This is a genomic window from Promicromonospora citrea, assembly GCF_013004695.1.
In the GTDB taxonomy this organism is placed as follows: domain Bacteria; phylum Actinomycetota; class Actinomycetes; order Actinomycetales; family Cellulomonadaceae; genus Promicromonospora; species Promicromonospora citrea.
Map to the genome: position 1 here is coordinate 1 of NZ_JABEMG010000010.1, position 55,248 is coordinate 55,248.

Below are 55,248 nucleotides of genomic sequence, written 5' to 3' on the forward strand. Positions count from 1 at the left end.
CGGCGGTCGCGGCGATCGTCAGTGCGGTGGCGAACATCACGTTGGCGGCCACGGGTGAGCGGTCGTGGGCCGAGGCGGGGATCGCGATCGCGGGTGCGGCGTTGTCTCTGATCGGTCTGGGTGGTGCCGCGAAGGCAGCGATGGGGCTGTCGAAGACGATCGCGAAGGCTGGGGGGTTCCGGCAGGCGCTGGGCAAGGGGTGGTGCAAGTTCGGGTTCGGGAAGTGTTTCGTGGCCGGGACGCTGGTGCATACCCCGGACGGTCCCCGCCGGATCGAGGAGATCCGGGTCGGGGACAAGGTCTGGGCCCGGGACACGGTCACCGGGCGCGACGAGCTGGCGCTGGTGGCCGAGACGTTCGTGCGTACCAGCACCGAGCTGTTCCACCTGACCATCGGCGGGCAGGTCGTCTCGACCACCGCCGAGCACCCGTTCTGGGTCCAGGGCCGGGGCTGGGTCGACGCGGCGTTCCTGCGTACCGGTGACCTGCTGGTCACCCCCGAGGGCGCGACCCTCCCGCTGCAGGACGTGCAGACCGAGGACCGCGCCGAGGACCAGGCCGAGACGGTCTACAACTTTCATGTCGAGACCCACCACACCTACTACGTCTACGCCGGCGACACCCCCGTCCTGGTCCACAACGCCGCCCACTCGGCCCCTGACGGCATCCCCGGCCTGAAGTTCAAGCCGAAGGACGGCGCGGGGCGTCCCACCGGGGTCAAGGTCACGCTGACGCCCGAGAACATCGCGAAGTACGGGCAGCGCACCGACCCGCCCGCCAGCGTGCGCTCGGGCCTCGGTGCCGAGTACGACGGCGCGAAGCACAACGCGGGCCACATCCTCGGCGCCCAGCTCGGCGGGCCGAACAAGAACCTGGACAACTTCTTCATCCAGCACTCGACGTCCAACAGCCCCTGGCAGAGCGCCATCGAGTCCGAGGTCAAGCGGGCCGTCACGGGCAAGATCGACGGCGTCCCCGCCGGTCCTGTCGACTACGACGTCACGCTCAAGTACGCCGACGACGCCTCGACCGACATCCCGCCACAGGTCGAGATCAAGGCGACGAGCGACCACTACAATCTCGATGTCACCCTGAAGAACGAACCCGACATGCCGAACGTCAGGGAGACACCGGCGTTCGACCGGAACGCGGACGGGCTCCGGTTCGGTGAGGTCGGGTCCGGCCCCGCGACCCCGAGGAATGCGCCCTCATGACACGAGCTCAGCAGCTGATCGACCTGGCACGGCCCGTCCCTCCCGCGACCCCGTTCGACTGGCAGCGCGTCGAGGACCAGATCGGGGCCCCGGTGCCGCCCGACTACCGGGACCTCCTGGACGGCGGCGGCGGCGGCCTGTGGGCCGACGTCCTGCGCCTGTTCGTGCCGGCGCCGGGCGCAGGGTTCAAGCATGTCGACCTCGAGCGGTCCCGGCTCGAGTTCGAGCAGCTCCAGGACCTGTTCGAGGACGAGGTCGTCGAACGTCCCGCGGATCTCGGCGACGAGGACCGGCTCCTGCCCTGGGCCTCGACCGGCTCGGGCCTCACGTTCTACTGGCAGGTCGCGCCCGGGGCGGACCCCGAGACGTACCCGGTCCGCGTCTCGGACCGGAACGGGTACGTCTGGGAGCGGTACGACCTGCCGACGACCGACCTCGTGCTCCAGATCGTCGAGGGCGAGCTGCGCAGCGAGCTCGTCGACCCGTCGTGGGTGAACCGCGACCAGCTCTTCCAGCCGTACCAGCGCGAGTAGCACGGGAGGCCGACGCTGACCGGCCCGGGCCACCGCGCGGTGGCCCGGGCCGGTGCCTGTCGTCGGGTTCAGCGCCGGACCGTCAGCTCGACCGTCGTCCAGTCGCGGGTGCCCTCGCTGTCCGTCGCGATGAGCCGCGCCGTGTACCGGCCGGGCTGCTCGTACACGTGGGTGACGGCCGCGCCGTCCGTCGTCGTGCCGTCGCCGAGGTCCCACCGGTAGGAGACGATCTCGCGCCCCTCGGGTGCGACCGCGGTGCCCGCCAGGTCGACCGGGGCACCGGCCCGCGGCCCGCGCACGGGCTCGGCCGTCACGGCCGGCGCCGCGTCGTCGGCGACGCCCCGGCCGTGGAACACGAGCCAGTCGAGGCCGAGGTCGGCTCCGCCGTCGGGCTCGCGCGGGCTCGTGGCCACGAGGTACAGCGTGGTGGCGCCCTCCTCGCCCCGGATCCGGATCGTGGGGGAGACGACCTGCCCGTCCCCGGTGGCCCGCGGGATGCGGACCCGGCCGAGCGTGTGCCCGGTCGGGCTGCCCTCCCGCACCTCGACGGTCGTGTCGGACGCGCCGCGCACGGCACCGATCGTCAGGCCGTCGATGCCACGCAGGTCCAGCGGGCCGAAGGCGATCCGGTCGCCGTCGTCGACGTCGGTGACGAGCCGGCCGCCGCGAGCGTCCGCGTCGTCGGCCACGGTGACGCCGGAGCCGTCGGCGAAGAACTCGGCCTCCTTGTCCCGCACCTGCAGGCGAGCCGCGTCCTGGCCGGTCAGCTCCGGGATGTCGGCGGAGCCGAGGTCCTGGTAGCTCGCGCGGAGCACGGGGTAGACGTTCTGGCCGACGCCGTGGTCCGCAGGGTCGAGGAACACCGTCCCGGTGCAGCCGGTGTAGTTGTCGATGGGGTGGGCGTGCGAGTCGTGGCCGAGCTGGGTGCTCACCGTGACCCGCTCGCAGTCGATCGTGCCCGCGTCGGTCGAGCCGTCCTCGACGTCGGCCACGTCGACCGCGTAGGGGACGGTGTCGCCGAGCTCGGCGAACCCGCCGTGCACCGGCGCCCCGAAGGCGACGTCGGGGCGCGTGTTGCCGACGGTGATCGTGTGCACCGAGACGCCGGTGAAGCCGTCGGTGTCCGTGACGGTCAGGCGGGCCTCGAACTGCCCGCGCTCGGCGTAGGTGTGCGTGGGGTTCGGTTCTGTGGAGTCGACGACGCCGTCGTTCTCGAAGTCCCACGCGTAGGTGATGTCGAGCCCGTCGGGGCTCGTGCTGGTGTCGCCCGTGAAGGCGACGGTCAGGGGCTCGTGACCGGAGTCGACGTCGGAGGTGAACCGCGAGATCGGCCGGCGGCCGTCGGCGGCGTGGTCGATGCGGTAGATGCCCGCGTCGGTGTTGGTGCTCCCGCGGCCGGCCCCCGAGCCGAGGCCGAAGTCGATGACGTAGAGCGAGCCGTCGGGTCCGAACTCGACCTCGAACGGGGCCACGAACGTCTCGTCCGGGAGGAACGGGTCGATCGCCTCGACCTCGCCCGTGCTCTCGTCGAGCGTGAGCGCCCGGTAGAAGTTGCGGGCGTACTCGGAGACGAACCACCGCCCGTCGAAGGCTTCCGGGAACTTCGTCTTCACGTCGAGCTCCGGGTCGAAGCGGTACACCGGGCCGGCCATCGGCGCGGCCCCGCCCTCGCCCATCTCGGGGAACTCCTCCGACGGCCCGTAGCCGTACCAGACCATCGGCTCCTGCGACGGCGGCAGCTCGCGCAGGCCGGTGTTGTTCGGCGAGTCGTTGACCGGCCGGGCGCAGTCGAACGGCTCGCCCGACTCGCCGGTGGCGAAGTCGTAGTCGATGTACGCCTGGTTGTCGGCGTGGCAGTAGGGCCAGCCGTGGTTGCCCGGCTCGGTCATCCGGATGAGCTCGACCTGGCCCTCGGGGCCGCGCAGCGGGTCGGCGACGCGGGCGTCCGGCCCGTAGTCGCCGACCATCACCGCCCCGGTCCCCGGGTCGACGGTGATCCGGAACGGGTTGCGGAAGCCCATGCCGTAGATCTCCGGGCGGGTCCCCTCGGTGCCCGGTGCGAAGAGGTTGCCCTCCGGGACCGTGTAGGTGCCGTCGTCCTCCGGCGTGATCCGCAGGACCTTGCCGCGCAGGTCGTTCGTGTTCGCGGACGTGCCCTGCGCGTCCCAGCCCCTGCGGCCGGGCCGCTCGTCGATCGGGGTGTAGCCCTGCTGGTCGAAGGGGTCGGAGTTGTCGCCGGTGGCCACGTAGAGGTCGCCGTCGGGGCCCATGGCGAGCGAGCCCGCCATGTGGGAGTTGGCGCGGCCCTCGCCGCGCCAGATGGTGTAGTCGAGCAGCCGCCGCTCCGACGCGGGGTCGATCGTGTCGTCGGGGCCCATCGTGAACCGCGAGAGGTTCATCTTCGCCACGTCGGGGTCGCTCCACAGCAGGTAGAGCCACCCGTTCTCGGTGAAGTCGGGGTCGAGGGTCAGGCCCAGCAGGCCGTCGGACTGCGTGAGCAGGTCCAGCGAGTAGTCGAGGTCCAGGGCCGTGGTGCGGCGCAGCGTGTCCTGGTCCAGCACGACCACCTGCCCGGTGCGCTGGATGTAGACGACGCGGCCGTCGTCGGCGACGTCGAGCTCGAACGGGTCGGCCAGGCCCTCGGTGACCAGGGGGACCTTGTCGAACTGGGTGTCGAACTGGGTGTCGGCCGGGGCGACGGGCTCGTGCGCCGTGGCGGCGGTGGTGGCGGGGACCAGGCCGGCGAGCCCGACGACCAGGGCGGTCGTCGCGGCAGCGGCCCGGCGGCGCGCGCGGCGGTGTGATGCGGACATGGCACTCCCTCGTGCTCGGTCGGGTGCTGGTCTGGTGCTCGGTCGGGTGCAGTGACGGGCCAGGGGGCGGTGCCGGCAGCGGCTCAGTAGCGCAGCGCGGCGAGGTTGCCGAGGCTGGTGCACGCCGACGTCACGCCGTCGGGCGACGGCTGGTCGTGCTCGGTGAAGCCGTACCGGACCCCGGCCAGGGGAGCCGCGGCGAAGATCGCGGCGAAGTCGATGGTGCCCTCGCCCACGTCGGCGAAGGAGCCGTCGGCCGCCATGTCCTTGAGGTGCAGCAGCTCGAACCGCCCCGGGTACCGCTCGAAGAGGTCGGTGGCGGACGTGCCGACGCTCGCCGCCCAGTACACGTCGAGCTCCATCGTGACGAACGCGGGATCCGTCTCGCGGACCAGGACGTCGTACCCGGTCACGCCGTCGGGCGTGGACTCGAGCTCGAACCCGTGGTTGTGGTAGGCGACCCGGATGCCCTCCGCCGCGAGCCGCTCGCCGGCCTCGTTCAGGATCGCGGCCGTCCGGGAGTAGTCGGCGAGGTCCCAGTCGCCCGAGCCCGAGACCCGCACGTACCGGGCACCGATCGCGTGCGCCTCGGCCGCGACGAGCTCGACGTCGTCCTGGAGGTTGCCCAGGCTCACGCCGAGCGAGGGCACCGTCAGCCCCGCGTCCCGGGTGAGCGGTGCGAGCTCCGCCGCGGTGTACCCGTAGAAGTTGCCCGCGCTGCCCGACGGCTCGATGTTCCGGAAGCCGCACGCGGCGAGCGCCCCGAGGGTCCCGGCGGCATCGGCCGGCATGGTCGCGCGGACCGTGTACCCGACCAGGCCGATCGCCGACAGGTCCACGGACCGCCTGCCCGTGACGGGGTGGGGCCGGCCGACCCGCGAGGCGGCGGCCGCGCGGACGACGGCGGCGCGCTCGGCGTGGGTGAGCACACCGTGCAGGACGTGCCCGCGGGTCACCGAGGCGACGGCGGCGACGAACCGCCCGTGCGACGCGAACGGCGCGCGAGCCATGATCTCGTCCATGACGGTGCAGCCGTCCCCGGTGTCGCGGTTGGGCACGCCGGAGTCGGCGTCGGCGCCGAACCGGACGGTGGCCTCGCTCGTGTAGCCGTACGCGCACGCGTCCGCGGCCGGGGCGGGCGCCTGCTGCGCCGTCGCGGGCGGGGCGAGGAGCGGGAACGACAGCGCGGCGGCCAGCGCGACCGCGAGCCAGGGCCGGGAGCGGGTGGTGGGGGTGGTGTGTTCCATCGGACGAACCTCTCGGTCGAAGGGAGCCTGCTCAGGGCCGGGCGCCGGCGGCGTCAGGGAGCCGCTCGACCCAGATGTTCCGGAACAGCGGGTTGAGGCCGGGGTCGCCGTGGTCCTGCAGCCGGATGTGTCCCGGCGTCGGCCCCTCGTCCCGGCCGTTGCCGGTCTTGCCGTCGACCGCCACGTCGTCGTGCACCAGGCGGCCGTTCCACCGGAGCGAGATCCGGGCGTCCTCGGTCTTGCTGCCGTCGGCGGCGAACCGGGCGGCGCGGAAGACGATGTCGTACCGCTGCCAGGTCCCCATCGGGGTGGCCGCGTTCACGTCGGGCGGCTTCCTGAGGTAGATCGCCCCGGCGCCGTCCGGCTCGGGCGGGTCGATGCCGAAGGACTCCAGTACCTGGACCTCGTAGCGCTCCTGGAGGTAGACGCCGCTGTTGCCGCGGGCCTGGCCGGTGACGTCGTCGGCGTGCCGCGGCTGGAACCACTCGACGTGCAGCCGGAAGTCGCCGAACCGGTCCCGGGTGCGGATGTCGCCGCCGACGGACTCCATGGTGCGGCCCTCGACGGGCCACGTCGCGGGTCCGCCCCCGACCGCCTCCCACGCGTCCAGGTCGCCGCCGTCGAACAGCGTCACGCGCCGGGTCGGGGTGACCGTGAGGCTGTCGAGGTTGACGTGGCCCACGTCGTCGGCGTCGTACGCCCAGGCGACGGTGTTGGCGCCCCTGCGCAGCTCCACGGTCTCCGTGTGGGTCGCCCACGTGGACCAGCTCACGGTGCTGTCGAGCCAGACCTGCTTGACCTTCTCGCCGTTGACGTACAGGCTCATCGACCGCGGCAGAGGGCTGGGGTCGGCGTTCTGCCCGTTCGCGTACCGCAGCGTGAGGTCGTGCCGGCCCGCCCGGTCGGCGCGGACGGCGAACGTGGTGCGGGAGCCGGGCTCCCAGTTGCGGTCGACGAACCCGGCGCCCGAGTACCCGGCGTGGTTCGTGTTCCACCCGGCGCCGCCCGAGAGGTCGGCGGCCTCGGCCTCGTAGACCGGCGGCGCGGTGGAGCCGTCGGGCAGGCGGGTGAGGGTGTACCAGGCCTCGGTGCTCCACAGCTCCTGGCCGCTCGCGTCGGCGAACGGGCGCGGTGAGTGCAGGTGGACGACGCGGCCCGGCCGCAGGCCGTCGATCCGGAGGGTGACCGTCCGGCGGTCGGGCGACAGGGTGGCGCCCGTGACGTCGAGCTCCTCCTCGTCGACCTTGGGGCCGCCGTACTGCGGCGTCGACACGTAGCGCCACTGCGCCACGGCGTACCGCTCCGCCAGGTCCTGCGCGGTCTCGTCCGACAGCGGCTGGGTGTACTCGACCTCGAACCCGCCGGGGACCGCGCGCATCTCGAGCATGTCGAACGCGCGGCTCTCGTCGAAGGTGAGCCGCTGCAGGCCGTACCCGAGCTTGCCCTCCTGCCCCCAGTTGCCGGACCAGCCGATACCGCCCACGTAGACCGACCCGTCGGGCCCGACGCTCGTCCGGCTCACCCCCGACTCCAGGCCCTGCGTCATGCGGAACACGGCGCCCTGCTCCTGGCCGGCGACGGTCTCGAGGTGGATGCGCTGCAGACCGCCGTACGTGACGTCGCCGACCGCCATCTGCCCGGCGAACACGCCCTCGGTGAGGATGACGGGGTTGCTCGGCGAGTTCGAGATCTCACCGTGCGGCAGCCACAGCACGGGCTCGGTGACGGGCTGGTCGTCGTACGGGCCGTCGGGGTTGGTGTAGTGGTTCCAGAACGCGCCCTCCCGCACGCGGACCAGCTTCGACGTCGGCACGTGCATGCCCTGGTTGTCCGTGACGTACATGCCGCCGTCCGCCCCGAACCCGAGGCCGTTGGGGGTGCGCAGGCCGCCCGCGAGGTACTCGACCTCGCCCGTGTCCTCGTCGATCTTCAGCACCGAGCCGCGGTTCGGCACGAGCTGCGGGTCGCGGGTCGCGCCGCCGGGCACCATCGCGATGCCCGTCGTGACGTAGAAGAAGCCGTCCTCGTACAGGAGCCCGAACGCGAACTCGTGGTAGTTGCCGCCGAACGGCCAGGTCGCGACCTGGCGGTACTCGTCGGTGACCTCGTCGCCGTCGGTGTCCACGAGCTCGGTGAGCTGGTGCTTCTCGGAGACGTAGATGCGCCCGTCGACCACCGTGAGGCCCATCGGTTCCTGGAGCTCCTCGGCGATCCGCGTGTACGTCACGTCGCCGGCGTCGCCGTCCCCGGTCACGCCGTCGACCAGGTACACCTCGCCGAGCACGGTCTCCCGGTCGCCGCCCCAGGTGGCGATGGCCATGCGGCCGTCCGGCAGCCAGTCCATGCCGGTGACCTGCGGCTCGAAGCCGTCCGGGCGCAGGTCCGTGAGCGTGTAGTCGGGGTGCACCCCGGTCAGCGGCAGACCGTCGCCCGGCGACTCGGTGACGCCCTCGCACTGCTTGCGGCCCGGCGACGTCACGCGCGTGACGTCGGCGTCCGTGCTGAGCACCGAGCTCGGCACCACGGCGAACCCGTCGGCGCCCGGCGGGCGCCACTCCAGGGTGAGCTGCTGGTCGTGATCGCCGTCGAAGTGGTCGACGCGCAGGGCGTGGTACCCGGCCTCGAGGGTGGCCGAGCCGTCCTTCGGCGTCGCCCCGTGCCTGCCCGGGTGGTCGACGACGACGGCGTCGTCGAGCAGCAGGCGCGCGCCGTCGTCGCTCGTGAGCCGGAACTCGTAGGTGCCCGCCTCGGGCGCGTCCAGATAACCGGTCACCTCGGTGACGAACCGGTCGGCGAACCCGAAGTCGTCGACCGTGCGCCAGTCGATCGTCGGCATGAGCCGGTCGACGTTCGGCGTCTGGCCGGGCTTGAGCGTGCAGTAGTCCTCGAGCGGCACCTGGACGTCGAAGACCCGCATCGTCACGCCGGGCTCCTGGGGGCGCGTGGGGTCGGTGGCCGCGGTGCCCGCCGTGCCCGCGAGGGCAGGGAGGGCCGTCAGCGGCAGCACGAGCGCGCCGATCAGCGCGGCGATCGTGCGGTGAGGTGATCTGCGTGCCGGTCTGCGTGCCGTGCTGCGGTTCATGGGCCTGCCTCTCCGTCGAGGACGTTCCCTGCCGCCCGTCAGCATGCGGCGGGCGCAGACCCCGGACAACGAGTTGCCACTTGTTGCCCCTGTGCCGGCTCTCTGGCCGGTCCTCCGGCGGGTTCAGCCGCGGCGCGCCGTCGAGCCCCGCTCGACGAGCTTGGCCGGCAGCAGGGCCGGCACGGACAGGCCGGGCGACGGGGTGCGGAGCTGGTTGAGCAGGCGCTGCACGGCGAACGCCCCGAAGTGGCGCAGCGGGGCGGCGACCGTGGTCAGCGGCGGGGTGCAGAAGTCGGAGCCGAAGATGTTGTCGAACCCGACGACGCTCAGCTCGCGCGGGATGTCGACGCCCAACCGCGTCAGCCCGCGCATCGCGCCGATCGCGACCAGGTCGTTGTAGGCGACCGTCGCCGTCGCGGCGTGGGTGGTCAGGGCCTGGGCCGCCGAGAGTCCGCCGGCGAGCGTGGGCGCGAACGGGCCGAGCCGCCGGGCGCGCAGGCCGAGCTCCTGGGTCGCCTCGCGGAACGCGCGCCAGCGCATGCCGTCGGCCCACGACGCCTCGGGCCCGGCGAGGTAGGTCAGGCGGGTGTGTCCCAGCCCCGCGAGGTGCTCGACGGCGCGCCGCATCCCCTGCGCGTTGTCGGTGATCACGCTCGGCACGTCGGTGACGACGCGGTTCATGACGACGGTCGGGCGCTGCTTGGCGACGGCCCGGATCGCCGAGTCCGACAGCCGGGAGGTGGCCAGCACGATGCCCTCCACGAGCGGGAGGGTGCGTTCCAGCGCCCGGCGCTCGGCGCCGCTCGACTCGTGGGCGTCGACCACCAGCAGCGTGTACCCGGCATCGATCGCCGTCTTCTCCGCGCTGCGGATGATCTCGAAGAAGAACGGGTTGGTGAGGTCGGCGACGACGATCGCGAGCAGCGCCGTCCTGCCGTCCGGCCGCGCCCGCCCGATCGGCCGGGTGCGGTACCCGAGCTCGTGCGCCACCCGGCGGATCCGCTCCGCGGTCTCCGCGTTGACCCGGCCCGGCCGGGAGAACGCCCGCGACACGGTCGACGGCGCGACGTCGGCGGCCCTGGCGACGTCGTAGATGGTCGGTCTGGTGTCCGGTGTGGCCGAAGAGCTCCCTGTCTCGCCAGTTTCGCCCATGCGCGGGGAGCGTACGGCGCGCCCGGCGCTCGCGGCAACCATCTGCCGTGAAACCACGTAGGTGTGGCATGTCCTTACCTGCCCGGCAAGAGGTGGCAACACCTTGACTGCCCCTGTGCCGCACCCTCGAATGACAGCATGCCGCCGCCGACCGATCCGCCGGACCTGCCTGACGACGAGCTCGGCCACCTGCCCGGCGACCTGCCCGGCCACCTGCCCGGCCTGGTCGCCGACGAGGCGGCGGTGCAGGTCGAGGCCGCCGAGAGCGAGCTGCGGCGGCTGGGTCTGGAGGAGATCCGCGTGCGGCACCACGGTGACCTGGCCCGCCTCGAGGCACCCCACCACGACCTCGCGAGCGTGGCGGCCGAGCCGTTGCGCGGCGAGGTGCTGCGGGCCGTGCGGTCCGCGGGGTTCCGGTCCGTCGCTGTCGACCTGGAGGCAGTCCCGGACCCGCGCGAGGTGTGACCTCGGCACCGGCACGGCAACAAGTGGCAACTCGTTGTCCGGCCCCACCGCGGCTCCTAGTGTCCGTGGGACGCGCGGCCTCACCGGCGAGGCCGCTGACCTGCTGGAGGTCCACGCCATGGTGACGTCCCGGGAGGCCCGCCCCACGGCCGTGGCGCTGCTCGCGGAGGGCTGGCGGCCGGTGGCGGTGCTGCTGGCCCTGTTCGCCGTGTGGTGGTTCGTCGCGTGGCGCGAGCTCGTCCCCGCCTATCTCGTGCCCTCCCCGGGTGCGGTCGCGGAGACGATGGCCGCCGACTGGGCGATGCTGCTCGAGCACACGTGGGTGACCACGCTCGAGACGATCGTCGGCTTCGCGCTCGCCGCGGTGATCGGCGTGGCGGCGGCCGTGCTGCTGGTCTACTCCCGGACCGCCGAGCGTTCGCTCTACCCGCTGATCCTGTTCGCGCAGGTCATCCCCAAGATCGCCATCGCGCCCATCCTCGTGGTCTGGTTCGGCTTCGGGATGACGCCGAAGATCGTGCTCGCCGTGCTCATCGCCTTCTTCCCCGTGGTGGTCTCGGCGGTGGCCGGGCTGCGCTCGGTCGACCCGGAGCTGCTCGAGCTGTCCGCGACCATGGGCGCCTCACGGTGGAAGACGTTCCGCAAGATCCGGTTCCCCGGCGCGCTGCCGCAGCTCGTGTCCGGCCTCAAGGTCGCGGTCACCCTGGCCGTCGTGGGCGCCGTCGTCGGCGAGTTCGTGGGGGCCGACCGCGGCCTCGGGTACGTGCTGCTGCTGGCCAGCGGCAACCTCGATGCCCCGCTGCTGTTCGCCGACCTCCTCCTCATGTCGCTCATCGGCGTGGTCCTCTTCGTGCTCGTCGAGGTGCTCGAACGGCTCCTCGTCCCGTGGCACGCGTCGCGGCGCACCGGCCTCGCGCTCGCGACGGTCTGACGGCCGCCCACCCTCCCGCGTCCCGCGCCGTCGCGACGGCGGCCCGACAGAAAGGTCCGACCCATGCGTGGTACCCGGCGTCACACAGCGCACGACCGCACGAACGACGAGAGGGACGGCGGCAGGCGGCGCGGGCCGCGCCCGCGCAGGCTCGCGACGTCCCTGGCAGCCGGGTCGGCGGTCGCGGCCCTCGCCGCGTGCGGGCAGGCCGCAGGCCCGGCGGGCGAGACGAACGCCGAGGGCCTGCAGGAGGTCACGGTCACCCTGAACTGGGTGCCGTACGGCGAGCACGCGCCGTTCTACCTCGGCGTCGCCGACGGCATCTTCGAGGACGAGGGGATCGACCTCACGATCCAGCCCGGCAACGGGTCCGGCAACACCGTCCAGCAGGTCGCGCAGCGCAACACCGACTTCGGCTGGGCGGACACGCCGCCGCTCGCCAACGGGATCGCCTCGGGCATGCCGGTGCGCAGCGTCGGCGTCTTCCTGCAGACCGGGCCGAGCTCCGTCGAGTTCTTCGAGGACCAGGGCATCACCGAGCCCGCGGACCTCGTGGGCAAGACGGTCGGCGGCACGCCGGGCGACGCGATGTACGGCACGTTCCCCGCGTGGCTCGAGATCAACGGCGTGGACCCGGCGGACGTGACGGTGGTCAACGTCGACGCGGCGGGCAAGATCGCCGCGCTCATCGAGGGCAAGGTCGACGCGATCCAGGGCTTCTACCACGACCAGTCCGCGACCATCGAGGACCAGACGGGCAAGGAGGTGTCCGCGCTGCCCTTCGCCGACTTCGGCATGAACATGCTCGGCACCGGCCTCGTCGCGCACGAGGCGACCATCGAGAGCGACCCCGGGCTGGTCCAGGCGATGGTGCGGGCGACGTCGCGCTCGTTCCAGGCCGCGGCCGAGGACCCGCAGGCCGCCGTCGCCGCGATGGCCGAGGGCGCCGAGCAGGCGCCGGACGAGAGCGTGCTGACGGCGCAGCTCGAGGCGACCGTCGGCCTGCTCGACCTGGAGGGCGCGCCCGCCCCGGGCGTCAACACCGAGCAGCAGTGGACGGACACGCTGACGTTCCTCACCGAGAACACCGACTTCGACGGCGGGACGACGCCGGGCGACTTCTGGGACGCGAGCTTCGGGGAGGACCTGTGACCGCGACCGCGGAACAGGGCGCCGCGACCGGCCCCGCGCCCGCCGCGGAGCCGATCATCGAGGTCTCGCACGTCACCTGCCGCTTCACGTCCCGGCGCTCGGAGACGGTCGCGCTGGAGGACGTCTCGCTGGCCGTGCGGCCGGGGGAGTTCGTGACGGTCGCGGGGCCCTCGGGCTGCGGCAAGTCCACCCTGCTCAAGCTCGTCGCGGGCCTCGTGCCGGCGACCGAGGGCGACGTGCGCCTGTACGGCCGGCCGGTCACCGGCCCGCAGCGCGAGATCGGGTTCGCGTTCCAGCGCTCGGCCCTGCTCGAGTGGCGCGGCGTGCGGCGGAACATCCTGCTGCAGGCCGAGATGCGCGGGATGGACCGCCGCAGGGCCGAGGAGCGCGCCGACCGCCTCATCGAGCTCACCGGCCTGACCGGGTTCGAGAAGGCGCTGCCGCACGAGCTGTCCGGCGGCATGCAGCAGCGGGTCGCGCTGTGCCGCGCCCTGCTGCACGAGCCCCGTGTCCTGCTCATGGACGAGCCGTTCGGCGCGCTCGACGCCCTGACCCGCGAGCAGATGAACACGGAGATGAACCGGATCTGGCGCGAGACGGGCACCACGGTGGTGCTCGTGACCCACTCGGTTCCGGAGGCGGTGTACCTGGGCAGCCGGATCGTCGTCATGAGCCCCCGGCCGGGCCGGATCGTCGAGATCCTCGAACCAGGGCTCCCGGAGCACCGCGAGTACGGGCCCACGCTCGCCGACCCCCGGTTCGCGGCGGCGGCCGCCCGCCTGCGGGACCTGCTCGGCGCGAGCCACGCGCCGGAGTGAGGCGCGCACGGTGAGCGGCTGCGGTCTCGGCGTCGGCCTGGTCGGCCTGGGCGGCATCGGCACGATGCACGCCCGGGCGCTCGCCGAGCTCCCGGGCCGGGCACGGCTCGTCGCGGTCAGCGGGAGCGGCACGCCCGGCACCGGTCCCGTGCCCGCGCGGCTGCCGCCGCACGAGGTGATCGCCCACCCGGACGTCGACGTCGTCGCGATCTGCACCCCGAGCCACACCCACGCGGCGCTCGCGCTGGCCGCCCTCGAGGCCGGGCGGCACGTCGTCGTCGAGAAGCCGCTCGCGCTCGACGTCGGCGACGCGCTGCGCGTCGCGCGAGCAGCGCACGACCGCGGCCTGTCGGTCTCGATGATCGCGCAGCGCCGCCTGGAGCCGGAGTACCGGGCGCTCGCGCGCGCCGTCACCGACGCGGCGCTGGGCGACCTGCGCCTCGCGGTCACCCAGGTGCCCTGGCACCGTGACGACGGCTACTACCGCGCGGCGCCGTGGCGCGCAGCGCCCGGCCGCGGCGGCGGGTCCCTGATGAACCAGGGTGTGCACAGCGTCGACCTGCTGCGGTGGGTGTGCGGTCGGGCCTGTGGCCCGGTCGAGTCGGTGACCGCGCAGGCAGGCACCCTCGCGCACGACGTCGCGGTCGAGGACACGACGGTCGCGACGCTCCGGTTCGCCTCCGGCGCGCTGGGCGTCCTGACCACGACGACGGCGACCCCGCCCGGCTTCCCGGCGACCCTCGCCGTGTACGGGTCGCAGGGCTCGGCCGAGCTCGGCCAGGGCGCCGTGCTCCGCTGGGACGTGCCGGGCGTGCCGCCGCCGTCGGCGGCGGCGAGCCCGACGAGCGGCGCCGCGGACCCGCTGGCCATCGGGCACACGGGGCACCTGGCGCAGTGGGCGCGGATCGTCGACGCGCTCGAGGCGGGCACGCCCGTCCCGGTCGGGGTCGACGACGCCGTCGAGACGGTGCGGCTGCTGTGCGCGATCGAGGAGGCCGCGGCGTCGGGCCGGGCGGTGCGGCCGGCTGACCTGGGGGCCGCACCCTGACCGTCACGCGCGCGCACCGGTCCGCGGCGCCGCTCACGCCGGCGTGACGGCGTCCCCCGGGTGGTCGGCGCGCAGGCCGTCGAGCGTGACGGTGAGCAGCCGGCGCCAGCCCTCGGGCCTGCACGCGTCGGTGACCTCCACGGTGTGACCGAGCGCGACGAGCAGGAGCAGCACGTCGTCGGTGGTGACGCCGGGGCGGAGCAGGCCCGCGGCGTCGGCTCGGGCGCGCAGCTCGTCGATGACGAGGCGGAGCTGCCCGATCCCCTCCCGATCGGGCTCGGCCCAGGTGAGCGCGAAGTGCTCCAGGGTCGCGCGGTGACGGGCGTAGCCGGTCAGCGCCTGCTCGAAGAAGTCGGTGAGCGCAGCCCAGGGGTCCGTGGCCCGGGCGGCCGCGTGTCGTGCCGCCTCGGCCCACCGCGTGAAGTCCTGCCGCAGCACGGCCTCGACCAGGTCCGACTTCGTGGGGAAGTGGCGGTACAGCGTGCCCATCCCGACGCCGCTGCACCGTGCGATCTCACGGACGTCGACGCTGGTTCCGTACTCGGCCATCGCGGCCGACGCGGCCGCGACGATCGCCTCCCGGTTGCGGACGGCGTCGGCGCGGCGGGGGCGGTCCGGCGACGTCGGAATCGTGGTCACGAGGACAGGGTACCCGAAGGCGGAGCGCCTGCTCCGCTTGTGGTACGTTCCGGAGCACGTGCTCCGCTGAGAAGAGGTATCGCATGTCTGACGCACCCCTGAGCTGGAACGACAGGATCGTCGCCGAGTTCCGGGCGAACGGCGGCTACGCCGCCTGGAGCAGCCCGGAGGACTTCGCCGCCGGGCGCCCCGTGCCGCCCCGGGTGCCCGGCCTGGACGGGCCCGGGATGCCGCTGATCCTGGTGCACCACACCGGGGCAAGGACCGGGCGCGAGCGGGTCAGCCCGCTCTTCTTCCAGCCGGTCGACGACGGCTGGGCCGTCTTCGCCACCCACGGCGGCAGCCCGCACGACCCGGCCTGGTACCGGAACCTGATGGCGCACCCGCGGACCACCGTCGAGACGGGCGACGAGGAGGTGCCCGTGGTGGCCCGTCTCGCGCAGGGGGAGCAGCGCGCGCGGATCTGGTCCCGGCAGGTCGCGCTCATCCCGAAGTTCGCCGAGTTCGAGGCGGCCTCCGGCCGGGAGATCCCCGTGGTCGTGCTGCAGCGCGTGACGCCGGCCGCCGCGGCCGGGGAGTGAGGCGTCAGAGCCGGTCGAACGGGGCCGCGTACCGGAACTCTCCCGCGTACTCCGCACGCCACGCCGACAGCGCACGCGCCTGGAACGCCGCGCCCCACGTGGGGTCCGGCGCCGAGATGCCCAGCTCGTGCGCGGGGACGAAGCCGAAGCGCCCGTAGAACGCCGGGTCCCCGAGCAGGACCACGGCGGGCTCACCCAGCGCGTCGGCCGCCCCGAGCAGGGCGTGCAGCAGCGCCGAGCCGACGCCGCGGCCCTGGTGGTCCGGGCGCACGCTCACCGGGCCGAGCCCGAGCACCGGGCGGCCCGCCATCCGGCCGCGGGTCGCCACGGCGTGGCCGAGGAGCTCGCGGCCGGACGCGTGGTGCTGCGCGACGAGCGCCAGCTCGGGCACCCAGCCCGCGTCCGCGCGCAGCCACCCGACCAGCGTGGCCTCGCCCGGGACGCCGTCGGGCTCGACCGGGGGCGCCGAGTGGGCCACCCCGGCGAAGGCGGCCGCGGTGAGCGCGCGGATCTCGGGGGCGTCGGACGGGCGCTCGCGGCGGATCAGCATGCCGTCACCGTGGGCCTCCGCCCGGCCGGGAGGCAAGGTGAATTCGCGGTGGCTCGGCCCGGCTCCCTCAGGGCTCCCGCGGGAGGAGGGTGGTGGCGCCGCTCCAGAGGGCCCCGGCGTTGAGCCGGTCCGGGAACCGCCCGAGCATCGCGTCGAAGAACTCGAGCGCGGTGCGCGTCGTGCCCAGGAGCTCGGCCGCCGCCCGCAGGTAGGCGCGGGTCTCCGCGACGGTCCGGGTCGCGTCGTCGTCGAGCCGCTCGTCCTTGTGGCCGGCGACGACGAACCGGGGCCTCAGGCCCGCGACGACGTCGAGCGCCTGGAGCCACCGGGCGATCCCGTCGCCCTGGGCCTCCCGGAGGAACTGGTGGACGCCGTTGTAGACGACGTCGCCCGCGACCACGAGGCCGAGGTCCGGCACGTGCAGGACGCTGGTGTCGTCCGTGTCGGTGTGGCCGACCTCGACGATCCGCAGCTCGTGGCCCTCGAGGTCGATCCGGTTGCCGTCCGGCACGACCGCGGTGACCGGGGCGTCGGGGATCTGGCCGGGGAAGAGCGCGTCCCAGAAGGTCGGCCGCAGCCGGGCGTTGGCCTCCATCTGCGTGGTCGTCCCGGCGGACGCGACGACCTGGGCGCCGAAGCGCTCGGCGAGCGTGGGAGCGCCGAACCAGTGGTCGCCGTGCCCGTGGGTGACGACGATGTGCGTGAGGCGCTTGCCCGACGCCTCGACCCAGTCGCCGACCTGTTCGGTCTGCGCGGTCGTGAGGGGCGGGTCGACCAGCACGGCGTCGCGCTCGCCGGAGACCAGGGTGACCGACAGCGGGGAGAACATGCGGCGGTCCCCGTTGGGCCGCCCAGGACCGGTTCGAGGACGCCTTCGGTGCCGAGGAGGCGGCGGTGCTGCGACGCGCGCTGCACGCCGTGCTCGACACCGAGCTCGATCCCTGGGTCGAGTGAGGGGCCGACCGGGCTCCCGTCCGGTTACAGCGTCGCCGGGCGCGCCGTCGGTGCCATCCGGCTGAGCCGCTCGATCTCGGCGACGACCTCGGCGGGCGGGGTGTCGAGACCGTCGACGCCGAACCGGATCGGCGACGGCACCTCGACGCGGCGGCCCTGCTCGTCGTTCATCTCGAAGTCGGCGTACAGCTCGCGGACGTCGGGCGCGAGCCGGGCGAGGAACGCCTCGGGATCGGCGACCGTCACGAAGACGAGGAGCTCGTCGACCAGCACCTCGGTGTCGTCGGGGTCGTCGTCGAGGTCGATCTCGTGCTCCTCGAGCCGGTAGAGCCCGTGGTGGCGGCGGACCTCCCAGGACACGACGTCGGCCCACCGCACGCGCAGGCCGCCCCACGCGGCGAAGCCCTGCTGGTCGAGGACGAGCGCCGGCTCGGGCGGCGGCTGCGTGCGGCGGCGCCGCGCCTCGCGGAGGCTGCCCGTCAGGCTGCTGACGCCGACGACGACGAGGAGCGCGCCGCCGATCAGCCCGAGGGACCGCAGGTCGCCCGACGACACGACCGACCCGACGAGCAGGGCGACGCCCCCGAGCGCGAGGACGGCGCCGAGCGCAGTGCCGCGTGTGGTCGGTGGCGGTGCGGGCACGGCGGGGCGGAACTCGCGGGTCGACATGGCGGGAACCTACCGTGCCGTCAGCGCACCGGCTCGTAGGCCACGCGGCCGGGGGGATGGCTCCGTGCCGGCCGGGCCAGCTCGTCGAGGACGCGCAGGAACCCGGCCTCGCCGATCACCGGGATGCCGTAGGCGGCGGCCTTGCGGGCCTTGCCGGACAGGGAGTCGGGATCGGCGGCCACGACGAGGCGGACCTGCCGGGTCACCGCGCCGTGCGGGACGAGCCCGGCCTCCCTGGACCGGCGGTGCCACACGTCGCGCGGCTCGTCCATCGCACCCGTGAAGACGACGAGGTCGCCCGGGCTCACCGTGAAGCGCCGCGGGCGGGGTGCGGGCGCCCCCTCGCCGAGGGGTGCTGCCCGCTCCAGGAGGACGGCCGCGTCGGCGGCGGGGACCTCGAGCAGCGCGGCGACGGCCGCGAGGTCGGTGGCCTCCGCGGTGTCGAGCACGCCGTCGGACCAGGCGGCGGCCGCGAGGCCGGCGAGGTACTCGCGGTGCAGGGCGTCGGCGTCGGCGCGCCCGAGGCTGAGCCGCGTGCACAGCGCGGCGAGCTGGTCGTGCTCGCGGGCCGAGATGTGCCGGTCCAGCAGAGCGCTGTCGACGAGCCCGAGGTACTCCTCCTGCGCCGCCGCCGGGACCGGACGTCGCCCGCCGGCGGCGAGCCGGGCGAGGAAGTGCGTGTCCCGCTCCCGGGCGACGCCGCGCCGGACGGGCTCGGCCGCGGCGGCGGGGACCGCGGGCCAGGGCGTGGTCGCGGCCAGCTCGACGACGTCGTCCCAGCCGGACACCGCGTCCCGTGCGCCGGCGGCCAGGTAGACCCGCAGGAGCTCGGCGGTGGCCCGTGCGTCGGCCAGGGCCTCGTGCGCGGCGTCGAGCGCGATGCCGTGGTGGAGGCACGCACCGGCGAGCGAGCGCGGCGCGGTGGGGAAGAGCTGCGTGCCGGTGCGCATCGTGCACAGCGTGGTCGGCTCGATGACCGGGACGTCGTACCCGAGCGCGGCGAACGCGTGCCAGACGAACCGGCGGTCGAACTGCGCGTTGTGCGCCACGAACGTGCGCCCGCGCAGGCGCTCGGCGACGTGCCCGGCGACGGCGCCGAAGGGCGGGGCGTGCCGGACGTCCGCCGCGCTGATGCCGTGCACCTGCTGCGGGCCGAGGTCCCGCCCGGGGTCCACGAGCGTGGCCCAGGTGTCCTCGACCCGGCCGTCGGGGTCGACCAGCACGATCCCGATCTCCGCGATGCGGTCGTGCCCGCCGGGGAACAGCCCGGTGGTCTCGACGTCCACGACGGCGTAGCCGGTCACGCGTGCTCCCTCTCGACGGCGGTGGCAGGACCGCGCCATCGTCGCAGGGGAGGTGCCTCGTCCCGTGGTCCGACACGGGCGGGAGCGGGTCCGGGCGATGAGTTCACGGCGCCGCCGCCGTCTGCCCGCACGAGCCCACCACCGACCGGGAGACCTCATGAAGCTGCTGCTCACGTCCGCCGGTGTCCGGAACCCGAGCATCGAGGCGGCGCTGACCCGCCTGCTCGGGCGGCCGGTCGCCGAGTGCACCGCCCTGTGCGTCCCCACCGCGCTGTACGGACACCCGTGGGTCGGCCCGGGGCGCAACGCACGGGACTTCGTCACCGGGCGGTCGGACCACCTGACGGGCCTGGGCTGGGAGTCGGTCGGCCTGCTCGAGCTGACCGCCCTGCCGAGCATCCCCGAGGAGCGCTGGGTCCCGCTCGTGCAGGAAACAGACGCGCTGCTCGTCGCGGGCGGTGACGCCCTCTACCTCGCCCACTGGATGCGTCTCTCCGGCCTGGCGGAGCTCCTGCCGTCGCTGGAGCGCACCGTCTGGGTCGGCATGAGCGCGGGCAGCATGGTGCTCACGCCGCGCATCGGGGACGACTTCGTGGGCTGGGAGCGGCCGGACGACGGCGGCGACACCGCGCTCGGCGTCGTGGGGTTCTCGATCTTCCCGCACCTGGACCACCCGGACCTGCCGTCGAACACACTGCCTGCGGCCGAGCGGTGGGCCGCAGGGATCGGTGGGCCGGCGTACGCGATCGACGACGAGACGGCGATCGTCGTCGACGGGCCCGGGGCGAACGCCGAGGTGGTGTCCGAGGGGGCGTGGCACCGGCTCGGATGAGGGGCGGCTACGCCGTCTCCCGGGCCTCCTGGGCGTCGGCGACGGCGCCGCCGTGATCCTTGGCCCAGTCGTTGAGGGCCTCGATCGGCCCGACGAGCGTGGACCCGAGCTCGGTCAGGCGGTACTCGACGCTGCGGGCCGGCCCGGTGCGACGGTCGACCAGGCCGTAGCCCTGGAGCCGGCGCAGGGTCTGGGTGAGCACCTTGCGCGAGATGCCGCCCACGAGGCCGACCAGCTCGCTGTGGCGGCGGGCGCCCTGGCCGAGGCCGAAGAGCACCAGCGCGGCCCACTTGTCGGACAGGATCTCCGTCGCCAGCCGCGCCGGGCAGTCGGCGAGGAACGATGACGGCGGGCCGGTGTGCGTGCGGCCGTCGGGCATGACGTCACGGTACCAACTGGTTCCTTCGCGCTCCGTAGCGTCGGTGCGAGAGATACCCGACACGGAGGAGAACCACCATGACGCGAGTCGTCGTCCACGACATCTTCGGCGGCCCGGAGGTGCTGCGCGTCGTCGAGCGGCCGACGCCGGAGCCGCACGCGGGGGAGGTGCGCGTGCGGGTCGAGGCGTTCGCGGTGAACCCGCTCGACCTGATGATGCGCGCGGGCACGTCGCCCGCGCCGGTGCGTCTGCCCGGCGCCCGGCTCGGCATCGAGGCGACCGGGGTCGTCGACGCCGTCGGCGAGGGGGTCGTCGGCGTGCCGGTCGGTGCACCCGTCGTCGTCACGGCGATCCCGGACCCGGCGGTGGACGGGAGCTACGCGGAGCATCTCGTGCTGCCCGCGGACCGGGTGGTGCCGCGTCCGGCGGAGCTCGACGCGGTCGCGGCGGCGGCGTGGTGGGTCGCCGCCTCGACCGCGTACGGCGCGCTCGTCGAGACCGCAGGGATGCGTCCCGGCGACCGGGTGCTGGTCACAGCGGCCACGGGCGGCGTGGGGCGGGCGGCGCTCCAGGTGGCCGCCCAGGTCGGTGCGGTCCCGATCGCGGTCACGCGGCACGGTGCGCGGCGGGACGAGCTCCTCGCCGCGGGCGCCGCCGCCGTCGTGGCCACCGACGAGGACGACCTCGTGGCCGCCGTCCGGCAGCACACCGGGGGCGCCGGTGCCGACGTCGTCCTCGACCTGGTGCGCGGGCCGGGCCAGGCGGACCTCGTCCGGGCGACGCGGCCCGGCGGGACGCTCCTCGCCGCCGGGTTCCTCGACCCCCGGCCCGCGCCACCCGTGGACGGGCCGGTAACCGTGCACGACTACAGGGGCTTCGCGCACACGACGGACCCGGCGGTGGTGCGGCGTATGGCGGCGTTCCTCGGAGCGGGCGTGCGGCTGGGGGTGATCCGGCCCGCGGTGGGCCCCGTGCTCGGGCTGGACGACGTGGTGGCGGCGCACCGGCTGGCGGAGGAGGGGGCGGGGGCGGGGAAGGTGGTGGTGACGGTGTGAGCCACGCGCACGGGCGCCCGACAGCTATGACGAGGTCTGGTCCGCGAGGAGCCGCTCGACGAGACCGTGCACCCAGGCCGGGTCGAGGGGGAAGTTTGTGAAGACCGCGCGGTAGTACAGCGGAGCGAGGATCGCGTCGGTGGTCTCCTCGATGCCGGGCGGCTCGTTGCCTCGGGCGCGGTCGCGCTCGAGGATGGCGACGAGCTGGTTCTCTCGTTCGCTGCGGCAGACAGCGGCACCCTGCTCCCCACCGATGCCGACGGTCGCGCGGACGAGCGCGAGGGTGTCCGGGTCGGTCAGGTCCTTGGCGAGTCCGGCAGCGTACCGGTCCAGGTCGGCGCGGAGGTCCCCGGTGTCCGGCACGACGAGGTCTCCCGCGAACCGGCTCGCGCTGACGTCGGCGAGCAGCTCGGCGACCGTGCCCCAGCGGCGGTACACGGTCGTGGGATGCACCCCGGCTCGCTGGGCGATCGTCGGGATGGTCAGCGCCTCGGCGGCCCCCTCGGCGGCGAGCTCGAGTGCCGCACCATGGACGGCCGCACGGACGCGGGCGGAGCGTCCGCCGGGGCGGACGGCCCGGGAGGAGCGGGATGCGACGGTGGTGGCCATGCGCCCATTGTCGCATCGATCACTGCGTTTGTATTGCAGTGATCATTGCGTTAGTGCTACGTTGCCGGAGCACTAACGCAACGATCACTGCGAGGTACTCATGTCAGTCGAGGCGTCGAAGACGGCCGGAGGGCCGCCCCGTACGCGAGACCGCAAGCCGCCCACGGTGCGCACGAGGCGCGTTTTCTACGCCCTGGCCACCGTCTTCGTCCTGTTCCTTGCGGCGTCGAGCGCGCCGTCGCCCCTCTATGCGATCTACCAGCAGCATTGGCACTTCAGCGCCTGGGTGCTGACCGTCGTCTTCGCGCTCTACGTCGTCGGGCTGCTCGCGGCGCTGCTCGTCGTCGGAGGTCTGTCGGACCACGTGGGCCGCCGACCCGTTCTCGCCGCGGCCGTCGGACTGGAGGTGCTCGCCCTCGTCACCTTCCTCGCCGCGGAGGACGTCGGAGTGCTCGCGCTCGCCCGGGTGCTGCAGGGCATCGCCACTGGCGCCGCGACGACGACGCTCAGCGCGGCGTTGGTCGACCTCGAACCGGCCCGTGGGCGCGCAGGGATGTTCACCGCCGTGGCGCCCCTGGCCGGGCTCGCCGCCGGCGCCGTCGGGTCGGGCCTGCTCGTTGAGCTGGCGCCCGCGCCGACCCGCCTCGTCTACGCCGTCCTGCTCGTCGGCATGCTGGCCTCCGCGGTCGTCGTCGCCGGTATGCGCGAGACGTCGGGGCGGCGTCCCGGAGCGCTCGGGTCCCTGCGGCCGAGGGTCGGGCTGCCCGCCCACCTGCGGCCGGACATCCTGCCAGTGGTTCCCGTCATGGTGTCCGGCTGGGCGCTCGCCGGGATGTACCTCTCGCTCGGACCGTCCGTCGCTGCGGACCTGCTCGGGCTGCGCAGCGCACTCCTCGGCGGGCTGGTGGTCGGCCTGCTCGTCGGCCCCGGGGCCATGGCGGTCTTCCTCCTGCGAGGCCGGGCCGCGACGGCGCTGCTGGTCCCCGGGGCGCTGCTGCTCGGTGGCGGCACGCTGACCTCGCTCGTCGGAATCCGGGCCGACGCCGCCTGGGCGGCCGCTCTCGGCACGATCCTGGCAGGAGCGGGCCTCGGGACGTCGGTCCTGGCGGCCATGGGAACGGTCGCCCGGGTCGCGCGGCCGCACGAGCGCGGCGAGGTCTTCGCGACGGCGAACGTCATCAGCTATCTGGGCAACAGCGTGCCCGCTGTCCTCGGTGGTATCGCCGTCACCGTGCTGGGGCTGAGGACGGCCACGGAGATCTACGCGGTCACCATCGCGGTGATCGCGCTCCTGGCTCTCCTCCTCCATGTCCGCCGCCTCCGGACGGAGCGCACGACAGCAACGCCCGCGCCTGCGGGCGACCAGCGACCCCGGGAGATCCGATGACCTCGACAGCAGCTCGACCCGGCACCCACCGTGAGGTGAGCCGTGACGGCCACACCACGGTCCGGTACACCGCGACGGGGCCGGCAGGAGGGAGGACGTTCGTCCTCGTCCACGGCTGGGCGTGCGACCGGCGCGACTTCGACGCCGTGACCGCCGCGCTCCCCGCCGACACCCGTGTGCTCGCCGTCGATCTCGCCGAGCACGGCGAGTCCCGCTCGACACGAGACCTCTGGACGGTGGAGGAGTTCGCCCGGGACGTGACGGCGGTGATCGAGGCAGAGTCGGTCGGCTCGGTGATCGTCGTCGGGCACTCGCTCGGCGGTGCCGTGGCGGTGGAGGTCGGGCGGCTGCTGCCCGACGTCGTGACACACGTCGTCGCGCTCGACTCACTGGTCTACCTGTCGCTCTTCCCGGCGCAGCCGCCTGAGCAGGTGCGCGAGATGCGACGCGTGTTCCGGGACGACTTCGCGGGCGCCGTCCGGGGGCTCGTCGAGGGCGGGTCTCCGCGGGGGTTCGACAGGGAGTTGCAGGACCGCTACTACGAGAAGATGGTGGCGGTGCGTCAGCCCGCGGGGACCCGCGCGATCGAGGGCCTCGTGGACTGGGACATGGACGCCGCTCTGGCGGAGGTCACGCAACCGGTGACGGTCTTCGCCGTCGGCGCCCTGGTGGCCCCCGAGGCGCTCGAGCGCTACGGGGACCGGCTCGACATCAGGCTCGTCGACCTCGGCAGCCACCACTTCCCCGTCGAGGACTCGCTCGGTACCGCACAGCTTCTGGCGGACGTCGCGGCTGACTGACGTCCGCCGGCGAGGACGGGGGGTCCGGGCCGGCGGGCGGGGCCGCGTGCCCTGACCCTCCGGCCTGCGTCGTCCCGGGGACGCCGGAAACGCCCCGCGCGCCGGGACCTGGCGCGTGGGGCGTCACGCGGCGCGCAGCGAGCGCGACGGGCCCAGGCCGGCCTCTCGGGCGACCAGCGCGGCGTGGTTGCGGGAGCCGACGCCGAGCTTCGCCAGCACGTTCGCGACGTGGAACTTCACGGTGTTCTCGCTGATCGTCAGCTTCTCGGCGATCTCACGGTTGCGCAGCCCGTCGGCCAGGCCCGTGAGCACCTCGACCTCTCGCGGGCGCAGGGCGGCCAGCGGGTCGCTCGCCGTCGTGTCGACGCCGGTCGCGTCGTCGAGGGGGATCCTGGCGACGACGGTGGTGCCCCAGCCCGGGACCCGCTCGGCCCGGAACGTCCCGCCGAGGGCGCGCGCACTCTCCGCCAGCGCGTCGTCGCCGAGCGGTGAGCCGTCGGTGCCCGGGCCGTCGTCGCGGACGCTGACCTCCAGCCCGTCGCCGAGCGCCCACGCGACCCGGATGCGCCCGGCGTCGCCCTGCTCGAGCACCTGCAGGACGGCGCCGCGGGCGACCGCCCGGGCCGCGTGCGCGACCGCCGCGGGGACGGGCGCGTCGGCGCTGCGGCCAGACGGGCCGGCGAACTCGATCCGCGCGGCCGCGTAGCGCGCCACGGGACGGAGCTCTTCGCGCAGGCGCTCGAACGCCTTCGTGAGCGGTTCGTCGTTGAGCGCACGCTGATGCGTCGTCGCGCTGCGCAGGTCGACCAGTGCGGTGGCGGCGAGGTCGACCGCCGTCTGCCGGGCGGCGCGGTCGTCCAGGTGCCGCGCGCGCAGCGCACCCAGGATGCCGGTGAGCGCGACGCGGTGATGGTCGGTGAGCTCGGTGGTCACCCGGAGGCGTTCACCGGCTGCCGCACGGGACGCACTGAGGTCGATCGCGGTGGCGCGGTCGAAGGTCTGCTGGGTGGCCACGGCGAACAAGGACCAGGCCTCGGCGAGTGTCGTCAGCCGCTCTGCGGGCACCGAGTTGGTGCCCTCACGCACCAGCACCAGCACGGACGACGGCTCGGGCGCCGCCACGACGACGACCGGCCGCAGGTCGCCGGCGAGCTCCGCGTCTCCCTGCCAGTGCGGTGCCGTGCCGATCGCGGCGCCGAGTCGGGCGAGGTCGCTCACGGTGATGCGGGTGGCGACGTCCCGGTCGCCCGCGGTGCCGAGCGGGGCCCGGTCGCACCCGTCGACCAGCATGGCGAGCGCGCGGTGGGGGACGAGGCCGGAGAGCGCCGAGGAGAGCCGCTGCGCGCGTTCGGTCTGGTCGGACGTCCTGAGGGCCTCGGTGATCCCGGCAAGCACGGACATGTCTTCACGGTACGCCGACTCCCTGCGGAACCTCCTACCCGTCCGGGTGGGCAGGACCGTCCGGGCGGGCAGGCGCGCGTCCGGACGAGGCGGCACAGCCTGGAGTCACGACCGATGACACGACATCGTGAGACGAAAGGCATGAGAGATGACTGACAGCTCGGCGCACCAGTCGGTGCGGCTCGGTGACCGTGTGACCTACGACGTCCCGCTGCCGCGGGTGGCTCGGGCGACGCTCACCCGCGCGGAGAACGGCAACCTGCAGGATGTCCATCTCTTCTACCAGCTCGACGCTGCGTACCGGCGCGCGGGCGCCGACGACTCGATCTCCGTGCTCGTTCTGGCCGCGGACGGCGACGACTTCTCCCTCGGGCACGACGTCGAGGCGCTGTTCAGCACCGACGGCATGGAGCAGGTGACGCTGGAGGGAGGCTTCTCGCGCGGTGGCGTCGAGGGCGACATGGCGTGGGAGACCGAGGTCTTCCTGGAACTGCACTGGCGGTGGCGCAACTTCCCCAAGCCGGTGGTCGCGGCCGTGCAGGGGCGGGTGTTCGCAGGCGGGATGATGACGATGTGGCCGGCCGACCTCATCGTGGCCAGCGAGGACGCGACATTCGCGGACCCGGTCACTGCGTTCGGCATCGGGCACGTCGAGCTGTTCCTGCACCCCTGGGAGCTCGGGGCCCGGAAGGCCAAGGAGCTGCTGTTCACGGGCGAGACCATGACGGCCGCCGAGGCCAAGGACGGCGGCATGGTCAGCCGTGTGGTTCCGCGCGCCGAGCTCGTGGCCGAGACGCTCGCGCTCGCCGAGCGGATCGCCGCCCGCCCGAGCCACGGGCTGCGCATGGCCAAGAAGTCGGTGAACCAGACGCTCGACATCCAGGGCCAGTGGAACGCGGTGCAGGCCGCGTTCAGCATCCACACGCTCGGGCACGCGCACAGCCGGGTCGCGCACGACGGCGCGTACATCGATCCGGCCGGCTTCGCGCTGACCCGCGACATCTGGGGGCTGGCCGACACGGACGTCTGAGGGCGCGAGCCCCGCCTCGGCGGAGGCGGGGCTCAGGCCTGCGCGGACCGACCGGCACCCTTGACACCGCACCGGGTGAACTCCAGACTGCTTTTGCGCGTCCGGCGGCAGAAGTCGCATGGTCGCCGCCATAAATGACAGAGTCGTCGACGGGGGAACCGCATGCACACCTCACTCCTGCCCGGCGCGCGGAGCCTCGGCGCCGCCCTGACCGGAGGTGCGCTGCTCGCGGGCGTGCTCGCCGGGACCCCGGCCGCTGCCTCACCCGCTCCCGCTGTCGCTCCCGCCGTCGCACCCGCCACCGCCACCACCACCGCCACCGAGTGCGGCGAGGGCGCGGGCCTGCCGGACGCGAACATCTCCATCCAGCTCTTCACGCACGTCGGCGAGCTCGGGTTCGGAACGCCGGCCCCGGAGACGATCGACCGCGTGCTCGGCGCCGTCGCCGACGCCGGGTTCACGAACATCGAACCGTTCGACCAGCCCTACGGGATGCCGGTGCAGGAGTACCAGGAGATCCTCGACCGGCACGGCCTCGAGGTGTCGTCGAGCCACGGTGCCACGGACTGGGAGACATGGCCGGAGACCGTGGCCTACGCCGTCGCACTGGGGCAGGACTACATCGGCACCGGCGGCATGGCGGGCGGGTACGGCACGTACGACGAGGCCGTCGCAACGGCCGAGCACGTCAACCGGCTCGGGCGGTACGCGCACGAGCACGGCATCGACAAGATCGCGCTGCACAACCATCAGGACGAGTTCCTCACGCGGTACCCCGACCCCGAGACGGGCGAGACGGTCAGCGCCTGGCAGGTCATCGAGGAGCACACCGACCCGCGCTACGTCACGTTCCAGCTCGACGTGGGCTGGGCGGCGGACGCCGGCATCGACGTGCCGACCTGGATCGAGAAGTACGGCGACCGCATCGAGCTGCTGCACGTCAAGGACGCGGTGAACGTGAACGCAGAGGGCGACATGCGCCAGGTCGCGCTGGGCACCGGCGACCTGGACCTCCCGGCGATCATCGCGGCGGCCGAGCCGTACGTGCAGTACTACACCTACGAGTGGGACGACGCGCCGTCGTTCGAGACCTCCGCCGAGTCCTACCGGTACCTGCGGTGCTACCTGGCCGACGGCGGCGACGAGGTCTGCGACCCCGACGACGGCGAGTCGCTCGCGCTGGGCCGGCCGGTGACGACGTCGAGCATCGACGACCCGTCGCGCACCGGCGAGATGGCCGTCGACGGCAACGCGGGCACCCGGTGGGGCAGCGGGTGGAGCGAGCCGGAGTGGATCGCGGTGGACCTCGGCGCGCCGTACGACCTCCGCCGCGTGGTGGTCGACTGGGAGACCGCGTACGCCTCCGGCTACGAGATCCAGGTCTCGGCGGACGGCGAGGACTGGACCACGGTGCACACCGTGACCGACGGCGACGGCCTCTTCGACGACCTCGAGGTCGCGGGTACGGGGCGGCACGTGCGCCTCTACGCGACCGAGCGGGCCACGCAGTGGGGCTTCTCGATCTACGAGCTGGAGGTCTACGGCACGCCGGTGGGCGCCGAGCCGGCGCCCGAGCCCGAGGCCCGCGGCGCCGGGTACTGGACGTCGGAGTACCGGCAGGTCGGGCACCCGGACCACACCGCGGAGGAGCTGGAGTGCTACCTCGCGAGCACGCGCGCGCAGAGCGCCGTCTTCGACGAGGCCGTCGCGCTGGACACGCTCGACGACGCCGTGCAGGTGCTCTGGCCGCGCCACCACGACGAACCGGTCGACGTGCTCGACCGGCAGCTTCTCACCCTGTGGCTGAACGTCGCGTCGGGCGCGATCGACCCGGACCAGTCCGTGGCCGGGGGCCGCACCGTCGGCGACCTGCTGGCGGCGGTCGAGGCCGCGCGGCTCGAGGCGGGTGCGCACCGGGACGGGCTCGCGCGGTACGGGGCCGCGCTGGAGGCGGTCGACGCCGGTCGCTGAGCGGACGTCCGGGCCGCCGCCGATCAGCTTTCGACCCGACGTTGCTCGGCTTTAAGGGCTGTCAAAGCCGAGCAACGTCGGGCTGGAGGGCAACTGGCAGCGGCTGCAGCAGGTCGGCGGGCCGCCGGCTGGGATCGACCTGACCTTCGGTGGCAGACTCGGCGCGTGAGCCGCCCCGACCCTCCCCGGCGCACTGTGTCCGTCCTGTGGGTGGCTCTCGGCGCTGTCCTGGTCGTCGACGCCCTGGTCATGCTCCGCGTGACCGCCCTGCACACCGGCATCGTCGCGACGTTCGTGCTCGGGCTGCTGTACCTGGCCCACGGCCTCTCCCGACGCCGGGTCCGGTGGCTGCGGATCCTCGTCCCGGCGGGCACCGCACTGCTCGTCGCCCTCTCCGCCGTGCTCGCCGTCGTCGGCAGCAGAGACACCGCCACGGGGGACGAGGACGCCGTCGTCGTGCTCGGGACGCTGGTCAAGGACGGCGAGCCGACGCCCGCCCTGCGCGCCCGGCTCGACGTCGCGGCCGCGTACGCCGCGTCGCACCCGGACACCCTCGTCGTGGTCGCCGGCGGGCTCGCGCCCGGCGAGGACGTCACCGAGGCACGCGCGATGCAGCGGTACCTGGTCGCGCACGGCGTCGCGGAGGACCGGATCCTCCGGGACGACACGTCGACCAGCACCTCCGAGAACCTCGCCCACGCCCGGGACCTGCTCGACACGCGCCTCGCCCCCGGGTACACGACGACGTTCGTCACGAACGAGTACCACGTGGTCCGGGCCGCGGGGATCGCGAGGCAGGCGGGCGTGGACGCCACGCACGTGCACGCCCCCACGCCCTGGTACGAGGTGCCCGTCGACTACGTGCGGGAGACGCTCGCGCTCGGGAAGCTCGTGCTCCTGCGCCGCTGAACGCCGGACCCGGTCACGCCACCACCGACCGCGTGGCCGCCTCGACCGCGCGCCGGTGCAGCGCGTCCAGCCCACGTGCCCGGGCCCGGACGGCCGGCGCGACCCGGCCCGGGCAGGAAGCCGCGCGCAGCTCGAGCGCCGCGGCGAGCTCGCGCAGCAGCCCGGTGGTCAGCTCGTCGAGGCGCTCGCGGATCGCGGCGAGGTCGGGCCGCGTGGCGGGGGCCTCGGTCGGGTGGGCGGCCCAGTGCGCGAGCAGCCCGCGCTGCACCTCCTTGCTCGCGGTGATCTGGTCCCGGAAGAACGCCACGGCCACGTCCGGGTCCACCCCGGCGTCGCGCGCCCGCGCCCGCACCTGGTCGAGCACCTCGCGCTCGCGGGCCGGGTCGTCGACGGGGGCGCCCGCGCCGAACTTGGCCGCCGCGACGTCGTCGGTCACGAGGAGCCGTGCGACGACGAGGTCGATCAGCGGTGCCAGCCGGGTCACCTGCCCGTCTGGGGACGGCTCCGCGCTCATCCGCGCGCCTCCGCAGCAGCCCCGTCCGGCAGCGGGATGGCGCGGAAGACGCCGTCCGGGTCGAACCGCTCCTTGACCGCCAGCAGCCGCGCGGCGTGGGGGCCGTAGGCGTGGGCGACCTGGTCGAGGGCGTCCGGGCCGAGCAGGTTGGGGTACCCGCCGGGCAGGGCGTGGGGCTCGAGGGCGTCCGCGACGTCGTCGGCCCAGGCGCCGTGCTCGGCGGCGAGCGCGTCGCCGGGCTCCCACGTGGCGATGATCTCGACCATGAGGTGCGGGTCGCGCAGGCCGAACGCCGTCTCCGTCACGGGGACGCGCGTGGCGGCCCCGTGCAGGCTGTGCAGCGACACGGCCGACAGCGGCGAGGTGAGCGCGTCGCCCGCGCCGGCCAGCGCCTCGGCGACGCCGGTCGTGAGCGACGGGACCGTCCGCGTGCGGATCGCGACGTGCCGGCCGGCGGGGAACTGGGCGTCGATGCCCGCGAGCATCGCGGGCAGCGTCACGGGGCCGACCTGGGAGACGAGCGGTGTGCCCACGGCGCCGAGCCGGGCCAGCGCGTGCTCGCCCGCGCCGGCGTCGTCGCCGCTCCAGGTGGGGGAGGCGAAGACGACGGGGCCGCCGTCCGGGCCTGCCACGACGCCGGTCTGGACGGTCAGCTCGTCGGGCTGCTCGGCGAGCAGCTCCGACAGGCCGGTCAGTACGGTGCCCGCCTGCGCCCAGGGGAACACGACGAGGCCGGAGAGCAGAGTGGGCACCTTCCGGAGGCGCACCCGCATCGACGTGACCACGCCGAAGTTGCCGCCGCCGCCCCGCAGCGCCCAGAACAGGTCGGGCTCGTGCTCGGCGTCCGTGGTGACGACGGACCCGTCCGCGAGCACGACGTCCGCCGAGAGCAGGTTGTCCGCGGCCAGCCCGAACCGGCCGCTGAGCGGACCGTACCCACCTCCCAGGGTCAGGCCGGCGAGGCCCACGGTGCCGGCGGTCCCGGTCACGGGGGCCAGGCCGTACGGTGCGGCGGCCGCGGCGACGTCGGCGGCGGTCGCGCCCGCCTGCACCTCGGCGACCTGGGCCGCCGGGTACACCGTGACGTTGCGCTCGGTGGACAGGTCGACGGTCAGCCCGCCCTGCCGCAGCGCGCGGCCTGCCCAGTCGTGCCCGCCGCCGCGCACCGAGACGGGGACCCCGGCCTCGCGCGCGGCCACCACGGCGCGGCCGACGTCGTCCGGCATGGCGCCCCGGACGACGACGCCGGGGCGGGCGGCGACCCTGCCGTTCCAGAGGTGGGTGGCCGCGTCGTACTCCGGGCCGGTGGAGACGACCGTGCCGCTGCGGAGCGTGCTCCGCAGCCGGTCCACGAGATGGTCGAGCGGGTGCTCTACGGGTGCGGACATGCTTCCTCGTTCCCTGGCGCCGGATAGGTAGGGTGACTAGTACGTCTACGACGTCACACTAGGCCCCGGACGCCGTGCGCACAACCTCGTCGGGGTGTGGCGAGCCTGGGTGGTCCCGGGAGTCCTAGGGGCGCCACGGAACTGCCACCTCCACGCCGCGCGGCCGACGATGAACGCATGACTACGACACTGATCACCGGAGCCACGAAGGGGCTCGGCAAGGAGACCGCCCGCCGACTCGCCGAGGCGGGCCACACCGTCTGGGTCGGGGCGCGGGACGAGCAGAGGGGGCGCGCTGTCGCCGAGGAGCTCGGCGCCCGCTTCGTCCGGATCGACGTCACCGACGACGCGTCGGTGGCCGCTGCGGCCGAGACGGTCGCCGCGGACGGCGGGCTCGACGTCCTCGTCAACAACGCGGGCGTCGAGCCGCGGCTCGCCGGGAACGCCGTCCCGACCGCCGACGACGAGACCGTCGACCTGATGCGGGAGACCTTCGAGACCAACGCGTTCGGCACGCTGCGCGTCCTGCGGGCCTTCCTCCCGCTGCTGCGGCGGTCGGGCGCGCCGGTCGTCGTCAACCTCAGCAGCGGCCTCGCGTCGCTCTCCGGGCTGGCCGACCCCGCGAGCCGCACGCACTTCTACCCGGGCATCAGCTACCCCGCGTCCAAGGCGGTGGTCAACGCGATCACCATCCAGTACGCCAAGCAGCACCCGTGGCTGCGGATCAACGCGGTCGAGCCCGGGTTCACGAAGACGGACCTCAACGGCAACACCGGGACCCAGAGCGTCGAGGAGGGTGCCGAGATCGTCGTGCGGATGGCCCAGGTCGCGCAGGACGGGCCCACGGGCACGTACACCTCGGCCGCGGGGTCGATTGCGTGGTGAGCCGGCAGCGGGGCTAGCGTGAGGCCGTCGTCGACGAGGAGAGTGCCCGCATGATCGTGTCCTGGACGGCCCTCGCCGCCGTCGCCCTCATCGAGCTCGGCATGGCGGTCACGCCGGGGCCGAACATGGTCCACCTGGCATCGAGGTCGGTCTCGCAGGGCACCCGTGCCGGCCTGATCGCGCTCGGCGGGACGGCCGTGGGGTTCGTGGCGTACCTCGTCGCGGCGGCGTTCGGGCTGGCGGCGCTCTTCGCGGCCGTCCCTGCCGCCTTCCTCGTGGTGAAGGTGGCCGGCGCGGTGTACCTCGGCTACCTCGCCTGGCAGATGCTGCGGCCCGGCGGCCGGTCGGTGTTCGACCCGGCCGCCGTGCCGCCGGTCCGACCCGCACGGCTGTTCGGGGCGGGGCTGGTGACCAACCTGCTCAACCCCAAGATCGCCGTCCTCTACGCCGCCCTGCTGCCCCAGTTCATCGACCCGGCCCGCCCGGTCTGGGCCCAGTTCCTCGTGCTCGGTGGTGTGCAGATCGTCGTCGGCGTGGCCGTGAACGGGCTGGTGGTCCTGCTGGCGGGCCGGCTCGCACGGTTCCTGCGCGGTCGGCCGCGGGCGATGCGGGTGCAGCGTGTGGTGTCGGGCTCGGTGCTGGGTGCGCTGGCCGTGCGGCTCGCCGTCGAGCGGCAGCCGGCGACGTAGGCGGTGCGCTGCCCGGATGTGTGGCGTCGGTGAACATCGCGAGATCATCGATCGACTGTCGCGACGAATCTATTGATTATCGAGCGATTCTCATCGAGAATCGCTGCATGACTCGCATCGTCTTCAACCTGCTCACCCTGCTGATCTTCAGCGGGATCGCCATCGGCCTGTTCGCGCAGGTCGTGATCCTTCCCGGGATCGCCGCCGATGAGGCCAGGAACTTCCCTCCGCTGGAGCCCTACCGCGCCCCGCTCCTGGCCGTGGGAATCGCGTTCGTCGCGTGCGCGCAGGTCGCGCTCGGGGCGCTCTGGGCCCTCGTGTACCGCGCCCAGTCGGGCGTCTTCTTCCGCCCCGGGACGCAGCGCTGGGTCGTGACCATCGGCGCGGCGACCGGCGTCGCCACGCTGCTCACCTGCGGCTTCTTCCTGTACGTGACGTTCGCGGGGATCCCGATGCCTGGCGACATGGGGGACATCGGTCTCTGGATGGCCAGCGGCCTCGGCTGCCTGGTCGGCGTGGCGCTCCTCGGCGTCGTGTTCGTGACGCACCGGCTCGTCGAGCGGGCGACGGAGGCACAGACCGAGCTGGACGGCGTGCTCTGATGGCGATCGTCGTCGAGATCGACGTGCTCCTGGCCAAGCGGAAGATGTCGGTCGGCGACTTCGCCGACGCGATCGGCCTGAGCCCCGCGAACGTCTCGGTGCTGAAGAACGGGCGCGCGAAGGCGGTCCGGTTCTCGACGCTGAACGCGATCTGCGAGGTGCTGCAGTGCCAGCCGGGGGACGTGCTGCGGTGGGTGCCGGACGGCGAGGGTGAGGGCGAGGAGGTGTCGTCCAGGGATCGGCTCGTCGACAGGGCGTGAAGGATCTCGTCGGACCAGGGTCCAACCGCTACCTTGCGACGCAAGGAACCTGCTATCGTGTATCGCATGGTACCGACATCGGACATCGTCCTGACGCAGCTGCGCAAAGGGGTCGTGGAGTACTGCGTCCTGGCCTGCCTGCGCTCGGGGCCGGCCTACGGGCTCGAGCTCGCCGAGCGACTCGGCTCGGACAGCAGCCTGCTGACCAGCGAGGGGACGCTCTACCCCCTGCTGTCGCGCGTGCGCCAGCAGGGCTGGGTGACCACGACCCAGGTCCCCTCCGCGGTGGGCCCGCCGCGCCGGTACTACGAGATCACCGACGAGGGCCGGGCGGCGTTGGAGACCTTCCTCGCCACCTGGTCCCGCTTCACGACCGACGTCCGCACGACCCTGGAGTCCTGATGACCGCAACGCCCGAGTTCCCGCCCCTGGTCGAGGCCTACCTCGCCGACCTGGACCGCGCCCTGGCCGGCACCGACCCGCGCGAGCGTGCCGAGACGGTGGCGGCGGTGCGTGAGCACGCCGTCGAGTCGCTGGCCCGGCACGGCCGCGACGACGAGGCGGCTCGCCGGGTGATCGGCGAGCTGGGACCCGTGGAGCACATCGCCGCCGAGGCGACGCCCGCCCCGGCGGCCGCGCCCGCAAAGGTTGAGGTCACGGACGTGGTGCTCGCCGCCCTCGCCCTCCTGGTCTGGCCGCTGGCCCCGGTCCTCCTCGTCTGGGCGATCGTGCGGCTGCGCGCCGGGGTGGGCAACCGCGCCCTGCAGTGGACCACCGTCGTGCTGAGCGCGCTGCCCGTCGTCGTCGGCATCGTGTTCACCGTGCTGCACGTGCTGAACCGCGCCGCGTAGCGCCCGCGGGGGCGAGCGGTTCGCCCACCGGCGCCTCAGGGTCGAGCCGGTGCAGGCCGTCGGGAGGCCCGGCGCCGTCGCTCCGTCAGCGCAGCGACGGCGCCGACGGCCGCCGGGAGCGCGAGCAGCGCTCCGCAGCACAGCAGCACGACGGCGAGGAAAGCCGACGCCACGACGGCGGTGGTGCGCTGCCGCCCGCGCAGCAGCCGCACACCGGCCAGCGTGCCGACGAGGGTCACCGCCGCGAGCAGCGCGGAGGTGGCGCGGACCAGGCCGTCGAGCGCGACGACACCCCCGAGCACCGGGACCGCGACGACCAGGCAGCACGCAGCGAGGAACGCCAGGCTGCGGCGTGGTTCCCGCCCGGGCGTCGTCCGGCCGACGAGCCACCGGGGGAGCGCGCCGTCGCGGCCGAGCGCCGCGCCCAGCCGGGCGCCGCTCGCCAGGTAGGCGTTGATCGCGCCGAACGTCAGGAGCAGCGCGGCGACGGTGGCCGGCGCGGTCCCGGCCGGGCCCACTGCCCGCTGCAGGAGCGTGAGCAGCGGGGCCGGGTCGCGTCCGGCCGCCGGGCCGAGGACGCCGAGCGTGACCACGGCCAGCCCGAGGTAGAGCACGACGACGACGGTGACGGTCAGCGCCGTCGCACGGCGCAGGCCGCGGCCGGGGTCCGCGAAGTCGGCCGAGAGGTGGGCGGCGGCCTCCCAGCCCGCGAACGCGAAGAACAGCACGGTGGCGGCGACGCCGACCCCGGACCACCCGTGCGGGGCGAAGGGCGTGAACGACCCGGCCCGCACGTCGCCGAGCGAGACCGCGACGGTCACGACCAGGAGCGTCACCATGACGGCGGCGGTCACGACCTGGACCCGCCCTGTCGTGTGGAGGCCGACGGCGTTCAGGGCGAACGACGCCGCGAGCAGCCCGAGGCCGACGCCGACGGCGACACCGGGGTCCGCGCCCACCGCGGCCGCGACGTAGTGTCCTCCCATCAGCGCGGCGGCCGTCACGCCGAGCGGGACCGCCGCCAGGAACCACCAGCTCGCCGCCCCGGCGGTCCGTCCGCCGAAGGCGAGCGACGCGAAGTGCGCCACGCCTCCGCCGTCGGGGAAGGTGCCGCCGAGCGCCGCGAAGGTCGCGGCGACCGGGATGCCCGCGAGGAGCAGCAGGGCCCAGGCCAGCAGGGAGGCGGGCCCGGCGGCGTCGGCGGCCAGGGTGGGCAGGGACAGCGCGCCCGGCCCGAGGACGGCGCCGAGCAGCAGGACCGAACCGGTCAGGACGCCGAGCCTGCGGGTGCCGTGCGGTCGTCGGCGAACGTCTTTCTCCATGAGAGTTCCTCTGTCGAATGGCCGGATGATCGGCGCAAACGTAGACAGAGGTTTGGCATCATGGGGCGCCCGCCGAACGGTGTTCGTCGGCGTGGCTAGACTCCCGATCGTGGATGAACTTGATTCGGCGATCGTGCAGCATCTCCAGCGCGACGCGCGGCAGACCAACCGCGACCTGGCCCGCCGGCTCGGCATCGCGCCGTCCACCTGTCTGGAACGCGTGCGGCTGCTGCGCGCCCGCGGCGTCATCCGCGGGTACCACGCCGAGATCGACCCGGCGGCGCTGAACCGCAACGTCGAGGCGTTCGTCTCCATCCGGCTGCGCCCGCTCAACCGCGACGTGATCGACGCGTTCAAGGCCACGCTGATCGGGCTGCCCGAGGTCACCGCCGTCTACGTGCTCGCAGGCGACGAGGACCTGCTCGCCCACGTGACCGCACCGGACCTCGACCACCTGCACGCGTTCCTCATCGACCGGCTCAGCCAGCCGCGGGAGGTCGTCACTTTCCGGAGCCAGATCGTGTTCCAGAGTGCGCAGAAGCGGGTGCACGAGCGGCTGCCGGGGGAGTGAGGGGCGACGCCGGAACCCCTACGCCTCTGCGGCGGCCGTCGTCGCGGCCGTGATCGCCGCCTCGAAGTCGGGGTCGGCACCGAGCTGGGCCAGCCACACGTTCGCCGCGTTGTAGCAGTTGAACGTCTCGATCCGTCCGTCACGGAGGTGCCAGAGGTCGGCCGTCGGGACGTCGATGCGGCGACCGGTCGGGGGAATCACGCCTGCCGGGGTCGGGAACCCGCCGAGATGTGTGCCCTGGATCCGCAGCTCGACGGCGACGACGTCGCCGAGCGCGTGGACGCCGAGCAGCTCGCGGTGGATGTCCGGGAACGCGCCGGCGAGGCCGGCCAGGGCCTGAGGGATCTCGTCACCGCGGAAGGTCAACGAGTTCGGCATGTCGTTGAACGTGCCGTTCTCGGTGAACAGGGCGCGGAAACCGGGTCCGTCGAGGGTGTCGCCCTCCGCCAGCCGGTATGCCTCGCGCACTACCTCTTCGTTGGTCGTCATGGTGATCCTTCCTGATGTCGGCGTCGCTCCCGCGCGGGCGACCCGGGCGAGATCCGGCACGGCCCCGTGATGGACCGCACGGTCAATAACCCTAGTGAGTTATGGACCGAGCCGTCAAATATGGGTCCCGTGGGACGAGTGGTGCCGGCACGGCCGCCCCGGCACCACTCCTCGTGCTCAGCCGATCGACGTCAGTCGCGGTAGTAGGGCTGTACCTCGGCCTTGCTCGCGCCGATCCGCACGTTGCGGAAGTCGGCGCGGAACGTCGCGCCGGGCTGGTAGTCCTTGTACATGCCGAACTTGATCCGGAACGAGTCGTCGTAGTAGTCGCCCTTGCACCGCGCGCTCGACCCGTAGCCGTAGTAGTCGTCCCGCTCCAGGATCTTCTCCTCGACGGTGGTCGCACCGACCCTTCGGTGCCAGACCTCGATGCGACCCTTGGGCCCGCCGGGCCGGTAGGCCTCGACGTTGTACTTGATGACGAAGGAGTGCCACTCGTCGGCGCTGATGCCCTTGGTCGTCATCGCCTTGTCGTAGTAGTCGTCGGGCTGGTTCGGGTCGTCTCCCCGGCGCACGAACTGCAGGTTGCGCATGTTGCCCGCGCCCGACTGGATGCGCACGCCGCCGATCGGGTTCGCGGTGCACTGCCACAGCTGCATGACGTACGCCCCGCTGCCGGTCACGCTGTCGACGCCCCGCGGGATGCGAATATCGAAACCCACCCACACATTGGTGTGGAACGGCAGCCCGCCCCTCGGCGTCGCCAGCTCCGTGCGGTCCCGGAGCCGATGACCGTCCGGGCCCAGCCAGATGTTCTTCTCCGCGTCCTCGAGCGTGGCGTCCGGGTACTCGAAGTTCGCGTCCGTGCGGAACGTCAGGGCTCGGCCCGTCTCCGTGCTGCCCGTGATCTGGGGCGCCTCACCGGCTCCCTGGCACTTGCCGGTGTACGTGCGGTTGTTCTCGATGAGGTTGCCGCCGTCGCCGATTCCCGGCCCGCAGAGCTGTGGGTTCTGGATGGTCCAGGTCCTGCCTTCGATGCCCATCGCGTAGCTGGGAACCTCGTCCGCCGCGGCGACGGCCGCGCTGGCCGGCGGGGTGGTGGTCAGGGCGGCAGCGCCGAGCGAGGCGGTCAGGATGGCCACCCCGGCGAGTGCCGTCACACGCCGAGCACGGTGGCTAGGGGTCGAGCTCTGTGATCGTGTCATGAAGCCCTTATATCGCAAAACCTGGGCAAAGGGCTCTTGATGTCGGGGCAAGCCGGGTCGGCTCAGTCTCCGGTCGAGCGCCGGACGTCCGTCCCGGCACGCAGGGCCTGCGGGATCTCGGCGACATCGTCGACGCGCGCGACGAGGCGTGCGATGTCGTCAGCGGCGGCCGGGGAGTCGACGGTGAGCGTGTAGACGATGCCGGTGGACCGCCACCCGTCGTCGAAGGTGCCGTCGGCCGTCGCCGCGACGCCGGTCACCTCGATCCCGAGCTCGAGCGCCTCGCGGAAGGTGTCGTCGAGGACGCAGACCGCGACGGCGAGGTGGAGCACCTGCGCGCCGTTGCTCGCGGGGTGCCCCACGATCCCGTCGGTTGTCCAGGTGTGGGGGAGGGTGACCCCGGCGACGGGGCGGAGGCTACCGGCGCCGGCGGTGACGCCGAAGGGGGACAGCGTGGTCATCCAGGCAGCATGCCCGGATCGGTCGCTTGCGTCGCGCCGAGGTGGAGCCTGCTGCACGTATTGGGATCGAGGAGCCCGGCTGGGGCTGGCGCGTGAACGAGCCATTCGCGCCGGGCCAGGTCAATTGCGAGCAGAAGGTAGCCTCCGTCGTCGACCTGTGCTTCAGCCCTGTTACCCGTGTTGCGGTGGCCGCACCCGGTGTCGCGAGGCACCTCGACCTGCTGCGCGAGACGGGCGTCACCGTCACCCGGGCTGGTGAGTCCTGGCTCGACGTGACCGGCCCGGGCGTCACGAAGGCGAGCGCACTCGAAGTTCTCCGCGTGAAGCTCGGCATCTCGTCCGGGGCGACGGTTGCCGTTGGGGACTCCGAGAACGACCTCGAAGCGCTGGCCTGGGCCGGGCGTGAAATTAGCATGGGCCACGCGCCGGCCGTTGTGCAGGGTGTGGCTGACGAGGCCACCGGCACGATCGATGAGCACGGCGTCGCGACGGCACTCGACTCACTTCTGCCGCCCATCGACACGACAGGGCTTTCCGACCTCGCTGCGCAGCTGGCCGTCGCAGTGGATTCGGCGCCGGGCGTGACCAAGCTGCGGGTCTGGCACGGAGCGGGCGCGGAGCTGGCCGGGGCGGAGATCCGCACAGCGGTCGCCCGCGCCTGGCGACGTCACGCCCCGATCCCCGAAGCCGTCGGGTCCACCATGCTGGCCCTCGCGGACGCGGCGGATCAGGCGGGCCTTGGCTATCCGACGACCGATTTGCGACTACGAGCCCGCTGGACCCGCGGAGAGGCCAGGCCGGCCCTGTTCGAGCTGCCGATCTGGCAGCGATGAACTCAACTCCGGCCCGATCCGAACGTGAGTCTGCCCACCGCCGGGCGAACCGTTGGTGGGGACCGCGACCCGAGGGTCCTGAACAGCACCACGTTCCCCGCATTTCCACAGTTCCTGCGTGCAGGGCCCGGTAGTATTCCGGGCCAGGCCACGGCCGGACGCTTCTTCGGGCTCATGCGTGGCTGGGACGTGCGCAGACGTACAAGTGGGAGACCACAGCCGACGTCGGCTTGCATGCCGCTGACGGTCGGCCTTACGGCAGGCGAATGGCCCGGGAGTTGAGGAGGAATGTCGTGAGCACACCGTGGCACCCTGACCTCAAAGTCGACCTCGTGCCCGGGCAACCTGCAAGCAAGCCCATGCACGTTGTGTCGGTCTGCTGGTGGATCGGCTGCGTCACCTTCGCTCCGGTCTGTATTGGCTTCTTCGCCGGCTACGGCGAACCTGCGCCGGCCTGGTGGCTGCTGACGTTCCTGGTGTTTGGGGGTTCACTGGTTGCCGGGCGGATCGCGCTGGGGGTCGCGCAGCGCCCTGTTTCCCGTGAGAGAGCAGCCGGATACACCACGATCGCCCCGAACATCGACGACGCTGACTATGTCGATGCTGTCTCGCGACGGATCGTTCGCCAGAGGACGGAACCGCATATCGACAGGCGCGAGATCCGGCGGCGCCTAGCTCTGGTCCGTGAGTCAGCCCGTCGAGACCGCCGCGTCGCGCCCGACTACTGGTAGCGCGAGAGCCGCTAGATCAGATGCGCGGACGGATGGCGGGCTGGTCCCACCGTCGGTCAGCGGGCCGGTAAACCCGGCGCCTCCGTTACTGCCGTAAGGGCGACGTCGCTGCGCAACTGTGCTGGTTGCTGGAACATGTGCAGGGTGCGGGTCTTGTGTTGGGTCGTGCGCACGAGCGTGTAGCCCTGTTCACGGTAGAGGTTCGCGAGTCCGTCGAAGTAGCAGCCGCGGCGGACCCAGTCGAGGCCGCGTCGTGCGGCGTGGTCGAGGGCCCACCAGGCGATCTGGGTGCCGATCCGGTGCTCTCGCCAGTCCGGGTGGGTTGCCGTGGTGAACAGGTACAGGGCCGGTCGTGCGGCTTCGTCGGCGGTCCATTCGTTACCTAGCCGGGGCTATAAGGCGAGCACCTTGTGACGCGCCGGACCGGTCTCGTCCTCATGGTCCAGTCGGCGCCGAAAGCTGGCGAGCGCCGACTTGAACGCTTCGGACTCCGTTTCGCGGTCCGTGAAGAGTTCGCCGACATGTGGCTCCCCGCCGCGGTCGGGGTCTACGCCCGGCGGAGGAACTCTCATGGCGACCCCTTGCTGGCGGCTGGAACGTTGCTATTCGGACATTACGGTCTCGTAGGGTGCTGCGGCAATGAACAGCTCGGGTGAACCGTGAGAGAGGTGAGTGTCACCCTGGGTGAAGTCTTCGCAGTGTCCGTTCCCAGCCCTGGCCGCGGCGCGCAACCTCCGAACATGACTGCTGCGGGGCGAGTGCTGCACGGATAGGTGACAGGGCACCTCAGGCAGTGAGCAGCCTGCCCGGTCAACGGGTAGCCTCGAACCCGATACCAGGGTGTGCTTCCCATTGGGTGCTGAGTCGAGGAACAAGACCCCCACACTCCGGCCGGGTGCGGCGCGGATCGAATGAGCCGGCGCCTCCTCGGGAGTCGAGCCAGGTTGGCGCTAGTGAGTGGATTGTCGGTTCGTTGCCGCGAGCGAGGCAGCTGTTTCGCCGCATCTTGATCATGCGCACGGCGGTTGCCTTGTGCATTGGCGAGCAGCCCGCGCTGAGCTCTTGCTCGGTCGGCCGTGTTCGGCTGGCGTCCCACCGGAACCAGGTCCCAGGCATGTCCCAGCCGCCTACGGTGTGGGATAACCGCCAGGTCAGATCCGGTTTGCACAGGTCAACGTCCGAGCGGTGCATGTTTCGGCAGCAGCGCGAGTGCACACATGAAAGGCCGTCTCCGCGGAAGGAGACGGCCTTTCGTGGGCGGCAACCCGGAAATCATCTGGCGCGGTTGCGCCTACCACCCGGCGCCAACGATAGGCGGTCGATCGACATCGCCCATCCCTGCCGTGCCAGAGGGGCCAAGCTTCCCTCGCGCTTCGAGCAAGCGCGGTGAGCCCGGCGGAGCAGTCGCGTGAGCGCGATGCGTAGTGAAGTCCCAGGTCAACGAGCAATTCGTGCCATGTTCCCACGTGTTCAAGCAGGTCAGAGACCTGAACCGTGCCACGATCGAGGCGTCGGCCCCGAGGCGCGTTATCGCGGCACGTTTACGACACGTTTCGGCACGCTGAGGGACGTCCAGCGACGCCTCGATACGGGAGGCTTGGCAATCGGTCCGGGCCTCTGACCAGCCAGAACGGGATCGACCAGGTCGGGCGCCCACCACCCCGGAACTCACACGGAGAAGTACTTCGCCTCCGGGTGATGGAACACGAACGCGTCCGTCGACTGCTCCGGATGCAGTTGCAGCTCGTCCGACAGCGTGACCCCCACCCGCTCCGGCCGCAGCAGCTCGACCACCTTGTGCCGGTCCTCCATGTCGGGGCACGCGGGGTACCCGAGCGACATCCGCGCCCCGCGGTAGTCGAGCTTGAACAGCCCCTCCACCGTGGACGGCTCCTCGGATGCGAACCCCAGCTCCGCCCGCACGCGCGCGTGCCAGAACTCCGCCAGTGCCTCGGTGAGCTGCACCGACAGCCCGTGCAGCTCCATGTACTCGCGGTACTTGTTGGCCTCGAACAGCCGACCGGTGTGCGCGGACACGGAGTCCCCGACCGTCACGAGCTGCACCGGAAGCACGTCGAACCGGCCGGTCTCCTCGACCCACGACCGCGGTCGGACGAAGTCCGCGAGGCACAGGTGCCGGTCGCGGCGCTGCCGCGGGAACGTGAACCGCAGCCGCTCGGTGCCCACGGGCCCGCCGGACCCGCCGTCGGGCGCCCCGATGCCGGCCAGCTCGCCGTGGTGGGCCACCACCACGGAGTCACCCTCGGACCACACCGGGAAGTACCCGTAGACCACGGTCGGGTCCATGATCTGGTCGGTCCGGATGCGGTCCAGCCACTCCGCCAGCCGCGGCCGGCCCTCGGTCTCGACCAGCTCCTCGTAGGAGGCGCCGTCCGCGGACCGGCCCGGCTTCAGCCCCCACTGGCCCATGAACGTCGCGCGCTCGTCGAGGAACGCCGCGTACTCCGAGAGCTGCACGCCCTTGACGATGCGCGTACCCCAGAACGGCGGGTCGGGCACCTCGTTGTCGGTGGCCACGTCCGAGCGGGCGGGCAGCGCCTCGACCGGCGTCTCGGTCACCTTGACGACGTTGTGGCGGCGCTTGCGCAGTGGCGGCAGCCCGACGTCGTCGGGGGAGGCGCCGCGCGCGATGCGCACGAGCGGCTCCATGAGCCGCAGGCCCTCGAAGGCGTCCTTCGCGTAGCGGACGACGCCGGGGAACGCGCCGGCCAGGTCGTCCTCGACGTACGTGCGGGTCAGCGCCGCGCCGCCGAGCAGCACCGGCCAGCGCTTCTCGAACCCGCGGGAGGCCAGCTCCTCGAGGTTCTCCTTCATCACCACGGTCGACTTCACGAGCAGGCCGGACATGCCGATGACGTCGGCGTCGTGCTCGATCGCGGCGTCGATCATGGCGCTCACCGGCTGCTTGATGCCGATGTTGACCACCGTGTAGCCGTTGTTCGTCAGGATGATGTCGACGAGGTTCTTGCCGATGTCGTGCACGTCGCCGCGCACCGTGGCCAGCACGATCGTGCCCTTCGACCCGGAGTCGCCCTCGACCCGCTCCATGTGCGGTTCCAGCAGCGCGACGGCGGTCTTCATCACCTCCGCCGACTGCAGCACGAACGGGAGCTGCATCTCGCCGCGCCCGAACAGGTCGCCGACCACCTTCATGCCCTCCAGCAGGTGGTCGTTGACGATGTCCAGCGCCTCCATCCCGGCGGACAGCGCCTCCTCGACGTCGTCCTCCAGGCCCTTGCGGGCGCCGTCGACGATGCGCCGCGCCAGGCGCTCGCCGACCGGCAGGGCCGCGAGCTCGGCGGCGCGCTGGTCGCGGATCGCCGCGGCGTCGACGCCCTCGAACAGGTCGAGCAGCCTCGAGAGCGGGTCGTAGGTCAGGGTGCCGTCGGCGTCCCACTCGCGCTTGTCCCACACCAGGTCGAGCGCCGTCTGCCGCTGTTCCTCGGGGATGGAGGCGAGCGGAAGGATCTTCGCCGCGTGCACGATCGCCGAGTCCAGGCCCGCGGCGACGGCCTCGTGCAGGAACACCGAGTTGAGCACCGCGCGTGCCGCCGGGTTGAGGCCGAACGACACGTTCGAGACGCCGAGCGTGGTGTGCACGCCGGGGTAGCGCCGCGTGATCTCCCGGATCGCCTCGATCGTCTCGATCGCGTCCCGCCGCGTCTCCTCCTGACCGGTCGCGATGGGGAAGGTCAGGGCGTCGACGATGATGTCGTCCACGCGCAGGCCCCAGTCGCCCACGAGGGTGTCGATGAGCCGCGACGCGATCGCGACCTTCTTCTCCGCCGTGCGGGCCTGGCCCTCCTCGTCGATCGTCAGCGCGACGACGGCGGCACCGTGCTCGACCACCGCGGGCATGATGCGGGCGAACCGCGACGTCGGGCCGTCGCCGTCCTCGAAGTTCACCGAGTTGACGACGGCGCGCCCGCCGAGCAGCTCCAGTCCCGCGCGGATGACGTCGGGCTCCGTTGAGTCGATGACCAGCGGCAGCGTGCTCGCCGACGCCAGCCGGGACACGACCTCCCGCACGTCCGCGACGCCGTCGCGCCCCACGTAGTCGACGCAGACGTCGAGCAGGTGCGCGCCGTCGCGGGTCTGGGCGCGCGCGATGTCGACGACGTCGTCCCAGCGCTCCTCCAGCATCGCCTCGCGGAACGCCTTGGAGCCGTTCGCGTTGGTGCGCTCGCCGATCGCGAGGAAGCTCGTCTCCTGCCGCAGCTCCGTGGCCGAGTACAGCGAGGCGACGGCGTTCTCGCGCACCGGCTCGCGCGGCGCCACCGGCCGGCCGCCCACGGCCTCGACGACGAGCCGCATGTGCTCCGGCGTCGTGCCGCAGCAGCCGCCCACCAGCCCGAGGCCGAACTCGCGCGCGAACTGCGTGTGCGCGGCCGCGAGCTCCTCCGGGGTGAGGGGGTAGGTGGCGCCGTCCGGACCCAGCACGGGCAGGCCCGCGTTGGGCATGCAGGCCACGGGCACCTCCGCGTGCTGCGACAGGTGACGCAGGTGCTCGCTCATCTGCTCCGGGCCGGTGGCACAGTTCATGCCGATCGAGTCGACGCCCAGCGCCTGCAGCGCCACCAGCGCCGCGCCGATCTCCGAGCCCATGAGCATGGTGCCCGTCGTCTCGACCGTCACCGACACGATGACGGCCACCCGCCGCCCGACCTCCGCCATCGCCTGCCGGCCGCCCGTCACCGCGGCCTTGGCCTGCAGCAGGTCCTGGCTGGTCTCGATGAGCAGGGCGTCCGCGCCGCCCTCGATGAGGCCCGCCGCCTGCTCGGCGAACGTGTCCCGCAGGTGCGCGTACGTCGTGTGGCCCAGCGACGGCAGCTTGGTGCCCGGCCCCATCGAGCCCAGCACCCAGCGGGGCGCCTCCGGGGTTGCGAATGCGTCCGCGCGCTCGCGGGCCAGCGCGGCCCCCGCGCGGGCGAGCTCGCGGATGCGGTCGTCGATGCCGTAGTCCGACAGGTTCGACCAGTTCGCGCCGAACGTGTTCGACTCGATCGCGTCCACGCCCACCGCGAGGAACGCGTCGTGCACCCCCGCAATCAGGTCCGGGCGCGACACCGTGAGGATCTCGTTGCACCCCTCCAGGCCCTGGTAGTCCTCCAGGGTCGGGTTCGCCGCCTGGATCATCGTGCCCATCGCGCCGTCGGCCACGACCACGCGCGTGCGCATGGCCTCCAGGAGGGCGGCGGAGCGGTCGTCCAGGGCGGGCAACGTAGCGGCGTTCACCTCGGCAGCGTAAGCCTTGCCCCGCCGACGACGCCGGGAGTGCCCGGCGGTCGGGACGTCGCCCGTTACCGTGCCTGCATGACGACGCACGACTACCTCGCCTCCCTCTTCTCGCTCACCGGCCGCACCGCGGTCGTGACCGGCGGCAGCTCCGGCATCGGCCGGGCCATCGCCGAGGCGCTCGCCCAGGCCGGGGCGCGCACCGTGCTCGTCGCGCGGGGCGCCGACCGGCTGGAGTCGGTCGCGGCCGGCCTGCGCGAGAAGGGCTGCGACGTCGCGACGGTGGTGGCCGACCTCTCCACCCGCGCGGGCATCCACGCGGCCGCGGACGGCGTCGTCGCCGCGGCGGGGGAGCCCGACATCGTCGTCAACAGCGCGGGCATCAACCTGCGGCCGCACCTCGGCGACGTCGACGAGGCCACCTGGGACCTCACGCTCACCGTGAACCTCGAGGCGCCGTTCCTGCTCGGGCAACGCTTCGCGCCCGGCATGGCGTCGCGGGGGTACGGCCGGCTGATCCACATCTCGTCGCAGCAGGCGCACCGGTCGTTCGTCGACAGCGGTGTGTACGGCGTCTCCAAGGGCGGCCTCGAGTCGCTCGCGCGCTCGCAGTCGGAGGCGTGGTCGGCGCGCGGCGTCACGGCGAACACGCTCGTACCCGGCTTCGTGCTCACCCCGCTCAACCAGCGCCTCCAGGACGACGCCGACACGATCGCGGCGCTCGCTGCCCGCACCACGGTAGGGCGCAACGGCGTGCCCGAGGACTTCGCGGGGGCGGCGGTGTTCCTCGCGGGCCCGGCGTCGGGGTACGTCACAGGGCACTCGCTGTTCGTGGACGGCGGGTTCTCGGTGCACTGAGGGGACCGAGGACAGGGGCCTCGAGTCAGGTGCGGCGTAGGCGACGGTCCGGGCAACCGCCCAGCCCACGTGACTACCTCGCGGGGGAGTGGGACGGGGGCGTGGGGTCGGCGGGGGAGCAGTAGGCTCCACGCCGTGAACGTCGACCTGCCCGGCCTCGGGACGCTCGTCAACGTCGGGACCGTCGTCGTCGGCTCGCTGCTCGGGATGGCCGTGGGTCACCGGCTGCCGCAGCGCACGCACGCCGTCGTCACCGACATCCTCGGTCTTGTGACGCTCCTGGTGGCAGCGCTGTCGGCGATGTCGGTGACGGACGCGGCGTTCGTCGCGGCGACCGGCTCCGGCGCGCCTGTGCTCATCGTCCTCGGCTCGCTGCTCATCGGCGGCATCCTCGGCTCCCTGCTGCGGATCGAGGACCGGCTCGAGGGACTCGCCGGCGTGATCCAGGCCTGGTTCGCGCGCCGCGGCGGCGGCAGGTCCGCGGAGACAACGACCGCCGACGACGCCTCCGCACGCGAGCGGTTCATCGAGGGCTGGCTCACCGCGTCGCTGCTGTTCTGCGTCGGCCCGCTGACGATCCTCGGCTCGCTGTCCGACGGTCTCGGCCGCGGCATCGACCAGCTGCTGCTCAAGTCGGTGCTCGACGGGTTCGCCGCTCTGGCGTTCGCGTCCTCGTTCGGCGTGGGGGTGCTGCTGTCGGCGGTGTCGGTCGGCGTCGTGCAGGGGCTCCTGACGGTCGCGGGCGTCCTGCTCGGGTCGGTGCTGCCGGACGCGCACATCGCGGCGCTCACCGCGGCGGGCGGCCTCATGCTCGTCGGCATCGCGCTGCGCCTGCTGCGCATCAAGCAGGTCGCGGTGGGCGACCTGCTGCCCGCGCTCGTCGTCGCGCCGCTGCTGACACAGCTGGTGGTCGTGCTGCGGTGACTGCGCCGGCGTCGGCCCGCGACGTACCGGCCCCGAACGTACCGGCCCAGCGCGTCAGCCCCGCACGGGCACCGGCAGCCGGACCTGGCGGCCCGCCTCGTCCTGGCCGTCGAGCAGCTGCACCAGCAGGTCCATCGCGGTGCGGCCCAGCTCCTCGCCGTCGACGTCGACGGCCGGTGTGTGCTCGATCCCCAGCGCCTCGATGACGGCGGGCTCGGTGCTCACCACGAGGTCGCGCGGCACCTCGACGCCGCGCGAGCGCAGGGCGAGCAGCAGGCCCAGGCCGATGGAGGTCGCGTACGGGACCACGGCCGTGGCGCCGGTCTCGAGCACGGCGGGCGTCACCTCGACCCCGGCGGCGAAGGTCGCGGGCAGGGGGCCGAGCACGGTGAGCTGCGCCCCGGCACGGTCCGCGGCGTCCCGCACCGCGGCGGTGCGCTGCCGGTCCTGCCACGACCCCGCCGGCCCGCCCACGTAGACGACCCGGTCGTGCCCCTCGGCGGCGAGCCGTGACGTCAGCGTGCCGAAGGCCGTCGCGGTGTCGGCCACGACCGACGTCATGCCGTCGATCTCCCGGTCGACCAGGACGGACGGCTTGGTCGACCCCGTCGCCGCGACGAGCGTGTCGCTGTCTCGTGGCGCGACGAGCAGGAACCCGTCGACCTGGCGGGCCAGGCGCTCGGCGGCGCCGGTGGAGCCCAGGGCGTGGACGGCGACGGTGAGCTGGAGGCCCGCCTCCTCGGCGCGCGCCTGGGCGCCCGCGACGATCGGTGTGAAGAACGCGTTGTCGAGGGTGGGCACGACGATGGCGATGATGCCGGTGCGCCCGCGGGCGAGCTCGCGGGCCGCCCGGTTGGGGACGTAGCCGAGCCGCGCGGCTGCCGCGACGACGCGGACGGCGGTCTCGGCGGCGACCAGGCCGCTCCCGTTGAGCGCTCGCGACGCGGTCGCCTTCGAGACGCCGGCCACCGCGGCGACGTCGGACAGATCAGGCACCGTTCCTCCTTTGTCGGTGGGCACACTCTAGACGCCCCCTGCAACCGATTGCGCCGACCTGAGGTGTCCACGTAACGAGAAGTTAACGCGGGGACGTCTGGCCGAGCGCCGTCATGCCTTAAGGTCCGATGGAACCGGTTCCATCGAACGAAAGACGGCTCGTGCGAGCACGTTCCACACTCCTGCTGCTCCTGCCGGGGCTCGCGTTCCTCCTCGTGGGCTTCCTGCTCCCGGCGGTCGCGATGCTGTTCGCCCCGCCCGGCGTGACGTTCGCCCAGGTGATCGAGCGCATGGGCGCGATGCTGACCGACCCCTACGACCTCGGCATCGTCTGGCGCACGGTGCGCATCGGCCTGGTCGTCACCGCCGTGTGCGTGCTCCTCGGCTTCCCGATCGCCTCGCTGCTGGCCCGCTCCCGGTCGCGGTGGGCCGGCGTGCTGCTCGCCCTGGCGATCTTCCCGCTGCTGCTGAGCAACGTGGTGCGGACCTTCGGCTGGCTCGTGGTGCTCGGCTCCAACGGCGTGATCGGGCAGCTGCTGACCGGCCTCGGCCTCGTCGAGAAGGCGCCCCAGCTGCTGTACACCGAGCTGGCGATCGTCCTCGGCCTGGTCCAGCTCTTCCTGCCGCTGGCCGTCATCACCTGCTACTCCGCCGTCGCCCAGGTCGACCCGGGGCTCGAGGAGGCCGCGCGCGGACTGGGCGCGAGCCGCACCCGCACCTTCTGGAGCATCCTCGTCCCGCTCTCGCTGCCGGGCGTCGTCGTCGCCGCCACGCTCGTCTTCGCGGGATCCGTCACCGCCTACACCACCCCGTACCTGCTGGGCGGGTCCAGCCAGCGCATGCTCTCGACCCAGCTCTTCTCGTACGCGAGCGTCACGGTCGACTGGGCGGCCGCGTCGGCCACCGCCGTCGTCATGACGGTGCTGGTCTTCCTCGTGTCCGGGATCTCGGCGCTGGTCGGCCGGAAGGGAGCGGTCTCGTGAGCGGCACCCGCCTGCGCCACCCCGTCGCCGCCGCGCTCGCCGTGGCCGGCTACGTGATCATGATCGTGCCCATCGGCTTCGTCGTCGCCACCGCGTTCACGGCGGGCAGCACGCTGCGCTTCCCGCCCGAGGGCCTGTCCCTGACCTGGTTCGGCGAGGCGGTGGCCTACTCGCCGTTCATGGAGGCCGTCGTCTCCAGCCTGGAGCTCGCCGCGCTGGCCACCGCTCTGGCGCTCGTGCTCGGCGTGCCGGTCACGCTGGCGGTCCACCGCGGCAGGATCCCGGGCAGGGGACTGCTGGAGGGCCTGTTCCTGTCGCCGCTCGTGGTGCCGGAGCTGGTGGTGGGCCTCGCGCTCTACCAGCAGCTCATGATCGGCCTGCACCTCGACAACTTCACGACCCTGCTGCTGGGCCACACCGCGCTGCTGCTGCCGTACGCGGTGCGCGTCACCGGGGCCTCGCTGGCGCTCGCGGACCCGGCGCTGGAGGAGGCGGCCCGCGGCCTGGGCGCGTCACCGGTGCGGGCCTTCTTCACGGTGACCCTCCCGATGCTGCGGCCGGGTCTCGTCTCGGCGGGCCTGCTCGGCTTCGTCACCTCGTTCAACAACGTGCCGCTGTCGCTGCTGCTGCAGACCCGCGACTTCAGGACCCTGCCCGTCACGATGCTCGACTACGTCCAGCAGAGCTACGACCCGATGGTGGCCGCCGCCTCCACGCTCGTGCTCGCCGCGACCGTCGTCGTCGCCGTCGTCGCGGAGCGCACGGTCGGCTTCGCCAAGATCTTCGGAGGGATCAACCGATGACCACCCCCGCCGCCGAGCTCGTCGGCGTCACCCAGCGGTTCGGCAGCTTCACGGCCGTCGACGCGGTCGACCTGCGGATCCCGCGCGGCCGCCTGACCACGTTGCTCGGCCCCAGCGGCTGCGGCAAGACCACGACCCTGCGCATGCTCGCCGGGTACGCCACGCCGACGTCGGGCCGCATCCTCATCGACGGCCAGGACGCGACCCGCACCCCGCCCGAGAAGCGCGACCTGGGCATGGTCTTCCAGTCCTACGCCCTGTTCCCGCACCTGACGGTCGCCGACAACGTGGCCTACGGCCTGACCATGCGCAAGGTGCCTGCCCCCGAGCGCCGCCGCCGCGCCGCCGAGGCGCTGGAGCTCGTGGGCCTCGGGCACCTGGGCGACCGCAGGCCCAAGCAGCTCTCGGGCGGCCAGCAGCAGCGTGTCGCGCTGGCCCGTGCCGTCGCCGTCCGGCCCCGGCTGCTGCTCCTGGACGAGCCGCTGTCCAACCTGGACGCGCGGCTGCGCGTGCAGATGCGCGCCGAGATCCGCCGCATCCAGTCCGAGACCGGCCTGACCGTCGTGCTCGTGACCCACGACCAGGACGAGGCCCTGGAGATGTCCGACGAGATGGTGCTGATGCGCGCGGGGAAGGTCGTGCAGAGCGGCGCCCCGCGCGACGTCTTCCCCGCACCGGCCGACCGGTTCGTCGCCGAGTTCCTCGGCTACGAGAACTTCCTGACGCTGGCCGACGGCCGCGAGGCCGCGGTCCGCCCCGAGCACCTGCGCGTCGTCACGGCGGACGCCCCGCTCGACGGGCGGGTCGACGACGTCGTGCTCGACGCCGTCGTGCGCGACGTCGCCTACCGCGGCGTCGACGTACTCGTGACGCTCGACGCGACCGACCCGGCCGGCACCGCCGTGCGCCTGGTGGCCGACCACCGCGCCGAGGACGAGACCCCGGCACCGTCGCCCGGTGCCCGCGTCCGGCTCGTCGCACCCCGGGCACGTCTCGCCCTCCTGACCCCGGCTGCTCCCGCAGCCGCACCCGCAACCGCACCTGAAGGAAACCGATGAACCGCACCCTGCCGCCGCGTCGGCCCGCCGCCCGCCGCGCGACCGCCGTCGCCGCCACCGGCCTGTTCCTCTCCGGGCTCGTCACCGGCTGCTCCGCCGCCGACGACGCCTCCGCCCAGGACACGATCGTGGTCTCCACGTTCCCGTTCGGCGTGGAGGAGTTCCAGGAGGCGGTGATCGACCCCTTCACGGCCGAGACCGGCATCGAGGTCGAGGTCGAGACCGGGTCGAACGCCGACCGGCTCTCCCAGCTCCAGGTGGCGGGCGACGACTCGGGCATCGACGTCATGCTCCTGTCCGACTACTACGCGGCGCTGGGCCAGGAGACCGACCTGTTCCAGGACGTCGACGCCGCGAAGGTCCCGTCGCTGGACGAGGTCGCCGACTTCGCGCTCGAGGACGGCTACGCGGGCCCCGCGTACAGCTACCAGCTCAACGGCACGATCTACGCCACGGACGCGCTCTCGGCCGACGAGGCCGCGGACTGGGACCTGTACGGCGACCCCGCGCACGCCGGTGAGCTCGCGCTGCCGGACATCTCGGTCACCGCGGGTCAGCTCATGGTCTCGGGCGTCGGCGAGGCGTACGGTGACGGCCCCTACGACATCGACACCGCGCTCGGGACCCTCGGCGGGTGGGCGCCGGGCATCCTGCAGTTCTACTCGTCGTCGACCGAGGTGACCAACCTCCTCACCCAGGGCGAGATCGTCGCGGCGGACTCGCTGAGCGGGTTCGCGACCGACCTGGTCGCCTCCGGCGAGCCGTTCGCGTGGACGCCGCCGGCGACCGGCCGCTACATGGCCACCAACCGCGCCATGGTCCCGGCGGGGGCACCGAACATCGACGGCGCGCACCGCTTCATCGACTACCTGCTCTCGGCCGAGGCGCAGACCCGGTCCGCCGAGCTGGTCGGCGACCTGCCGGTCAACCCCGGTGCGACGGTCCCCGACACGATCTCCGCCGTCGTCGGCGACATCGCGGACGACCCGGTCGCCGCGGGCTACGCGACGCTCGACCCGGCAGAGCTCGTCCCGACGCGCGGCGAGTGGGTCGACCGGTTCGCGCGCGAGGTGACGGCCGGCTGATGGGCGCCGACACCCGAACGCTGCTCGACCGGATGCCGAAGGTCGACCTGCACTGCCACCTCATCGGCACCGTCCGGGCCTCGACGTTCGCGGAGCTCGCCCGGCGCGAGCGTCTCGACCTGCCCGCGGAGCCCGAGCGCATCTACGCCGACGTCAACTCGCTGCCGCCCGACCCGGACCTGTACCGCGACACGCGGGTCCCGGTGCCGCAGGGGCGTGCGGCGGACGAGCCGGAGGTGTCGTACTCGCTGTTCCAGACGTCGCGCTGGGTGACCCAGGTGCTGCGCGACGCCGACGACCTGACGCGGATCACATACGAGGCGTTCGAGGCGGCGCACCGCACGAGCGCGACGCGGCACCTGGAGGTGTCGTTCGACGCCGTGCCGGAGCACCTGGCGTCGCTCGGCTACCTCGGGTGCGTCGAGGCGTACGCGGAGGGGATCCGGCTGGCGGAGCGTGACTTCGGCATGTCGGGCCGGCTGATCGCCGCGATCGACCGGTCGGGCTCGGGCGAGGAGGCGCTGGAGCGCGTCCGGACGGTGGTCGACCACCCGCACGAGTACGTGGCGGGGATCGGTCTCGACAACCTGGAGACGGCGGGGCCGCCCGAGCGGTTCGCGGACGCCTACCGGCTCGCGGGGGAGGCGGGGCTGGGCCGCACGGCGCACTCGTCGGAGCACGCGCCGGTCGCGGTGAACACGATCACCTGCCTGGACACGCTGGGCTGCGACCGCATCGACCACGGGTACTTCGTGCTCGAGGACGACGACGTGGTGGCGCGGGTGCGCGACGAGCAGGTGCCGTTCACGGTGATCTCCACGACGTCGCGCCGGTCGTGGCGGCCGTGGCGGCGGGCCTCGATCGCGGCGATGCTCGAGGCGGGGCTGAACGTGGTTCCTGCGAGCGACGACCCGGGGATGTTCCCGACCACGCTGGCGGGCGAGTACCGGATCCTCGCCGAGGACCTGGGCGTCCCGGTGCCCCGGCTGCGCGCGATGGCGCTGGCGGGGGTCGAGGCGTCGTGGCTGCCGTCCGCCGAGAAGGCGGCGCTGCGCGCGCGGTTCGAGCGGGAGCTGGACGAGCTCGGGGTGCCCGCGCAGGAGGCATGACGACCGGTCGGACCGGGTGAGGTCGCGATATCTCGTGGCCGCCGCAGGAGCGTGAGCCTAGCGTTGACGCCCATGAGCACCCTTCGCGCCGTCCCCGAGCCCGAGCCCGCCGTCGCACCCATCGCCGTGCGGGCCGCCGCGCCCGCCGCGCCGCCCGTCCCCACGGCAGGCGGCCTGAGCTGGCGCGCCTGGGCGCGCGACGACGTCCCGGCCCTCGCCGCGCTCATGCGCACCGTCGACGAGGCGGACGGCCGCTCCTGGTTCATGTCCCCGGAGGAGGTCGCCGAGCTGCTCGACGCCCCGCACGGCGACCCCGCGACCGACACGCTCGTCGGCCTGGACGCCGACGGCGCGCTGGTCGCGCACGCCTCCGTCGAGCGGTCCTCCACGGACGGCGTCGACACGCTGCGCGCGGAGCTCGGCGGCGGCGTGCACCCTGGCCGGCGCGGTGAGGGCATCGGGACGGAGCTGCTGGCGTGGGCGGTCGGCCGGGCACGGCAGGTGCTCGCGGCGTCGGGCACGGACGACCGGCTGGCCGCCCTGCCCGGGCGCATCGCCCTGCACCTCGAGGACTCCGACCCCGCCGAGCGCGTCGACCTGGCACGCGCCGCGGGCTTCACGCCCATCCGGTTCTACGCCAACCTCGTGCGCGACCTCGCCGAGCCCGTCCCCGCGATCGGTGTGGAGCCGCCGCTGCGGATCGTGCCGTGGTCGGACGCGCTGGAGGACGCCACGCGGCTGGCCCGCAACGACGCGTTCCGCGACCACTGGGGCAGCCAGCCGCGCACCCCCGAGGCGTGGCGCGCCTACCGCAGCATGTTCGCCCCGCAGTGGTCGTTCGTCGTGGTCGACGACTCGGTGGACCATCCCGGGTCCGCGACCGAGCACCCGGGCGACGAGTCGGTCCCGCCGGGCACGCCCTACGTCGTCGGCCTGCACCGGGCCGAGCGTTACGAGCACGACTGGGAGACCCAGGGGTACACCGCCGGCTACACCGGGCTGCTGGGCGTGCGCCGCGCCTACCGCGGGCGCCGGGTCGCGGCCGCACTGCTCACGCACGCGATGCGAGCGTTCGCCGCCGACGGTATGCAGAAGGCGGAGCTCGACGTCGACACCGCCAACCCCACCGGTGCGACCGGGCTGTACGCCCGGCTGGGCTACACCAAGAACGACGGCTCGACGCTGTACACGATCGAGCTCTGACCCACCGGCCCGCACGAGGGAGCACCATGACCGCCGAGACCCCCCTGGCCCCCATCGCGGAGCGCGCCACCGCGCCCGCGACCCTGGCCCTGCCCACGGCGGGCGGCCTGTCCTGGCGCCCCGCGACCCGGGACGACGTGCCCGCCTGGCTGCTGCTGCGCCACCACATCGCGCGCGTCGACGCCGAGCCGTTCCTCGCGACCCTCGAGGAGCTCGAGGAGCTGTTCGACGGCGACTGGCGCGACATGTCCGCCGACTCGCTGCTCGGCTTCTCCACGTCCCCCGCCGACGACGGCGCCCTCGTCGCCTGGGCGCACGTCGAGGCCCCGCCGGGCGACGTCTCGCAGGTGCGCGCCTTCACCTGGGGCGGCGTGCACCCGGACCACCGCGGCCAGGGCATCGGGCGCGAGCTGCTCGCCTGGGAGATCGGGCGGGCCCGGCAGAAGCTCGCGGCGTCGGGCAAGGACGTGCCCGGCCGCATCGCCGTCTTCGCCGAGGACGACGCGCCCGCCGCCACCCTGCACCTCTACGAGCGCGCCGGCATGACGCCGCGGCGCTACTACTCCGACCTCGCCCGCCCGCTGACCGGCCCCGACGCCGGGCCCGTGCCCGAGGTGGAGCTGACCGGCTCGCTGCGGCTCGTGCCG

Annotated in this window: 53 protein-coding genes (1 of these 53 only partly in view); 33 read left to right on the forward strand and 20 right to left on the reverse strand. The window is 73.3% G+C overall.

What is annotated here, in order from left to right:
• Together HLB15_RS03645 and HLB15_RS03650 are read left to right on the forward strand one after the other, a co-directional pair.
• Positions 1-1,214: polymorphic toxin-type HINT domain-containing protein (locus HLB15_RS03645; RefSeq protein ID WP_212759467.1), on the forward strand; the 1,214-nt coding region annotated here is incomplete at its 5' end.
• Positions 1,211-1,747, forward strand: coding sequence for a hypothetical protein (locus tag HLB15_RS03650; protein WP_212759468.1), 537 nt, complete (start codon positions 1,211-1,213; stop codon positions 1,745-1,747). The genes HLB15_RS03645 and HLB15_RS03650, both read left to right, overlap by 4 nt.
• Positions 1,748-1,815: 68 nt before the next feature.
• Here HLB15_RS03650 and HLB15_RS03655 read toward each other — a convergent pair whose 3' ends face one another.
• From HLB15_RS03655 to HLB15_RS03670, 4 genes are all read right to left on the reverse strand, one after another.
• The gene (locus tag HLB15_RS03655) at positions 1,816-4,560 is read right to left on the reverse strand and encodes a PKD domain-containing protein (RefSeq protein WP_171103785.1); all 2,745 of its coding nucleotides are present in this window, start codon (positions 4,558-4,560) and stop codon (positions 1,816-1,818) included.
• Between the two features lie 83 nt (positions 4,561-4,643).
• The gene (locus HLB15_RS03660; protein WP_171103786.1) at positions 4,644-5,807 is read right to left on the reverse strand and encodes a sugar phosphate isomerase/epimerase family protein; all 1,164 of its coding nucleotides are present in this window, start codon (positions 5,805-5,807) and stop codon (positions 4,644-4,646) included.
• A 31-nt stretch (positions 5,808-5,838) separates the two neighbouring features.
• A complete protein-coding gene (locus HLB15_RS03665) occupies positions 5,839-8,889 on the reverse strand; it encodes a 3-keto-alpha-glucoside-1,2-lyase-like domain-containing protein (protein WP_171103787.1) in 3,051 nt (1,016 codons plus the stop codon).
• Positions 8,890-9,012: 123 nt separating this feature from the next.
• On the reverse strand, positions 9,013-10,041 hold the full coding sequence (locus HLB15_RS03670; RefSeq protein WP_171103790.1) for a LacI family DNA-binding transcriptional regulator: 1,029 nt from the start codon (positions 10,039-10,041) through the stop codon (positions 9,013-9,015).
• Between the two features lie 138 nt (positions 10,042-10,179).
• Between HLB15_RS03670 and HLB15_RS03675 the strand changes: the two genes are divergently transcribed.
• The 5 genes from HLB15_RS03675 to HLB15_RS03695 all read left to right on the forward strand — a co-directional run bounded on the left by HLB15_RS03675 (position 10,180) and on the right by HLB15_RS03695 (position 14,455).
• A complete protein-coding gene (locus HLB15_RS03675; protein ID WP_171103792.1) occupies positions 10,180-10,506 on the forward strand; it encodes an adenine nucleotide alpha-hydrolase family protein in 327 nt (108 codons plus the stop codon).
• 118 nt (positions 10,507-10,624) lie between these two features.
• Positions 10,625-11,437 (forward strand): ABC transporter permease, encoded by an 813-nt coding sequence (locus HLB15_RS03680; protein ID WP_171103794.1) that lies wholly within the window; start codon positions 10,625-10,627, stop codon positions 11,435-11,437.
• Between the two features lie 63 nt (positions 11,438-11,500).
• Positions 11,501-12,589, forward strand: a complete 1,089-nt coding sequence (locus HLB15_RS03685; protein ID WP_171103796.1) for an ABC transporter substrate-binding protein — start codon at positions 11,501-11,503, stop codon at positions 12,587-12,589.
• Complete coding sequence (locus HLB15_RS03690) at positions 12,586-13,407, forward strand: ABC transporter ATP-binding protein (protein ID WP_171103798.1); 822 nt, start codon at positions 12,586-12,588, stop codon at positions 13,405-13,407. The genes HLB15_RS03685 and HLB15_RS03690 overlap by 4 nt, the downstream gene beginning before the upstream one ends.
• Positions 13,408-13,417: 10 nt before the next feature.
• Positions 13,418-14,455 carry a Gfo/Idh/MocA family protein gene (locus tag HLB15_RS03695; protein ID WP_171103800.1) on the forward strand — a complete coding sequence of 346 codons (1,038 nt, stop codon included), beginning with the start codon at positions 13,418-13,420 and terminating at the stop codon, positions 14,453-14,455.
• A gap of 33 nt (positions 14,456-14,488) precedes the next feature.
• Here HLB15_RS03695 and HLB15_RS03700 read toward each other — a convergent pair whose 3' ends face one another.
• Positions 14,489-15,094, reverse strand: a complete 606-nt coding sequence (locus HLB15_RS03700; RefSeq protein WP_212759469.1) for a TetR/AcrR family transcriptional regulator — start codon at positions 15,092-15,094, stop codon at positions 14,489-14,491.
• A gap of 83 nt (positions 15,095-15,177) precedes the next feature.
• Here HLB15_RS03700 and HLB15_RS03705 point away from each other — a divergent pair, with 83 nt between their 5' ends.
• The gene (locus HLB15_RS03705; RefSeq protein ID WP_171103802.1) at positions 15,178-15,675 is read left to right on the forward strand and encodes a nitroreductase/quinone reductase family protein; all 498 of its coding nucleotides are present in this window, start codon (positions 15,178-15,180) and stop codon (positions 15,673-15,675) included.
• 4 nt (positions 15,676-15,679) lie between these two features.
• On the opposite strand, the gene HLB15_RS03710 is transcribed toward HLB15_RS03705, so the two are convergent.
• The 4 genes from HLB15_RS03710 to HLB15_RS03725 all read right to left on the reverse strand — a co-directional run bounded on the left by HLB15_RS03710 (position 15,680) and on the right by HLB15_RS03725 (position 19,152).
• Positions 15,680-16,225: a GNAT family N-acetyltransferase gene (locus HLB15_RS03710; protein ID WP_171103803.1), complete on the reverse strand. Its 546-nt coding sequence runs from the start codon at positions 16,223-16,225 to the stop codon at positions 15,680-15,682.
• A 67-nt stretch (positions 16,226-16,292) separates the two neighbouring features.
• Positions 16,293-17,054 (reverse strand): MBL fold metallo-hydrolase, encoded by a 762-nt coding sequence (locus tag HLB15_RS03715; RefSeq protein WP_171103806.1) that lies wholly within the window; start codon positions 17,052-17,054, stop codon positions 16,293-16,295.
• A 149-nt stretch (positions 17,055-17,203) separates the two neighbouring features.
• On the reverse strand, positions 17,204-17,848 hold the full coding sequence (locus HLB15_RS03720; protein WP_171103808.1) for a hypothetical protein: 645 nt from the start codon (positions 17,846-17,848) through the stop codon (positions 17,204-17,206).
• A gap of 20 nt (positions 17,849-17,868) precedes the next feature.
• The gene (locus tag HLB15_RS03725; RefSeq protein WP_171103809.1) at positions 17,869-19,152 is read right to left on the reverse strand and encodes an exonuclease domain-containing protein; all 1,284 of its coding nucleotides are present in this window, start codon (positions 19,150-19,152) and stop codon (positions 17,869-17,871) included.
• A gap of 157 nt (positions 19,153-19,309) precedes the next feature.
• Between HLB15_RS03725 and HLB15_RS03730 the strand changes: the two genes are divergently transcribed.
• Positions 19,310-19,984, forward strand: coding sequence for a Type 1 glutamine amidotransferase-like domain-containing protein (locus HLB15_RS03730; RefSeq protein ID WP_171103810.1), 675 nt, complete (start codon positions 19,310-19,312; stop codon positions 19,982-19,984).
• A gap of 7 nt (positions 19,985-19,991) precedes the next feature.
• Here the strand turns inward: HLB15_RS03730 and HLB15_RS03735 are convergent, their stop codons facing one another.
• Positions 19,992-20,363 carry a winged helix-turn-helix transcriptional regulator gene (locus HLB15_RS03735; RefSeq protein WP_171103811.1) on the reverse strand — a complete coding sequence of 124 codons (372 nt, stop codon included), beginning with the start codon at positions 20,361-20,363 and terminating at the stop codon, positions 19,992-19,994.
• A gap of 77 nt (positions 20,364-20,440) precedes the next feature.
• Between HLB15_RS03735 and HLB15_RS03740 the strand changes: the two genes are divergently transcribed.
• Positions 20,441-21,418 (forward strand): zinc-binding dehydrogenase, encoded by a 978-nt coding sequence (locus tag HLB15_RS03740; RefSeq protein ID WP_171103812.1) that lies wholly within the window; start codon positions 20,441-20,443, stop codon positions 21,416-21,418.
• A gap of 24 nt (positions 21,419-21,442) precedes the next feature.
• Here the strand turns inward: HLB15_RS03740 and HLB15_RS03745 are convergent, their stop codons facing one another.
• A complete protein-coding gene (locus HLB15_RS03745) occupies positions 21,443-22,027 on the reverse strand; it encodes a TetR-like C-terminal domain-containing protein (RefSeq protein ID WP_171103813.1) in 585 nt (194 codons plus the stop codon).
• Between the two features lie 166 nt (positions 22,028-22,193).
• Here HLB15_RS03745 and HLB15_RS03750 point away from each other — a divergent pair, with 166 nt between their 5' ends.
• Both HLB15_RS03750 and HLB15_RS03755 read left to right on the forward strand, forming a co-directional pair.
• Positions 22,194-23,414 (forward strand): MFS transporter, encoded by a 1,221-nt coding sequence (locus HLB15_RS03750; protein WP_212759470.1) that lies wholly within the window; start codon positions 22,194-22,196, stop codon positions 23,412-23,414.
• Positions 23,411-24,214 carry an alpha/beta fold hydrolase gene (locus HLB15_RS03755; RefSeq protein WP_171103817.1) on the forward strand — a complete coding sequence of 268 codons (804 nt, stop codon included), beginning with the start codon at positions 23,411-23,413 and terminating at the stop codon, positions 24,212-24,214. Before HLB15_RS03750 ends, HLB15_RS03755 begins: the two co-directional genes overlap by 4 nt.
• Before the next feature lie 123 nt (positions 24,215-24,337).
• On the opposite strand, the gene HLB15_RS24440 is transcribed toward HLB15_RS03755, so the two are convergent.
• Positions 24,338-25,615 carry a helix-turn-helix transcriptional regulator gene (locus HLB15_RS24440; protein ID WP_283243301.1) on the reverse strand — a complete coding sequence of 426 codons (1,278 nt, stop codon included), beginning with the start codon at positions 25,613-25,615 and terminating at the stop codon, positions 24,338-24,340.
• A 148-nt stretch (positions 25,616-25,763) separates the two neighbouring features.
• On the opposite strand from HLB15_RS24440, the gene HLB15_RS03765 reads away from it, so the two are divergent.
• The 3 genes from HLB15_RS03765 (at position 25,764) to HLB15_RS03775 (ending at position 29,525) form a co-directional block, all read left to right on the forward strand.
• Complete coding sequence (locus tag HLB15_RS03765) at positions 25,764-26,645, forward strand: enoyl-CoA hydratase (protein ID WP_171103819.1); 882 nt, start codon at positions 25,764-25,766, stop codon at positions 26,643-26,645.
• Positions 26,646-26,807: 162 nt separating this feature from the next.
• Positions 26,808-28,616: a galactose-binding domain-containing protein gene (locus tag HLB15_RS03770; protein ID WP_171103821.1), complete on the forward strand. Its 1,809-nt coding sequence runs from the start codon at positions 26,808-26,810 to the stop codon at positions 28,614-28,616.
• A gap of 165 nt (positions 28,617-28,781) precedes the next feature.
• A complete protein-coding gene (locus HLB15_RS03775; RefSeq protein WP_171103823.1) occupies positions 28,782-29,525 on the forward strand; it encodes a YdcF family protein in 744 nt (247 codons plus the stop codon).
• A 13-nt stretch (positions 29,526-29,538) separates the two neighbouring features.
• On the opposite strand, the gene HLB15_RS03780 is transcribed toward HLB15_RS03775, so the two are convergent.
• Both HLB15_RS03780 and HLB15_RS03785 read right to left on the reverse strand, forming a co-directional pair.
• Positions 29,539-30,039 carry a chorismate mutase gene (locus HLB15_RS03780; RefSeq protein ID WP_171103826.1) on the reverse strand — a complete coding sequence of 167 codons (501 nt, stop codon included), beginning with the start codon at positions 30,037-30,039 and terminating at the stop codon, positions 29,539-29,541.
• Positions 30,036-31,427: an FAD-binding oxidoreductase gene (locus tag HLB15_RS03785; RefSeq protein WP_171103828.1), complete on the reverse strand. Its 1,392-nt coding sequence runs from the start codon at positions 31,425-31,427 to the stop codon at positions 30,036-30,038. The genes HLB15_RS03780 and HLB15_RS03785 overlap by 4 nt, the downstream gene beginning before the upstream one ends.
• A gap of 177 nt (positions 31,428-31,604) precedes the next feature.
• Between HLB15_RS03785 and HLB15_RS03790 the strand changes: the two genes are divergently transcribed.
• The 6 genes from HLB15_RS03790 (at position 31,605) to HLB15_RS03815 (ending at position 34,714) form a co-directional block, all read left to right on the forward strand.
• Positions 31,605-32,312, forward strand: coding sequence for an SDR family NAD(P)-dependent oxidoreductase (locus HLB15_RS03790; protein ID WP_171103830.1), 708 nt, complete (start codon positions 31,605-31,607; stop codon positions 32,310-32,312).
• Positions 32,313-32,362: 50 nt separating this feature from the next.
• Positions 32,363-33,001 carry a LysE family translocator gene (locus HLB15_RS03795; RefSeq protein ID WP_212759471.1) on the forward strand — a complete coding sequence of 213 codons (639 nt, stop codon included), beginning with the start codon at positions 32,363-32,365 and terminating at the stop codon, positions 32,999-33,001.
• A gap of 107 nt (positions 33,002-33,108) precedes the next feature.
• Positions 33,109-33,603, forward strand: coding sequence for a DUF2975 domain-containing protein (locus tag HLB15_RS03800; RefSeq protein ID WP_171103832.1), 495 nt, complete (start codon positions 33,109-33,111; stop codon positions 33,601-33,603).
• Positions 33,603-33,863: a helix-turn-helix domain-containing protein gene (locus tag HLB15_RS03805; protein ID WP_171103835.1), complete on the forward strand. Its 261-nt coding sequence runs from the start codon at positions 33,603-33,605 to the stop codon at positions 33,861-33,863. The genes HLB15_RS03800 and HLB15_RS03805 overlap by 1 nt, the downstream gene beginning before the upstream one ends.
• A 66-nt stretch (positions 33,864-33,929) precedes the next feature.
• The gene (locus HLB15_RS03810) at positions 33,930-34,265 is read left to right on the forward strand and encodes a PadR family transcriptional regulator (RefSeq protein WP_171103837.1); all 336 of its coding nucleotides are present in this window, start codon (positions 33,930-33,932) and stop codon (positions 34,263-34,265) included.
• Positions 34,265-34,714 (forward strand): HAAS signaling domain-containing protein, encoded by a 450-nt coding sequence (locus HLB15_RS03815; RefSeq protein WP_171103839.1) that lies wholly within the window; start codon positions 34,265-34,267, stop codon positions 34,712-34,714. Before HLB15_RS03810 ends, HLB15_RS03815 begins: the two co-directional genes overlap by 1 nt.
• Before the next feature lie 35 nt (positions 34,715-34,749).
• Here HLB15_RS03815 and HLB15_RS03820 read toward each other — a convergent pair whose 3' ends face one another.
• Positions 34,750-36,036 (reverse strand): APC family permease, encoded by a 1,287-nt coding sequence (locus HLB15_RS03820; protein WP_171103842.1) that lies wholly within the window; start codon positions 36,034-36,036, stop codon positions 34,750-34,752.
• Positions 36,037-36,145: 109 nt separating this feature from the next.
• On the opposite strand from HLB15_RS03820, the gene HLB15_RS03825 reads away from it, so the two are divergent.
• On the forward strand, positions 36,146-36,607 hold the full coding sequence (locus HLB15_RS03825) for an Lrp/AsnC family transcriptional regulator (protein WP_171103844.1): 462 nt from the start codon (positions 36,146-36,148) through the stop codon (positions 36,605-36,607).
• A gap of 18 nt (positions 36,608-36,625) precedes the next feature.
• Here HLB15_RS03825 and HLB15_RS03830 read toward each other — a convergent pair whose 3' ends face one another.
• From HLB15_RS03830 to HLB15_RS03840, 3 genes are all read right to left on the reverse strand, one after another.
• Complete coding sequence (locus HLB15_RS03830) at positions 36,626-37,096, reverse strand: ester cyclase (RefSeq protein WP_171103846.1); 471 nt, start codon at positions 37,094-37,096, stop codon at positions 36,626-36,628.
• Positions 37,097-37,287: 191 nt separating this feature from the next.
• Positions 37,288-38,256 (reverse strand): heparin lyase I family protein, encoded by a 969-nt coding sequence (locus tag HLB15_RS03835; RefSeq protein WP_189086987.1) that lies wholly within the window; start codon positions 38,254-38,256, stop codon positions 37,288-37,290.
• 107 nt (positions 38,257-38,363) lie between these two features.
• Positions 38,364-38,762, reverse strand: coding sequence for an OsmC family protein (locus tag HLB15_RS03840; RefSeq protein ID WP_171103851.1), 399 nt, complete (start codon positions 38,760-38,762; stop codon positions 38,364-38,366).
• A 92-nt stretch (positions 38,763-38,854) separates the two neighbouring features.
• Between HLB15_RS03840 and HLB15_RS03845 the strand changes: the two genes are divergently transcribed.
• Both HLB15_RS03845 and HLB15_RS03850 read left to right on the forward strand, forming a co-directional pair.
• Complete coding sequence (locus HLB15_RS03845) at positions 38,855-39,595, forward strand: HAD family hydrolase (RefSeq protein WP_171103853.1); 741 nt, start codon at positions 38,855-38,857, stop codon at positions 39,593-39,595.
• Positions 39,596-39,888: 293 nt separating this feature from the next.
• On the forward strand, positions 39,889-40,326 hold the full coding sequence (locus tag HLB15_RS03850; protein ID WP_171103855.1) for a hypothetical protein: 438 nt from the start codon (positions 39,889-39,891) through the stop codon (positions 40,324-40,326).
• Between the two features lie 1,668 nt (positions 40,327-41,994).
• Here HLB15_RS03850 and metH read toward each other — a convergent pair.
• Positions 41,995-45,525, reverse strand: a complete 3,531-nt coding sequence (metH, locus tag HLB15_RS03855; protein WP_229785305.1) for a methionine synthase — start codon at positions 45,523-45,525, stop codon at positions 41,995-41,997.
• Positions 45,526-45,660: 135 nt separating this feature from the next.
• Between metH and HLB15_RS03860 the strand changes: the two genes are divergently transcribed.
• Together HLB15_RS03860 and HLB15_RS03865 are read left to right on the forward strand one after the other, a co-directional pair.
• Positions 45,661-46,440, forward strand: a complete 780-nt coding sequence (locus HLB15_RS03860) for an SDR family NAD(P)-dependent oxidoreductase (protein ID WP_171103857.1) — start codon at positions 45,661-45,663, stop codon at positions 46,438-46,440.
• Between the two features lie 135 nt (positions 46,441-46,575).
• Positions 46,576-47,364, forward strand: coding sequence for a DUF554 domain-containing protein (locus tag HLB15_RS03865; RefSeq protein WP_171103859.1), 789 nt, complete (start codon positions 46,576-46,578; stop codon positions 47,362-47,364).
• A gap of 54 nt (positions 47,365-47,418) precedes the next feature.
• Here HLB15_RS03865 and HLB15_RS03870 read toward each other — a convergent pair whose 3' ends face one another.
• Positions 47,419-48,360: a LacI family DNA-binding transcriptional regulator gene (locus HLB15_RS03870; RefSeq protein WP_171103861.1), complete on the reverse strand. Its 942-nt coding sequence runs from the start codon at positions 48,358-48,360 to the stop codon at positions 47,419-47,421.
• Positions 48,361-48,521: 161 nt separating this feature from the next.
• On the opposite strand from HLB15_RS03870, the gene HLB15_RS03875 reads away from it, so the two are divergent.
• The 7 genes from HLB15_RS03875 to HLB15_RS03905 form a co-directional block, all read left to right on the forward strand.
• Positions 48,522-49,343 (forward strand): ABC transporter permease, encoded by an 822-nt coding sequence (locus tag HLB15_RS03875; RefSeq protein ID WP_171103862.1) that lies wholly within the window; start codon positions 48,522-48,524, stop codon positions 49,341-49,343.
• The gene (locus tag HLB15_RS03880; RefSeq protein WP_229785251.1) at positions 49,340-50,146 is read left to right on the forward strand and encodes an ABC transporter permease; all 807 of its coding nucleotides are present in this window, start codon (positions 49,340-49,342) and stop codon (positions 50,144-50,146) included. The genes HLB15_RS03875 and HLB15_RS03880 overlap by 4 nt, the downstream gene beginning before the upstream one ends.
• The gene (locus HLB15_RS03885) at positions 50,143-51,204 is read left to right on the forward strand and encodes an ABC transporter ATP-binding protein (protein WP_171103864.1); all 1,062 of its coding nucleotides are present in this window, start codon (positions 50,143-50,145) and stop codon (positions 51,202-51,204) included. The genes HLB15_RS03880 and HLB15_RS03885 overlap by 4 nt, the downstream gene beginning before the upstream one ends.
• Complete coding sequence (locus HLB15_RS03890; RefSeq protein WP_171103866.1) at positions 51,201-52,289, forward strand: extracellular solute-binding protein; 1,089 nt, start codon at positions 51,201-51,203, stop codon at positions 52,287-52,289. The genes HLB15_RS03885 and HLB15_RS03890 overlap by 4 nt, the downstream gene beginning before the upstream one ends.
• Positions 52,289-53,398, forward strand: a complete 1,110-nt coding sequence (locus HLB15_RS03895) for an adenosine deaminase family protein (RefSeq protein ID WP_229785253.1) — start codon at positions 52,289-52,291, stop codon at positions 53,396-53,398. Before HLB15_RS03890 ends, HLB15_RS03895 begins: the two co-directional genes overlap by 1 nt.
• 72 nt (positions 53,399-53,470) lie before the next feature.
• The gene (locus HLB15_RS03900) at positions 53,471-54,601 is read left to right on the forward strand and encodes a GNAT family N-acetyltransferase (RefSeq protein WP_171103868.1); all 1,131 of its coding nucleotides are present in this window, start codon (positions 53,471-53,473) and stop codon (positions 54,599-54,601) included.
• A 26-nt stretch (positions 54,602-54,627) separates the two neighbouring features.
• On the forward strand, positions 54,628-55,248 hold the 5' portion of the coding sequence (locus HLB15_RS03905; protein WP_171103871.1) for a GNAT family N-acetyltransferase. Its footprint extends 504 nt past the window's final position; the window shows 621 of its 1,125 coding nt (coding positions 1-621); its start codon is at positions 54,628-54,630; the stop codon falls past the right edge of the window.

Excerpts from the sequence above, each read along its gene's own strand:
- HLB15_RS03900 (WP_171103868.1), top strand. The coding sequence starts at position 53,471 with ATGAGCACCCTTCGCGCCGTCCCCGAGCCCGAGCCCGCCGTCGCACCC.
- HLB15_RS03665 (WP_171103787.1), bottom strand. The coding sequence starts at position 8,889 with ATGAACCGCAGCACGGCACGCAGACCGGCACGCAGATCACCTCACCGC.
- HLB15_RS03815 (WP_171103839.1), top strand. The coding sequence starts at position 34,265 with ATGACCGCAACGCCCGAGTTCCCGCCCCTGGTCGAGGCCTACCTCGCC.
- HLB15_RS03705 (WP_171103802.1), top strand. The coding sequence starts at position 15,178 with ATGTCTGACGCACCCCTGAGCTGGAACGACAGGATCGTCGCCGAGTTC.
- HLB15_RS03890 (WP_171103866.1), top strand. The coding sequence starts at position 51,201 with ATGAACCGCACCCTGCCGCCGCGTCGGCCCGCCGCCCGCCGCGCGACC.
- HLB15_RS03675 (WP_171103792.1), top strand. The coding sequence starts at position 10,180 with ATGCCGCCGCCGACCGATCCGCCGGACCTGCCTGACGACGAGCTCGGC.
- HLB15_RS03655 (WP_171103785.1), bottom strand. The coding sequence starts at position 4,560 with ATGTCCGCATCACACCGCCGCGCGCGCCGCCGGGCCGCTGCCGCGACG.
- HLB15_RS03860 (WP_171103857.1), top strand. The coding sequence starts at position 45,661 with ATGACGACGCACGACTACCTCGCCTCCCTCTTCTCGCTCACCGGCCGC.
- HLB15_RS03885 (WP_171103864.1), top strand. The coding sequence starts at position 50,143 with ATGACCACCCCCGCCGCCGAGCTCGTCGGCGTCACCCAGCGGTTCGGC.
- HLB15_RS03730 (WP_171103810.1), top strand. The coding sequence starts at position 19,310 with ATGAAGCTGCTGCTCACGTCCGCCGGTGTCCGGAACCCGAGCATCGAG.
- HLB15_RS03820 (WP_171103842.1), bottom strand. The coding sequence starts at position 36,036 with ATGGAGAAAGACGTTCGCCGACGACCGCACGGCACCCGCAGGCTCGGC.
- HLB15_RS03680 (WP_171103794.1), top strand. The coding sequence starts at position 10,625 with ATGGTGACGTCCCGGGAGGCCCGCCCCACGGCCGTGGCGCTGCTCGCG.
- HLB15_RS03780 (WP_171103826.1), bottom strand. The coding sequence starts at position 30,039 with ATGAGCGCGGAGCCGTCCCCAGACGGGCAGGTGACCCGGCTGGCACCG.
- HLB15_RS03805 (WP_171103835.1), top strand. The coding sequence starts at position 33,603 with ATGGCGATCGTCGTCGAGATCGACGTGCTCCTGGCCAAGCGGAAGATG.
- HLB15_RS03755 (WP_171103817.1), top strand. The coding sequence starts at position 23,411 with ATGACCTCGACAGCAGCTCGACCCGGCACCCACCGTGAGGTGAGCCGT.
- HLB15_RS03790 (WP_171103830.1), top strand. The coding sequence starts at position 31,605 with ATGACTACGACACTGATCACCGGAGCCACGAAGGGGCTCGGCAAGGAG.
- HLB15_RS03895 (WP_229785253.1), top strand. The coding sequence starts at position 52,289 with ATGGGCGCCGACACCCGAACGCTGCTCGACCGGATGCCGAAGGTCGAC.
- HLB15_RS03650 (WP_212759468.1), top strand. The coding sequence starts at position 1,211 with ATGACACGAGCTCAGCAGCTGATCGACCTGGCACGGCCCGTCCCTCCC.
- HLB15_RS03735 (WP_171103811.1), bottom strand. The coding sequence starts at position 20,363 with ATGCCCGACGGCCGCACGCACACCGGCCCGCCGTCATCGTTCCTCGCC.
- HLB15_RS03720 (WP_171103808.1), bottom strand. The coding sequence starts at position 17,848 with ATGTCGACCCGCGAGTTCCGCCCCGCCGTGCCCGCACCGCCACCGACC.
- HLB15_RS24440 (WP_283243301.1), bottom strand. The coding sequence starts at position 25,615 with ATGTCCGTGCTTGCCGGGATCACCGAGGCCCTCAGGACGTCCGACCAG.
- HLB15_RS03810 (WP_171103837.1), top strand. The coding sequence starts at position 33,930 with ATGGTACCGACATCGGACATCGTCCTGACGCAGCTGCGCAAAGGGGTC.
- metH (WP_229785305.1), bottom strand. The coding sequence starts at position 45,525 with ATGCGCACGCGCGTGGTCGTGGCCGACGGCGCGATGGGCACGATGATC.
- HLB15_RS03795 (WP_212759471.1), top strand. The coding sequence starts at position 32,363 with ATGATCGTGTCCTGGACGGCCCTCGCCGCCGTCGCCCTCATCGAGCTC.
- HLB15_RS03800 (WP_171103832.1), top strand. The coding sequence starts at position 33,109 with ATGACTCGCATCGTCTTCAACCTGCTCACCCTGCTGATCTTCAGCGGG.
- HLB15_RS03840 (WP_171103851.1), bottom strand. The coding sequence starts at position 38,762 with ATGACCACGCTGTCCCCCTTCGGCGTCACCGCCGGCGCCGGTAGCCTC.
- HLB15_RS03685 (WP_171103796.1), top strand. The coding sequence starts at position 11,501 with ATGCGTGGTACCCGGCGTCACACAGCGCACGACCGCACGAACGACGAG.
- HLB15_RS03660 (WP_171103786.1), bottom strand. The coding sequence starts at position 5,807 with ATGGAACACACCACCCCCACCACCCGCTCCCGGCCCTGGCTCGCGGTC.
- HLB15_RS03830 (WP_171103846.1), bottom strand. The coding sequence starts at position 37,096 with ATGACGACCAACGAAGAGGTAGTGCGCGAGGCATACCGGCTGGCGGAG.
- HLB15_RS03785 (WP_171103828.1), bottom strand. The coding sequence starts at position 31,427 with ATGTCCGCACCCGTAGAGCACCCGCTCGACCATCTCGTGGACCGGCTG.
- HLB15_RS03740 (WP_171103812.1), top strand. The coding sequence starts at position 20,441 with ATGACGCGAGTCGTCGTCCACGACATCTTCGGCGGCCCGGAGGTGCTG.
- HLB15_RS03770 (WP_171103821.1), top strand. The coding sequence starts at position 26,808 with ATGCACACCTCACTCCTGCCCGGCGCGCGGAGCCTCGGCGCCGCCCTG.
- HLB15_RS03765 (WP_171103819.1), top strand. The coding sequence starts at position 25,764 with ATGACTGACAGCTCGGCGCACCAGTCGGTGCGGCTCGGTGACCGTGTG.
- HLB15_RS03745 (WP_171103813.1), bottom strand. The coding sequence starts at position 22,027 with ATGGCCACCACCGTCGCATCCCGCTCCTCCCGGGCCGTCCGCCCCGGC.
- HLB15_RS03710 (WP_171103803.1), bottom strand. The coding sequence starts at position 16,225 with ATGCTGATCCGCCGCGAGCGCCCGTCCGACGCCCCCGAGATCCGCGCG.
- HLB15_RS03715 (WP_171103806.1), bottom strand. The coding sequence starts at position 17,054 with ATGTTCTCCCCGCTGTCGGTCACCCTGGTCTCCGGCGAGCGCGACGCC.
- HLB15_RS03670 (WP_171103790.1), bottom strand. The coding sequence starts at position 10,041 with ATGGGCGAAACTGGCGAGACAGGGAGCTCTTCGGCCACACCGGACACC.